Here is a 55,697-nt window from a genome sequence, read left to right as displayed (position 1 = left end):
GGCGAGGCCGAAACCACGCTCCCGCAGGTGGTCGCGGGTGATCTGGACCTGGCCGTCGTCGAGAGCTGGGCCGACCGGCCCACCGTCGTGCCGCCGGGGACCACGCAGGTCACGCTGTTCTCCGACGTCGCCGACCTCGTCCTGCCCGCCGGGCACCGGCTCGCGCACCGCCGCAGCGTCGATCTCGCGGAGGTCGACGACGTGTCGTGGATCAGCTGGACCCCCGGTCCCGGCTGTTACGAGTGGATGGTGCAGGTGCTTCGCACGCAGGAGCTGGAGCCCCGGATCCGGTGCACCGTCGGGAGTTACGCAACGCAGATGGCGCTCGTTGCGGGCAACGTCGGCGCCGCGCTCATTCCCCGGCTGGCTCGCGGGCCGTTGCCGGACGGCGTCCGCGTCCTGGCCACCCGGCCGGTGCTGGACCGCACGATTCTCGCGGTCTGCCGGGCCGGGGAGGAACCGCATGGTGGAGTTCGGGCGGCGTTGGACGCGTTGCGGGATGCGTCGGCCGGGTACGTGGCGCGCTGAGCTTTCCCGGGCACGATCCTTGCCCGTGCGGCCACGCACGCAAGCCGTGCAATTCGGGCGTACCTACAGTCGGAATGGCGAGATCACCGGAAATGGGGAGCCGAAACTTGACCGCCGAAAATGCTGTTGCGGAACTGCTGCGCGCGGGCCTGGCTGCGGACCAGGTCCACACCACTGGTCCCGGGTACGACACCGCCGTGGCGCTGTGGAACGGCGCCGCTGTGCAGAAACCGGCCGTGGTGGTGGAATGCCGGAGCACCGCGGACGTGCAAGCTGCCGTCCGGGGTGCCCGGGAAGCCGGGCTGCCGCTGTCCGTCCGGGGCGGCGGCCACGACTGGGCCGGACGCGCGCTCGCCGACGGCGGCATCACGCTCGACCTCCGGCCGTTGGACAGCGTCGTGATCGATGCCGAGCGGCTGACCGCGGTCGTCGGCGGCGGTGCGCGGGCCAACGACCTGCTCGGCGCGGCCGGGAAACACGGGCTGACGCCGATCACCGGGGCCATCGGCGCGGTCGGCGTCACCGGGCTCGTGCTCGGCGGCGGATACGGCCCGCTCAGCGGGAAATACGGGCTGGCCGCGGACAATCTGCTCGGCGCCGAGGTCGTCCTCGCCGACGGGACGGTGGTACGGGCCGACGCCGGGAACGAACCGGACCTGTGGTGGGCGCTGCGCGGCGGCGGCGGGAACTTCGGCGTGGTCACGTCGCTGGAGCTGCGGCTGCATGCGGTACCGCAGATCACCACCGGCATGATCCTGTACCCGATCGCCGACGCAGCCGGGGTTTTCGCGCGGCTGGCCGAGGTACAGGCAACCGGACCGGACGAGCTCACCGTGCAGAGCGGCGTCGTGAGTGCGCCCGACGGTTCGCCGTCCGTGCTCGTCTGGCCGACGTGGTGCGGCCCCGCCGACCCGGACGGCCTGGCCGCCCGGCTCGGCACGCCGCTGCTCTCGACGGTGGCGCCGGTCGAATCGTACGCCGCCGAAATCGCCGGCCGCGATCCGATGTTCCCGAACGGCCTGTCGATCGTCATCCGCACCCGCTCGCTCGCGAAGTACACGCCGGACATCGCCGAAGTCCTGGTGGCGCAAACGGAAAAGCGCACGTCGCCGCAGTCGTCGCTGTCGGTGCACCACTTCCACGGCGCGGCTGCCCGCGTCCCGGTGGCGGACACGCCGTTCGGGCTGCGGGAGAACCACCTGATGGTCGAGGTGATCGGGATGGGCCCGGACACCGACGACCGCCCGTGGGCCGACGCGACCTCGGCGGCGCTGGCCCCGCACGCCCTGCCCGGCGGGTACGCGAACCTGCTCGGCCCGGACGTCCCGGACCAGGTGGCGGACGCGTACGGGCCGAACGCGGCGCGGTTGCGGGAGATCAAGCAGCGGTTCGACCCGGATGGCGTGTTCTCCGCGATTCCGCTGCCCTGAGGGTCATAGGAGGGCCTGGAACTCCTCGGTCAGTTCGGTGACCGCGGCTTCGGCGGCCGGGGACAGGCCGGGCATGCCGAAGAACGGGTGGATCAGCCCGGGGTAGACCCGCAACGCGGCCGGAACGCCAGCGTGGAGAAGCGCTGCCGCGTAAGCGATTCCGTCATCCCGGAGCGGGTCGAACCCGGACACGCCGATGACGGCCGGGGCCACGCCGGACAGGTCGGCGAGGGCCGGGGACACGCGGGGGTCGTCGACTTCGTTGGCGGGCAAATAGAACTTCTGGATCACTGCCAGGTCTTCGCGGGTGAGGAAGTAGCCGTCGGAGTTCTGGGCGAGGGACGGGAAACTTGCGGCGAAGTTCGTCACCGGCGACGCCAGCAGCTGGGCCGCCACCGGGATTCCGGCGTCGCGGGCGGCGATTGCCGTCACCGCAGCGAGGTTGGCGCCGGAGCTTTCGCCCGCGAGACCGATCCGGGACGGGGCGCCGCCGAGGTCGTCGATGAACTCGACGGTCCAGCGCAGGGCAGCGAGGGCATCGTCGACCGCGGCGGGGAACGGGTTTTCCGGGGCCAGCCGGTAGTCGACGGACACCACGCACGCGCCGAGGTCGTGCGCGAGCCGCCGCGCGACGTCCTGCATCAGGTGCGCGCTGCCCATCGTGAAGCCGCCGGGGTGGAAGTACAGCACGGTGGGCACCGGGCCGTCGGCGAGCGGGTGGACGACCTTCACCGGCACCGAACCGGCCGCGATGTCTTCGACGCTCTTGACCGGGGCAAACGCGGCCGGGTCCCAGCCGCTCTCGATCGCGTCGCGCATTCGCGACCGCATTTCCTCCGGCGTACCGGCGAACCCGGGCGGGGCACCGGCGGACCGGAGCATGGACAGGAAACCGGCAATGGACGGGTCGAGCTGCATGGGATCCTTTCGTCAGCCGAGGAGACGGCGGTGGGAGGCGGACGCGAGGGTGCGCGCCCTGGCCAGGTCGCCGGTGAGGACGCCGCCGCGTTTGCGGACGACGCCGTCGACGAGAACCGTGTCGACGTTCCCGGGGTGCGCCGAACTGACCACCGCGGCCACGGGATCGGTCACCGGGAAGAGGTTCGAGTCGGTGGCCCTGAGCAGCACGACGTCCGCGCGCTTGCCGGGGCTCAGGCTGCCGACCCGGTCACCGAGACCGAGCGTGTCCGCACCGCCCTGCGTGGCCAGGCGGAACACGTCCGCGACCCCAAACGCAGGCAGGTCGTGCTGCGTACGCCGTTCGGCGAGCTGGCTGCGATGGGCGACGAGGCCGACGCGCATTTGCGTGAACAGGTCAGCCGCGCCGAAGGTTTCGGTGTCGCTGCTGAGCCCGGCGGTGATGCCGAACGCGCGCACGCGGTCGATCGGCGTGTGCCCGATGCCCGGCATGCCCTGTTCGTGTTGCGGCGCAAGGGCAATCGACGCGCCATGGGCGGCGATCAGCTCGAACTCGACGTTGCTCGATTCACTGCAGTGCACGAAGGTCAGGTCCGGCCCGAGCAGCCCGGCCTTCTCCAGCTGTGCGATCGCCGCCATCGCGCCGAAGTCCGGTCCGCAGCCCATGTGGATGGACGTGCGGATGCCGAGTTCGCGCGCCATGGCGAGGTCGGCGCTGGTCGCGTCCAGCGTGGACAGTTCGGGGCCGCGGGCGGCGAGCTGGAGCGTGACCAGGGCATGGTCGTCGGAGAGCAGGTCGTGCCGGATGCGCCGGACGTCGGAGGTGTGCGGCCGGGAGCTGCCGCCGATCCACTCCGGCAGGTCGGTGAGCGGCCAGCCGTGGCCGAAAACTGCGCGGATACCGGAGTCCTGCAGGGCGGCAATGGCCTGGTCGCTGTGCGCGGGGGAGTTCTGCACGTGCGACCAGTCCATCAGCGTGGTCGTCCCGGCGTCGAGCGCGGACAGCGCGCCGAGCAGGTTGCCCGCGTACACGTCCTCGGGCCGGTATTGCGCGCCGAGGCGGCCGAACATTTCGCCGAAGTAGGTCCGCAGGTCGAGCTCGGTGCAGCGGTGCCGGACCGCGGACTGCCAGGTGTGCTTGTGCGTGTCGACGAAACCGGGGAGCACGAGCATGCCGGTCGCGTCGAGGATTTCCGCGCCTTCCCGATCCAGCTGCGGCCCGACCGCGGTGATCCGGCCGTCCTCGATCAGCACATCGCAGGCTTCCTGGGTACCGAGTGCCGGGTCGCCGGTGACGACGTGCCCGTTGGTGATGAGCATCACGGCGCGACCACCACAGCCGGTTCGGGGTGGCCGATCGCGGTGCGGTAAGCCGTCAGTACCTCGTCGTCGCTCGCCCTGATGTTCCAGGCGCGGGCGACATACGCGTCCGGCCGGATCAGGACGGTGGCGGCGCCGTCGAGCTCGCGGGGGAGCGGCGTATCTGCCGTCGCGATGGTGATCGCGCCCGGGAGGGTCCGCGGCATCTCGGCGCTCTGCGTGTCGACCAGGACGAAACCGGCCTTCCGCGCGACCTCCGCGTAGCTGGTGCCAGGTGAGGTGAGCCGGAAATCGCTGATCCGGGTGCCGTCCGCGATGTGCGGATCGGTTTCGCGGTGATACGACGTGCCGAAGCCGCTCAGCCGGTCGCGCAGGATGGCGTTGACCTCGGGGATCGGGATGAGCTCGCGTTCGGTGAAGTCTTTGAGCGCCAGGCCGCCTGCGGAGAAGTCGAAATGCAGTGTGCACTGCGCGGCGACGTCGGCCATCAGCGCGGTGAGCACGGGATGCCGCTCGTCGTGGTAGGTGTCGAGGAACGCGTCCGGCGCGCGACCAGTGGTGACCCAGCCGAGCTTCCAGCCGAGGTTGAACGCGTCCTGGATGCAGTAGTTCATGCCGATGCCGCTCGCCGGGTAGTGCACTCGGGTCGCCTCGCCGACGAGGAGCACCCGGTTGCTGCGGAATGCGGGCACCATCCGGTGGGCATCGCCGTAGCGCGACAGCCATTTCGCCGATTTCACCCCGAAATCGGTGCCGAACACCAGCCGCAGGCTCTCCTGGACCTCCGGAATGGTCGCCGGTTCGGTCTTGGACACGTGCCGCCGGTGCTCCGCGACGATGATGAACCGGGTGATGCCGTGGCCGAACGGGTACGCCAGCACCCAGCCGTGCTCATTGCGCCGCATCTGCATCGACGCCTGCCACGGGAACGACAGCTCCGCGTCCACCGCCACCGCGGTCATCTCGGTTTTGCGCCCCTCGAACGGGATTCCCGCCGCTGCCCGGACCTTGCTGCGTGAACCGTCCGCCCCGATGAGGTAGGAAGCTTCGACCTCGACGGTCGCGCCCCTGGTGTCCTGCGCGGTCACCGTGACGCGGTCGCCGTTTTCGGTGTGCGAGAGGTAGGTGACGCCGTGGCGGATGTCCGCGCCCTGCTCGACTGCCCACTCCTCCAGCAGGTGCTCGGTGGTCATCTGCGGCAGGATCAGCGCGTACGGGAACTTGCTGTCCAGCTGGTCGTAGCGCAGTCCGGGCAGACCAGCGTACATGTACAGCGGCACTTCGAAGTCCGGCCGCCACTTCGCGGCTGCCGCGCGGAACTGGTCCATCCGGCCGCGCACATCGAGCAGCTCCAGCACCCGCGGCTGGATCACGCCGGCGCGCGAGTGGGTGTCTTCGGTGCGCTGTTCCAGCACGACCACGCGGGCCCCGGCGCGGGCGGCCTCGGCGGCGGTCGTGAGGCCGGCCGGGCCGCCGCCGATCACGACGACGTCGGCGGGTGGGGTGCGGTTCGGCATGGGCTGTCCTCCACGGTGAAGATGCCGGAGAGCGGTCAGGTGTCCGCGACGGTCACCTGACCGTCGCGGAGAAGAATGCTGGTTGCCGGTGGGGCCCTCAACCGAGGTGTTCAATGGATGGACCGTGCGTTTTCGATTCGGGGCCGTGTCCATTGCGGAACGGCCGGGAACCCGCAGCGCGCGATCAGGTGATCGGCGGACGTCCAGCCCAGGCTTCGTGCAGCAGTGCTTCCACTCCATCTCGGGTGACCGGGGCCGGATTGGCGTACGGGTCGGCAATCACTTCCGCCGTCACGCGGTCCACATCGGACTCCGCCATGCCGAGTTCACCGAGCGAACGGGGCAGGCCGAGCAGGCCCGCGGTTTCCCAGAGCCGTCCGGCCGGATCGCTGCATTCCCACGCCCGGGACAGGGCTCGGATCGCCTCCGGCGCGGATTTCTGGTTGTAGGCAAGGACATGCGGGAGCACCACCGCGTGAGTGGGCGCGTGCGGAAGGCCCAGCGTGCCGCCTAGGACGTGACATAGCTTGTGGTGCAATGACATCGTGGTCGCGCCGAGGCAGGCGCCGCAGAGCCAGGATGCGTAGAGGGCTTTGCTTCGAGCATCCACATTGGACCCGTCTGCGGCCACTTCGGGTAGCGCTTCGATCATCGCGCGCGCGGCTTCTTCGGCCATCAGCGAGACAATCGGTGACCGGTCGGGTGCGTAGAGGGCTTCGACGGCGTGCGCGACGGCGTTGAACCCGCTGGTGAGGGAGAGCGGAATCGGGAGGGAGAGGGTGAGTTCCGGGTCGTAGAGCACGCTGACCGGGCGTACCCGTGGATCGCGGCCGGTGCGCTTCCGGCCGTCCTCGGTGAGGCCCCACACCGGCGTCATCTCGGAACCGGCATAGGTGGTGGGGACCGCAAGTATCGGGAGATCGTGCTTGAGCGCAATGGCTTTGCCCAGCCCGATGGCGGACCCACCGCCGACCGCGACGCAGCTGTCGGCCCCGAGCTCGGCAGCGCGGTCGCGGGCCAGCTGCGCGATTTCGACCGGGACGTGCATGCGGGCCTCGGCCAGTACTCCGGCCGAACGTTCGCCCAGCGCCTGGGCAATCGTCTGTCCAGTGTGGACTTGTTCGAGGGAGCAGAGCACCAGGGCACGACGGAGGCCGAGGTCGGTGAGCTCGTCGGACAGCCTTGCGACGACACCGGGTCCGAAGTGGACTCGCATCGGCGGGGCATGGTAGGTGAAGGGGGCGATCATTTGCCGAGGACGACGTCGAAGTGGACAGTCCGAAATGGATTGGGAAGCCCGGCCTCGGCGGCGCGCGCCGGGTCGTCCACCCTCGGGAATTCGCGGACCAGGCTGGACTTCACGCCGAACACCGCGTCGGAATCGAGGTACGGAGTGTCCGCGACGAACAGGTGCGTGGTCACCGTGCGATACCCGGGTGCGGAGACCTCGAAGTGGATGTGCGCGGGCCGGTTGGGGTGCCGGGAGGTCGCCTTGAGCAGGCGGCCGACCGGGCCGTCGGCCGGGATCGGGTAGTAGCGGGGGATGATCGAGCGGAACCGGAACTGTCCGGTGTCGTCGGTGGTGAAGAGGCCGCGCAGGTTCCGCAGCGGCTGCACGTCGGGCTGCTGGACGTCGTAGAAGCCCTCGTCGTTGGCCTGCCACACGTCGACCGACGCGCCGGGGATCGGCTGTCCGTCCGGGCCGGTCACGCTGCCGGTGACGAGGCACGGGGTGCCTTTGCCGTCCTCGGCGATGTCGGCGCCGAGCTCCCGCGGCGGTGAGTCGACGACGTGGAACGGGCCTTCGACAGTGGATTCGGTGAACTGGCCGCCCGCCCGGTTGTTGATCGTTTCGACAAGCATCGACACCCCGAGCACATCGGAGAGCAGGATGAACTCCTGGCGGGTGTCGGTGCAGGTCTGACCGGTTTCGGTGAGGAAGCCGATCGCTGCCGCCCATTCGTCCGTGGTCAGCTCGACGTCCTTGACGAAATCGTGCAGGTGCCGCACCAGTGACGTCAGGATCCCGCGGAGCCGGGTGTCCGGGGTGTCGGCGAAGCTTGCCGCGACCACCTCGGCGGAGCGGTTCTCGGTGAACAGTTCGTGATCGGCCATGGTCGCCGATTGTCGGCGTTCCCGGTAAAGTGATGCGCCGGATGTTCGTTCAATGGACCACCTTGGTCCCCGGCCGCCAGCCGAGCAGCCGGGAAATGCCGAGACCGCTCGCGATGAGCGACGGCAGCGCGGCCTGGCGTTTCACCGAACCGGTGCGCACGACGACCGACAGCGCGGCCACCACGGTGCCGGAACCGTCGACGATCCGGGTCGCGATCGAGTCGGCGGTCTCGGTGAGCTCGCCCCGGACGTCCGCGGTGCCGGTGCGGCGGCATTCGGCGAGCTGATCGCGCAGGGTTTTCGGGTCGACGACGGTGCGCGCGGTGTGCCGGACCAGGCGTCCGGACAGCACCTGGTCGATCAGCTCGCTGCCGCCGTGCGCGAGCAGTACCTTGCCGACACCGGAGCAGTGCAGGGGCAGGCGTCCGCCGACCTGGGAGACGAGTTCCGGCGCGGTGGGGCCGGAAAGCCGCTCGATGACCACGGCGTCGGTGCCTTCGAGAACGGCGAGCTGAACGTGCTGGCGCAGTGCGGTGTAGAGGTCCTCCATGAACGGCTGCGCCTTGCTCCGCAGCTCCTCGGTGAGCGGCGCGAGGGTGCCGAGCTGCCACAGCCGCAGCCCGATGGTGAACCGGCCGTCGTGCTGCCGGGCCAGCGCACCCGCCTCGGTGAGCTCGATGGCCAGCCGGCGCACCGTCGCGTGCGGAAGCCCGGTGCGGCGTACCAGATCGGCCAGGCTCAACGCGTTCTGCTCGGGCTGGAAGGCGAACAGGACTTCCAGCAGCCGGGAGCTCACGCTCCGGCCGGGTTCGCTCGTGCGGGGCATCGTCGACTCCCTTTTCGTCGCTGCCGAGGGTAGCTCCGATGTTCATTGGACGGCCAGTGCGGACCTTCCGCGGGTCGCGCCGGGGCAGCATGACGCAGCACACGGAACGAACGACGGCGGGAGTCGAGAGGACATGCTGGCACCGAAGCGCAGTACCCCGGAGATCGCGATCCTCGGCGCCGGGATCGGCGGCCTCGCCACCGCGGCCGCGCTGCACCGCGCGGGGCTGGCGGCCACCGTCTACGAGCAGGCCGGGCAGCTGACCGAGGTCGGCGCTGGACTGGTGGTGGCCCCCAACGCCGCGCGTCTCCTCCGCCGTCTCGGAGTGCTGGAACCCTTGCTGCGCCAGGCAGTCCGGCTGGAGGTCGGGTGGGAGTTCCGCCGCTGGCGGGACGGCTCGATCCTGTCGGCGGAGGACCTGGAATCGTCGTGCGAGCGGCTCTACGGCGAGCACACGTACACCGTCCATCGCGCTGATCTCCTTGCTGCGCTGGAAAATGCGGTCCCGACGATCCGGCTGGGCAAGCGGTGTATCGCCCTCGAGGAACGAAAAGGACGGCCGTTGCTGCGATTCGCGGACGGCGACGTGGTGGAGGCGGACGTCGTCATCGGCGCGGACGGCGTCCATTCGGTGGTCCGCGGGACGATCACCGAACCACAGGCGGCTGTCTACTCTGGACTGTGCGCGTTCCGGGCATTGGTACCGGCCGGGGACGCGCCCGCGTTCGCGCGGCGCCGGGCGCAGACGCTGTGGCTCGGCCCCGGGCATCACCTCGTGCACTATCCCATTTCCGCCGGTCGGTACGTGAATCTGGTCGCCTTCGCACCCGCGGGGGACGAATCGGTGGAGTCGTGGACGGCGCGGGCGAGTGTCGAGGAATTCCTGCGGGAGTTCGACGGCTGGGACCCCCGGCTGGTCGACCTGATCCGGGCAGCGGAAACGCCCGGCCGGTGGGCGCTTCTCGACCGGGCCCCCCTTCCGAACTGGTCGCGCGGGCCGGTGACGTTGCTGGGCGACGCTGCCCATCCGATGTTCCCGTTCTTCGCGCAAGGCGCCGCGCAGGCGATCGAGGACGCGGCCGTGGTCGCCCGGTGCCTGGCAGACGATCCCGGCGATCCGGTGCGGGCGCTGCGGAGGTACGAGGAACTGCGGGTACCGCGGACAACGCGGCTGCAGGAGGTGAGCCACGGGCGGGCGCACCTGAACCACCTGCCCGACGGTCCCGGCCAGCAGGCGCGCGACCGGGAGTTCGCCGAGCACGACCCGCTGGTCGCGAACGGCTGGATCTACGACTACGACCCGGACGAGAGCCGGTTTCTGTCCGCTCAATGAACGATGCCGTTGTGGGCACCCGCGTCGCGGCACAGACTCGAAGTCCTGTCCCAGAAGGAGAATCGGTGACCAACCTCGACGAGAAGCCCGCTCGCCGGAGCGAGCTGTTCATCGGCGGCCGGTGGACCGCGGCCTCGCCCGGTCGCACGATCGTCACCAGGTCCGCCCTGACCGGCGAGCCGATCGCCGAGGTCGCGGCAGCGTCGCCCGGTGACGTGCGGCTGGCGGCCGAAGCGGCCGGACGCGCGCTGGAGACGTGGGCCGGGTGGCCACCGGCGCGGCGGCGGGGAGTGCTGCAGCGGGCTTCGTCGCTTTTCGCCGAACGGGCCGGGGAACTCGCGGCTTTGATGCGGCTGGAAATGGGCGCGGCGCGGCCGTGGTGCGAGTTCAACGTGTCCGTGGCGCAGGGCATGCTGGCGGAGGCGGCCGCGCAGGCGTACTCCGCGGTGGGTGAGGTGATCCCGTCGGACGTGCCCGGGCTCACCGCGCTGGCTGTGCGTGAACCGGCCGGGGTGGTCGCCGGGATCGCGCCGTGGAATGCGCCGCTGATCCTCGGCGTGCGGGCCATCGCGATGCCGCTGGCGTACGGGAACACCGTGGTGCTGAAGGCGTCCGAACAGGTGCCGTGCACTCAGGCCGCGATCATCGAGATCCTGCATCTCGCCGGTGCTCCGGACGGCGCGGTGAACCTGATCAGCAACGCTCCGGAAGACGCGCCCGCGGTGGTCGAGGCGCTGATCGCGCATCCGGCGGTGACCCGGGTGAACTTCACCGGGTCGACCCGGGTCGGGCGCGTCATCGCCGAGCTGGCCGGGCGGCATCTCACGCGGCCAGTGCTCGAACTGGGCGGGAAGGCACCGTTGCTGGTCCTTGCCGACGCGGACCTGGATGCGGCTGCGGAGGCGGCGGTGTTCGGCGGGTTCCTCAACCAGGGCCAGGTCTGCATGTCCACGGAACGAATCGTCGCCGATCGCTCCATTGTGGACGACCTGGCGGCGCGGGTGAGTTCCCGGGTCGCGGCGCTGGTCGTGGGTTCGCCGGACGATCCGGCCACGCAGATCGGGCCAATGGTGCACGCTGCCGCGCGCGACACCGTGCTCGCGTTGATCGACGACGCCCGGGCGCGTGGTGCGGAGGTCCTCACGGGCGGTACTGCAGAAGGGCTTTACGTCCGGCCGACCGTCCTCAAGGGAGTGACGCCGGACATGCGGATCTATCGCGAGGAATCGTTCGGTCCGGTGGTGTCGATCATTTCCGCGGACGGTGCCGACGACGCGGTGGAAATTGCCAATGACACCGAATACGGGTTGTCGGCGGCGATTTTCAGCCGGGACACCGCGGCGGCGCTGGCGCTCGCCCGGCGGATCCGGTCGGGGATCTGCCATCTGAACGGCGCGACTGTCCACGATGAACCGCAGATGCCCTTCGGCGGTGTCGGCGCGAGCGGCTGGGGCCGGTTCGGATCCCGGGCGGCACTGGAGGAATTCACCGAACTGCGGTGGATCACCGTGCAGACCGGGCCGCGTGCCTATCCGTTCTGACCTTTCGTCCCAGGAGTGAACAATGGCGTTCCCGGAAGCCCGATCCGCGCGATGGGTCCTTGCGATCTGCTGCGCGACCGTGATTTTCGACGGCTATGATCTGATCACCTTCGGCGCCGTCGTGCCGAGTCTGCTGCATTACGAACCGTGGCACCTGAATGCCGCGGAAATCGGCCGGATCGGCAGCCTCGCGCTGGTCGGCATGCTGATCGGCGCACTCGTCGTGGGCACGCTCACCGACCTCGCCGGCCGCCGCCGGATCATGCTGCTGTGCCTCGTCTGGTTCTCCGTGGCGATGCCGCTCACCGGGCTCGCGCCGGACCCGCTGACCTTCGGCATCCTGCGCTTCGTCACCGGTCTCGGGCTCGGCGGGGTGGTGCCGACGGCCATTGCGCTGACGATCGAGCACGCGCCGCCCGGACGGCGTCAGCTGTACAACGCGATCATGTTTTCCGGCTATTCCGCCGGGGGTGTGCTGGCGGCGTTGCTCGCGCTCGTCGCATTGCCGGTGGGCGGATTCCGGATCATGTTCTTCTTCGGTGCCGCACCGCTCGTGCTGATTCTGCCGCTGGCTTATTGGCTGTTGCCGGAATCGAAAGCATTCCTGTCCGCCCGAGAGGTCCGAACCAAGCGGTTCGAGTCGATCCGGCTGTTGTTCACCCGCCGGTATCTGGTCGCGACGCTGTTGTTCTGGCTCATGTCCTTGCTCGGATTGCTGCTCGTATACGGCCTCAATACCTGGCTGCCCGAACTGATGCGGCGTTCGGGCTATTCGATGGCTTCGTCGCTGACCTTCCTGCTCGTCTTCAACGTCGGCGCGGTAATCGGTGTGATCGGTGCGGCCGCGCTGGCCGACCGGGTCGGCGAGCGTACCGTGCTGGTCGGCGCGTTCGTGGTCGCGGCAGGTTCGGTGGTGCTTTTCGCCGCGCATCCGTCGCCGGTGTTGTTGCTGATCCTGGCCGCGGTGGCGGGGTTCGGGGCGAACAGTCAAACCCTGGTCAACGCGTTCGTCGGCGGGTACTACCCACCGGCGGCGCGGGCGACGGCGCTCGGCTGGGCGCTGGCGGTCGGGCGGGTGGGCGCGATCCTCGGCCCGGCACTGGGCGGCTTGATCGTGACCGCGGTGCAGACCGGATTGCTGAGTCCACAGTGGAACTTCTACGCCTTCGCCTTCCCGGCAATTCTCGCCGCGGCTTTGGTGATTGCCGTGCCTTCCGTTTCTGCGACCGTAAAGGACTGACCGTGGCCACTGTTCGCGACGCTGTTTTCGACGTGGTGCGCCGCCTAGGGATGACTCATTTCTTCGGCAATCCCGGGTCGACGGAGATTTCTTTCCTGGCCGGGCTGCCCGACGATCTCACCTTCCGGCTGGCTTTGCACGAGGGCGCGGTGGTCGGCATGGCCACGGGCTGGGCGATTGCGCAGCGGCGGCCCGCATTGGTGAGCCTGCACACGACCGCCGGGCTCGGCAATGCCGTCGGCGCGCTGGCGACCGCGCGGGCGAACCGGGTGCCGCTCGTGGTTGTCGTCGGGCAGCAGGATCGGCGGCACTTGGCGCACGACCCGTTTCTCGCGGGGTCGCTGGAAGGTCTGGCCGGCGACTATCCCGTGTGGACGCACCAGCCCGCGCGACCGCAGGAGGTCCCCGGCGCGGTGGCCCGGGCACACCACGAGGCGGTGACGGCGGGCGGCCCGGCACTGGTGGTCGTACCGATGGACGACTGGGATGCCCCGGCCGAGGTGACGCGTCATGCTGCGCCCCTTTCCGTCGTGCGCCCGGCGGCGGTCGACCCGGCCGTGCTCGACCGGCTGGCGTCGCTGGCCGGGTCGGCGCAGCATCCGGTGCTCGTCACGGGCGCCGGTGCGGACGATGCCTGGGAAGCGGTGACCGAACTCGCCGAGAAGCTGGGCGGGCCGGTGTGGCAGGAGCCGTTCGGCGCGCGGGCCGGGTTCCCGCAGGACCATCCGGCGTTCGCCGGGCATCTGCCACCCGGGCGGGTGGCGTTGCGGGCCGTGCTGGCTGGGCACGATTTGGTGCTGGCCGTCGGCGCCCCGGTGTTTCGCCAGTACCCGCGGGAGGCCGGGGATCTGGTGCCGGACGGCGCGTTCGTGGTGCAGGTGACGCAGTATCCGGACGAGGCGCACCGGAGTGTGGCGGACCTGTCGGTGATTGCCGACCCCGGGGCGGTGTGCTCGGGGGTAGCTGCGCGGCTGCCCTCGCCCTCGGCTCAGTGGGCGGCTCCGGCCAGGGTTGCCCCGGCGGAGTTGCCGAGTGCTGACGAGCCGATGCGGCCTGCGCACGTCTTCGACCTGCTGGCCCGGCTGCTGCCGTCCGACGCGGTGCTGGTGGAAGAGACGCCGTCGAGCCGTCCGGAGCTGCATTGCCGGATACCGGCGAAAGCGCCGCTGGGGTTCTTGAGTGCGGCCGCGGGTGGGTTGGGCTTCGGGCTCCCCGCCGCGGTCGGGGTGAAGCTGGGCGCTCCGCAGCGGCCGGTGATTGCGGTCCTCGGCGACGGTTCGTCGGTGTATGGCATTCAGGGATTGTGGAGCGCGGCACATTATCAGGCAGGCGTGTTGTTCGTGGTGCTTTCCAATGGCGGGTACGCAATCATGGACCGTCTGGTGGAAAGCTCGGGCCGAGGGAAGGCGCCGTGGCCGGGATTCGGTGAGCTGCGGCTGTCCACCATTGCCGCCGGATTCGGTTGCCCTTCCCGGCGGATCACCTCGTACGGCGAATTGGTGCGGGTGTGTGAAGAGGTTCTCCCGGAGCTGGCTGCGCGGGAAAGCCCGCTGCTGCTGGACATCGATGTTGCGGCTGATCCGCATTACGGTTTTTCGGAAGGAGAGACAAGGTGAAGGTTTTCGAGGTGCGGGATGTCCCGGCCGGGGTCGATGCGGCACTGGCGGTGGTGGAGAATCCGAAACACCGGCACGTGCTGAAGAACTACCGGCGGCATGCATTGCTCGAGGTTTCCGGTTTGTGGGAGGATATTCTCGTTCCTTCGATGACGGTCGAAAACCCGCTGTACCGGCTCACTGAACGCGGCCGGACCCAGGTGTGCGACGGAATGGCCGAGGTGCGGGCGCTGTACGACGACCTGACGTCGCGCGGGGCGAACGTATTCGGTGCGCTGGAGGAGGAAGTCGCCGTTTCGGACTACGGCATTTTCATCGAGTCCGTTTTTGCCCAGGTCGTCCGGGGAGCTGATCCGATGCTCGCGGACGAGGGCGTCGACCCCGAAGGTATTTACCAGGTCTCGCACCGTTTCGCGGCCGCATGGCCGTACCGCGACGGACGGCTGGTGGGGGAGTTCGTCTACGACGACACGGGAAGCTGGCAGGTGGACGAGGTGGACGCGTCGGCTCTGCTGACGCCGGCGCAGGCTCGGGACGCCCTGGCTCCGTTCCTGGCGCAGAGCCCGCTTTCGGAAATCGAAGAAGGCTTGCGGCTGTTCTGAGGGAGGGTTGACGGTGCTCGACATCCATGCGCATTTCACACTACCGGTCAGCGAGGAACGGCGAGCCCGGGACTGGCAGGCTGCCCTGGGTAAAGGAATCTATTTCCGGGAACCTTTCGAATGGTCGCTCGACCGGACGCTGGCCTATCTGGACCAGTCGGGTACGGCAATGCAAATGCTGAGCAACATCCCAGGCGGCGCCGACGACATCCGTGTCTCGAACGATTACGGCGCAACGCTGGTGTCCGACCATCCGTCCCGGTTCGGCCTGCTGGCCGCATTGCCCACGGATGACGCGTCCGCCGCCATCGCCGAGGCCATCCGCGCCCGGAAGGAATTGCATGCGGATGGGTTTGCTGTTGTCACGAACTATCGCGGGGTCCACTTGGGACATGAGGCGCTGGCGCCGTTGTGGGCACATTTGGACCGGGAAGGTGCTGTCGTTTTCGTCCATCCCGACCCCCGGCGTCCGGCGGTCCTCGATCATCCGGTGCCGCTGTATGAGGTGGCGTTCGATACTGCGCGGACGGTATTCGACATGATCTTCCGGAAACTGTTCACGCGCTATCCGGATATCACTTTCGTGATTGCTCATTGCGGCGGCGCTTTCCCCGCGTTGACCGGTCGGCTTCGGATGCTGGGTGATGAGTCGTGGGTACCGCAGGGAATTACCGCCAAGGAGGTGGATGAGCAGGTCTCGGGGCTCTACCTGGACACGGCTGCGACGGCGACGGTGCATGCGCTGGCACCGGCACTGGAAACGGTAGGTGCAGACCGCTTGGTCTACGGCAGTGACTGGGGAGCTCCTTGCACGACAGAGGAAACTGCCGAGGAGAACCGGAAAAGCCTCGAGACTTGCGGCGTGTTGTCCTCGGCGCAGGCGGCTGACGTGGGCCGGCGGGCGTGGGAGCTGTTCCCTGCGGCCGTGAAGCGCGCGGGCTGGTAGTACGCCGCTTCGCCGCGCGGTTGCGGTGGGGCGTAACGCACCTGGTACCGGGGGGTCACTGGTCCACTATCGTCCTGAGGAGTTTCCTTTGTCCGTCACCAGGATTTTCCGCCGAGACCCGGCGGTCGCCCGGGCCACCCGGCAGAACACGCTCGTCGCGATCATGTTCTTCGGCGCCGGGATCGTGTTCCTCGACCGGTTCGGCATCACGTATCTGTTCCCCGACATCGGGCGCGAGCTGGCGCTCGACAACCAGCAGCTCGGGTCGCTCGTCTCGGTCACGGCGGTCGCCTGGGCGGTGTCGAGTCTCGTGTTTTCGGTGCTCTCCGACCGGTTCGGCGGACGGGCGAAGTGGATGATCGTCGCGAGTCTCGTGCTGTTCTCGTGCGCCGTCGGCCTGGTCGGGCTCGCGCGGGACTACCCGGAGATGCTGCTGCTCCGTGCGTTCATCGGCCTGGCGGAGGGACCCGCGCTGCCGCTGATCCAGGGCGTGGTGGCACGCGCGTCGTCGCCGGAGCGGCGGGGGCGGAACCTCGGCATCGTGATCGCCGGTACGTTGGTGATCGGGAGCGCGCTGGCGCCGAGCATCATGATCGGGCTGGCGTCCGTGCTGGGGTGGCGGCAGGCGTTTCCGCTGGTCGCAGTCCCGGGGCTGGTGGTAGCGCTGCTGGTGGCCATCTTCCTGCGCGAGGACACCACGGCGGAACGGACTCCGGTCCGGCTCCGGGATTTCCGGGTGGTGGTCGCGAACCGGAACGTCCTGCTGGCGCTCGTGGGCACGGTGGTCTGCATCGGCGCGAACATCGGCTTCGGCACGTTCGCGCCGGTGTTCCTCGCGTCGAATGGCCTGTCACCCGCGACCTCGACGGTGGTGCTGACCGTGTACGGCGGCATCATCGCGCTGGGAAACGTGGTGGCCCCGGCGGTCTCGGACCGCTTCGGCCGCCGCCCGGCGCTGTTCATCGCTGCGGTGTGCAGTGGTTTGGTGCCGTTGTTCTTCGTCCTCTTCGCTCATACGCCAGGTTGGCTGATGGTGTCGCTGGTCGTGGGTCTGATGGCCGGGGGTTCGCTGACGCTGATCACCTACGTCGTCCCCGGCGAATCCGTCCCGCCCGCCTTGATGACCACGGCGTTCGCCCTGCAGATCGCCGTCGGCGAAACTCTCGGCGGCGCGCTGGGCCCGCAGGTAGGCGGCGCCCTTGCCGACGCGACGCACAGCCTGTCCACGGCCCTCCTCCTGTACGCGGCGGCACCCATCCTGCTGGTCGTGGTCTCGCTGCTGCTGCGCGAGACCGCCCCGGGCCGGAAAGCTTCCTGAAGCCGGGTTTTACCGAGTACATTGGTAATAACCAGCCGAAGGGAGCGGGTCATGGCGTATGTGATCGCCGAGCCGTGCGTGGACGTGATGGACCGGGCGTGCGTGGACGAATGCCCGGTGGACTGCATCTACGTCGGCGAACGCACGCTGTACATCCACCCGGACGAATGCGTGGACTGCGGCGCATGCGAACCGGTGTGCCCGGTGGAGGCGATCTATTACGAGGACGACCTGCCGGATCGGTGGCGCATCTATGCGGAGGACAACGCCCGCTTCTTCAGCGAGACACTGCCGGGCCGGGATGCGCCGCTGGACAGTCCCGGTGGTGCGGCGAAGCTGGGTGAGGTGGGAGTGGATACGGCGCTGGTGGCGGGGTTGCCGCATCCGGAGATTCCGGCACGGTAGGGGTCGCGAGTTTGGGTGGGAGATTCGGGCACGGTAGGGGCTGCGGGTTTGGGTAGGCGGTTGCGGCGCGGTGGTGGGTCGCGGGTTTGGTCGGGGGGTTGTGGCGCGGTGGTGGGTCGCGGGTTCGGGCGGGCGGTTGCGGTGCGGTGCCCCGAGGTCGGTGCGGCGGGAGTGAGGTTTTTGGGCATGGGCGGGTGACTTGATGCCGTCGCCTGGAGGGTGGCGCGGCTGGCCGGGTGGCTGAGGTTGGGGCCGGGCGGTTGCGTCGCATTCACCGGAGTTGAGGTGCGGTAGCGAAGGTTCCGCTTGGATGCGAGATCGTGGTGGTCGGCCAGGGCTGCCGTGCTGTTGGGCGCGGGTGTGGATGGTTGAAGCGATCATCTGGAGTTCGAAGGCGGCGCGCGGTTCCGATCGTGGGCCCGCGCTGCATTGCCTTGAGACCGTGGCCCACTCAGGGCGCCGACTGCCGGGATTCCGGCTCGACAAGCGCGCCTCGTCGTCGGCAGGCGGTCGTGTTCGAAGGTCCCGGGCCAGGAGGCGGTGCGTGATCAGAAGGTGGTCGGGGGTTCATTGACAGCTTGACTGCTCCGTCCCGTGCGCCGGGAGGGCTCGGTGGCCGGGGAGAGGCGAACCGGCGGTTGCGGTAGTTTAGCCTAGTGGGCTCGGCTAAACTGGCCGTCATGAGCGACCAGACGCTGACCGATCCGGCCGGTCCCCGGGTGCTTGGCGAGAGCCGCGAGCGGGTGCTGGAAGTGCTGCGTGCCGCGGGCGTGCCGGTGGGGGTGCAGGACGTCGCCGGGCGGGTCGGGTTGCATCCCAATACTGCGCGGTTCCACCTGGACGGCCTGGTGGAGTCCGGGCTCGCCGAGCGGCGTGCCGAGGATCGGACTCAGCCGGGGCGTCCGCGTACGGTTTATGCGGCCCGTGCCGAGGAACCGGCGGCCGGGCGGCGCAGTTACCGGCTGCTCGCCGAGATGCTCACCGGGTTGATTGCCGATTCCGTGCCCGAGCCGGGGAAAGCGGCCGAAACCGCGGGGGAGGCGTGGGGTCGCTATCTCGCGGACCGTCCGGCCCCGACGCATCGCGTCGACGCTGCCGAGGGGATCCGGCGACTGTCCGCTGTGCTCGCGGACGCCGGTTTTGCCCCGGACGCGGTCGCCGATCCGGCGCGGCCCGTCATTCCGCTGCGGCATTGCCCGTTCCGGGAGGTGGCCGAGGACAATCGGGACGTCGTGTGCGGGCTGCACCTCGGGCTGATGCGCGGTGTGCTGTCCGAGGTACGCGCACCGCTGGTGGCTGAGCGGCTGGAACCGTTCGTCGAGCCGTCATTGTGTTTGGCGCATTTGACCCCGACCGCCGCGGGGAAACGCCGGAGCCGTCGCTGACGGGATCGACAGTGTTGGTTGTCGCTGTGTTCACGGGCGCGGGTGCTGGTCGATCTGTCGGGGTCGGCGGCGGAATCGGTGGTGGCTCTCCGTGCGCATCCGGTCGATCATGTGCGGGTAATGGAGTTCGAAGGCCGGTCGTTCGGAGCGGATGCGGGGGAGTTCCAGGAAATTGTGCCGTGGCGGTGGGCAGGAGGTGGCCCATTCGAGGGAGTTGCCGAAACCCCACGGGTCGTCGACGGTGGCGACGGCGCCGTAGCGGTAGGACTTCAGCACATTGTACAAGAATGGCAGCATCGACAATCCGAGAACGTAGGACCCGATGGTCGAAATCGTGTTGAGGACGGTGAATCCGTCGGAGGACAGATAGTCGGCATAGCGGCGGGGCATCCCTTCGGCGCCCAGCCAGTGCTGGACCAGGAAAGTCGTGTGGAAACCCAGGAACGTCAGCCAGAAGTGCAGTTTTCCGAGCCGTTCGTCGAGCATCCGGCCGGTCATCTTGGGGAACCAGAAGTAGATTCCGGCGAAGGTGGCGAACACGATGGTGCCGAACAGGACGTAATGGAAATGGGCGACCACGAAATACGTGTCGGTGACGTGGAAATCGATGGCGGGCGAGGCCAGCAATACCCCGGTCAGGCCGCCGAAAAGGAAGGTGACCATGAAGTCGAGGGAGAAGAGCATGGGGGTTTCGAATGAGACCCGGCCCTTCCACATGGTACCGATCCAGTTGAAGAACTTGATTCCGGTCGGCACGGCGATCAGGAAGCTCAGCAGAGAGAAGAACGGCAGCAGCACAGCGCCGGTCGCGAACATGTGATGAGCCCAGACTGCCATCGAAAGACCGGAGATCGCGACCGTTGCGAAGACCATTCCCTGGTACCCGAAAAGTGGCTTCCGGGAGAACACCGGCACGATTTCGGTGACGATCCCGAAAAACGGCAGCGCGACGATGTACACCTCGGGATGACCGAAGAACCAGAACAGATGCTGCCACAGAATGGCGCCGCCGGTGGCCGGGTCGAAGACGTGCGCGCCGAGGTGCCGGTCGGCCAGCAGGCCGAACAATGCGGCGGTGAGCAGCGGGAACACGGCCAGCACGAGAACGCTCGTGACAAAGATGTTCCAGGTGAAGATCGGCATCCGGAACATCGTCATGCCGGGGGCGCGGAGACAGGCCACCGTCGTGACCATGTTCACCGCGCCCAGAATGGTGCCCAGTCCGCCGACGAGGAGCCCGGTGATCCACAAATCCGCGCCGACGCCGGGGGAATGGACGGCGTCGGACAGCGGAGTGTAGGCAAACCAGCCGAAGTCGGCGGCGCCGCCCGGGGTGAGGAATCCGGAAAGGACGATCAGGCCACCGAACAGGAAAAGCCAGTACGACAAGGCGTTGAGCCGTGGAAATGCGACGTCCGGTGCGCCGATTTGCAACGGCAGCACGAAATTGGCGAAGCCGAATACACTGGGGGTAGCGTACAAGAGAAGCATCACCGTGCCGTGCATGGTGAACAGCTGATTGTATTGTTCTGCCGACAGGAATTGCAGGCCGGGCCGGGCGAGTTCGGTTCTCAGCAGCAGCGCCATTGCGCCACCGGCGATGAAGAAACCGAATGCCGTGGCGAGGTACATGATGCCGAGCGTTTTCGGGTCGGTCGTGCGCAGCAGGGACAGGAATTGCGCGCCTTTCGGGGTCACCCGCACGGGATGCGCACGGACTGGCACCGGTCTCTGAGTGGTGGTCATGGGAGGTCAGGCCGACATCCGCGCTCGGCCGATCCGGACCTGCCACCGTTCCGGCCCGGATTCCACGTACTCCCAGGTGAAATCGCTCCCGTGGGTGGCGGTGAATTCGCGCCGCAGCGGCTGGGGATCGTGGTTGTTCACCAGCGTGAACGATTCGCCGGGCGCGAGCCGCGCGTACCGGCCGAAAATGCGCGGATGCCGGGTTCCGGGCGGGATTTCGCGGACGTCCAGTACATCAGGGGCGTCCAGTTCGCCGCCGCCGAGGAGGGTGCGGAGGTCGTCGACGAGGACCGGGACGTCGGCGCCGGGAAGCTCGGCCAGCGCGGGCAGGAGCACGGTGGCCTCAAGGTCCAGATACGCGGCGAGCACGGCAGCGAGCGCCTGCGCGGCATGGCTGACCTGGCCGGACGTGTCCGCCTGCAGCAGTTCGTCGACGGTCCGCTCGACGGCTTTCTGCAGCTGGCGCAACGCTCGGACCAGCAGCCGGGTCGTGGGAGCACCGGCCGCGGTCGTGTGCAGGACGCGGTCGGTGGCGGCGAGGTAGCTGCGCAGGTGGCCGGACACGAAATCGGTCAGCCGGGTGCACGCCTCGTCGCGGGCGGCTCCGTCGAGCTCCAGTTCGGTGACCACGGCGGCCTTGTGCCGGTACTCGGCGAGGATCCGGACAGCCTCGGCGCGCAGGGCGGCACCGGCCCGGATCGCCGGGTCCGTGCTGGTACCGCTGATGAAGACGTCGGATGAGCCGTCCACGGAAACCTCCCGGGATGAGTATTTACTAGAAGACTAGTATAAATCAGGCCGGCGGGCGAGGTTCAGGATGGTCCGATCCGCGCGAGGACGAGCCCGATCGGGATGCTGACCAGGAGTACGACGATCAGGGCCCGGAATCCGTGGCGGACCCAGTGATGGGATCGGGCGGTGCCTTTCGTACCGAGGATCAGGAGGGTCAAGCCGCCGGCCAGGATCGCGCCGCCGATGTCGACGGCAGGGGTGGTTCCAGTCAGTGTTCCGGTGAGCACCGCGGCGTTCCCGGCGTTCCAGGCGGCGACCTGGGCGACGATCAGGCGAGTGGACGGTGGGCCCGGCGCGAGAAGCGCCTGCCCGATACCCAGCCCGACCTGGGCGACCCCGGCGACGAGGACGAGGTACGCGACCGCCCACGCTCCGTGCGGGGTCGGCGCGGGGGCGATGGCGGCGGAGGCCAGACCGCCCGCGATGACGCATCCGGCGCCCAGGATGGCGAACGGTGCCGCGGGGGTGAGCGGTTTGTTCATAGATTCAAACTAACTTAGTGAAAAAGAGGTGCGGTGGTGGCTGGTTCAGGATCTGAAAATTCCGTGGTGTGACCGGGTTCGCGTCGGGGCGTGGGGGGCGGAGGAGGCTGTTAACTTCGCGGTGTGACAAGGAAAACTATGCGTGCCGTGGTGCATGGGGGAGAGCCGGGGCTGGCTGGGGTACGGGTGGCCGAGGTGGCGGTGCCCGAGCCCGGGCCGGGTGAGGTGGTGGTCGCGCTGAAGGCGGCGGGGCTCAACCATCGGGATCTGTTCGTGGTGCGCGGCCGCGGGCCGGGGGAGGCGCCGGTGGTGCTGGGCTCCGACGGGGCGGGGGTGGTGGTCGCGGTGGGGCCGGATCTGGCTGGTGACGCGGGGGCGGGTTTCGCGGAGGTCGGCGGGGCAGTCTTCGGAGGGGCTGGCGGGGAGGAGGCTGAAGGGGCGGAGGTGGCAGGATTGGCTGCCGAGCAGGCTCCATCTGGTGCGGCGGCGGCCGAGCGGGCAATGCCCGGTGGGGCCGGTGCCGGGCAGGCTGGGACGGCGGTCGGTGGGGCTGGTGGGGCTGCGGCTGGTGGGGTAGCAGCAGGCCCGGAGGTCGCAGATGAGGCGGGGGCCAGAGCGGCCGCGTCCGGTTCGGACGCGGCAGAGCGGCCGGAGGTTGCAGGCGGGGTGGCTGCCGGTTCAGCGGCGGCAGGCGCGGCGGTCGCTGGTGTAACCGAACCGGCCGCGGCAGCAACCGAAGCGGCTGCGCGAGCGGCGGCAACCGAACCGGCTGTACCGGCGACAGCCGCCGAACCGGCTGCGCGAGCGGCAGCAACCGAACCGGCTGCGCGAGCGACAGCCGCCGAACCAGCTGCACCAGCGACAGCCGCCGAACCGCCTGCATTCCCGGTACCAGTGGCAGAACCCGCCATCGGGGACGAGGTCATCATCAACCCCTCCCTGGGATGGCCCGAACCCACCCCAATTCCCGACACTCCCGCCATCCTCGGCGTCCCCACCGACGGCACGCTTGCGCAGTACGTAGTCGTCCCGATAGGAAACGTCGTCCCCAAACCCGCGCATCTCAGCTGGGCCGAGGCCGCCGCCTTGCCCCTGGCAGGGCTCACCGCGTACCGCGCGCTGTTCACCCGCGGCGGGCTCCACCGGGGGAGCACCTGCTCCTTCCCGGGATCGGCAGTGGGGTCGCCACGGTCGCGCTCGCGATGGCGAAAGCCACGAACGCCACGGTCAGCGTCACGTCCCGGAGCCCCGAAAAGCTGGACCGCGCCAGGGAACTCGGCGCCGACCGGGCGATCGACAGCACGACAGAATGGAAGCTCGACCCGGTGGACCTCGTCGTCGACAGTATCGGGCGGGCGACGTTCGGTGCCGGGCTGTCCGTCCTTCGTTCCGGCGGACGGATGGTGACCCTCGGGGCCACGACCGGGCCGGACGTCGCCATGTCGCTGCGGGAGTTGTTCTTCCGGCAGATCAGTGTGCTCGGCACGTCGATGGGCAGCGCCCGCGAGTTCCACCAGATGGTCACGCTCGTGACGGAGCATCGGATCCGGCCGGTCGTGCACCGGACGTTTCCGCTCGAACAAGGTCCGCGGGCGCTTGCCGAACTGGCCGAGGGTGACCAGTTCGGCAAGCTGGTGATCACGATCGAGTAGGCCGTGTACCCAGTTCTCGTTCACATACCGCGGAAATCTGCAGCAAACGAGCTTCGTCGAAGTGGTGGCCGGTCAGCATTGCGCCGACCGGCAAGCCCTCCGCCTCTGCCAGCGGCATGGACAGCGCCGGGTGCCCGGTGAGGTTGGCCGGTACCGTGTTCGCCAGTACCGCCCAGCCTCGGCGCACGCGGGCCAGGTCGGAATCCGCATGAACTGGATGCGGCAGACCCGGTGTGGTGGGCGAAAGGAGCGCGTCGACGCCGTCGAGGGCGCGGGCGTAGCCGGACACCAGCCGGGACCGGGCGTTCTGGGCGATCGCGTACCACTCGCCGCGGTACGTTTCCTGCAGGTAGGACCCGGCGAGCAGCACGGCCTTCGCGGCGAGGCCGAGGTCACCGGCATTCGAACGCCAGCCGTCGGCGACGGCGCGCGCCAGTTCCGGCCAATAGTGTCCGCGCCACTGGTAACCGTTGCCGCCTGCGGCCAGTAGAGCGGTGGTTCCCTCGACGGTCGTGCCGAAGCACAGCGCGCCTGCGTCGGCGAGTTCGGGCAGGTCGACGGGAATGATCGTCGCGCCCAGCTTCGTCAGCGAAGCCACCACATCGTCGAAGGCGGCCTGTACTGCGGGTTCACCGGGCGTGCGGAGCAGACCCAGGCGTACTCCGGAGAGGTCGCGAGGCTCGGCGGCTGAGTAGTCGACCGGTGGTGGCAGGCCGGACTGCCGGGGGTCCGCGCCGTCGGGTCCGGCGAGGACGTTCAGGACCCGCGCGAGGTCGGCGGTGGTGCGGGCGATCGGGCCCAGGTGGTCGACGGTGTGGTCGATGCCCACCGAACCCGTCGCGGGGACGAGCCCGCTGGTCGGCTTCAGCCCGAATACCCCGCACCACGCCGCTGGTACCCGCACGGAACCGCCCTGGTCGGCGCCAACGGCAACGTCCACAGTGGAGTAATGCAAGGCAGCCGCACAACCCGACGACGACCCACCGGCGGTCCGGTCCGGGTCGAACGGATTGCGTACTGCCCCGCCGACACCGGTGTCACCGCCCGCGGCCAGTCCGAACTCGTCCATTCGCGTGGTCGCCACGATGCGCGCGCCCGCAGCCCGCAACCGCGCGACGACGGTGCTGTCGACGTCCGGCCGGAACCCCGCCAGCAGCGCCGAACCCGCGCTCATCGGCACGCCCGACACCGCAATGCAGTCCTTCACCGCGACCCGGACCCCGTCCAGCGGGCCGGACGAGGTCGGTTCGGCGTCCGTCCACCAGGTCACGGCGTTGAGCGGATCGTCCTCTGTGGACGGTGCCCGCACGGCACGAGAAACCGCAGGACGCGCTGGTACCGGCAACGACCGCACGGTGCCGAGGATTTCCGTGACCAGTTCCTGGACTGCCGGGAGCTCCGCGGCGCCGACCGGCAGGCCGAGCCGCTCGGCCTGCCGGAGGACGTCGTTCACTGCAGGGCCCGCCCGGCGGCGACCACCAGCGGGTCCCCGCCCCGGTTGGGCTCGCGCACCCAGCCCTCGAGCCAGCCGGACATCTGCTGCATCGCGATGTCGATGACGCTGAAGTACCAGCGCCCGCCGACCTTGCGGAACTCGTCGGTGTACCACCCGGTCATCAGGACCGGTTCGAACCCGGAATCCCCGGTCATGGTGGCGAATTCGAGCAGGTCCCACCGTCCCCTGGCGGTGTCCCCGCTGACCTCGATCACCGGGTTCACCATGAAATGCGCGGCCCACGGCATCATCCCGGCCACCCCGGAGAACCACTTGTGGATGGCGTCGTGCCCGTGGTGCTCACCGAAGACATTGCTGCGCCACACCACGTCACCTTCCGGCGCGAAGAGCGCCATCAGCGCGTCCGGGTCGGCGCCGAGGTCGCAGGTGCGGGCGTACTCGCTCTTCAGCTGCCGGATGGCTTCGAGGTCTTCGAGCCGCTCGATGCGGGCGAGGAGGTCGTTCATGCGGGGGTCCTTTCCAATGCTACCGGCGATTTCTTGCACAGCGAGCGGCACGAGCGTTCGGCAGCACAGCACACCGAACAGACAGAGCCGCGATGGAACGGGCAGGAGACGAAATCCTCGCTTGCGTGCTGCTCGGAACACACGACACACGTCACGAGATCGGTGACCTCCTCGGCCGTGGACGGAACGGTGTACGTCCGGCCCCGGGTCGCCAGCGCGATCACCGGCACGAGCACGAATCCCACCGCGGCGGCGATGAACGGCGCCAGCGTCATGCCCAGCGGCCCGAACAACCCGAACGCCGGGGGAGCCGACACGACCAGCGCGCCCGCGATCGCGCCGAGCCCGACCGGGTTGAACGCGGGCAGCCGCGACCGGCGGTATTCGAACTCAGGTGGGGACAACTTGAGGAGCCGCTTGTTGATCGTCATGTCCGAGACCACACAGGCGATCCACGCGAGCATGAACACGCCGCCGAAGGTGAGGACCGCGTTGAGCCTGCTGTAGAGGTCGCCGAACATCAGCGCGGTGCCGAGCACGACGGTGAGCACCACGAACCAGTGCCGCCCCGGCGTCACGCCGAAGATGCGGCAGAAGAACCCGGCGAACTGCAGCGACCCGGAGTAGGCGTTGCTCAGGTTGATCCGCAGCTGGGTGGTGACGACGAACAGCACGCCCCACACCCCGAACACGCCTGGCAGGTACTTGCCCGGGTCGGTCTCGCCGAAGCGCAGCGACAGCCACGCGCCGAGCAGCGTCGGGCCGAGGAACGTCACCGCGGCGAACACCGGACCGACCACGAAGGACCCGAGCCGCCTGCGCCGGGCCGGGATGAACCGGCCGAAGTCCGCGGCGACGGGAATCGTGCCGGCCACCCCGAAAGCGGCGGCGAGCAGCTGCAGTACCGGCGGTCCGGCGGCCGGATCCGCCCCGGCGGCAGGCCGGTAGGACCAGAAACCGACATCGACCGGCGTACGGGCGGCGTGCCAGATCGTGAGTACCATGAACACCGCGAACACCGGCAGCGTCACCCACATCAGGATGTTCACCAACCGCAGCCCGTACCAGGTCAGCGGGATGAAAATCGCCCCGGCAACGGTGTACACGACCCAGGGCGGCACCGACGGCCACTCCGCCATCACCGCGTTCGCCATGATCGAGCCCTCGAACGCGAAGAACAGCAACGAGTTCACGGCGAAGATCAGGGACGTCACGGTGGAGCCGAGGAACCCGAACCCGGCACCGCGGGTCAGCAGGTCGGAGCCGAGGCCGCTGCGGGACGCGGCACTGGTCCAGAGGTAGGCCAGCGCACCGACGATCACGGTCGCGATCACCAGCCCGATGACCAGGTTCACGGTCCCGTAGGCATGCACGAGCGTGCCGCCCCACGAGAAGAAGAACATCGCGGTCGTGATCCCGAACATCACGCCGAAGAGCGACGACACACTCCACTTCTGGTAACTCGACGGCACCGGGCGCAGTGCGTAGTCCTCGCGGTTTTCGGCCCAGGCTTCGGTCATGGGGTTCCTCCCTGGAGGGAGCTGTGCCGGGTCTCGGGCGTGCAGAACGCCGCGACCAGGCTGATCAGTGCGCCCGCGGCCAGATACCAGGCGGGCGCGTACGTGTTTCCGGTCGCTTCGAGGATTGCTGTGGCGACCAAGGGCCCGGCGCCGCCGAAGAGGACGACACCCAGGTTGTAGCCGATGCCGACCCCGCTGTAGCGGCGGGCGGTGGGGAACAGCTCGGCGAACAGCGCCGGCTGCGGTCCGAGCATGAGGGCTTCGCCGACCACCATCACGCCGAGACCGGCGATCAGGAAACCGAGAGAACCCTGGTGCAGCAAGAAGAATCCGAGCGGCGCGGTCACCAGCACCCAGGCCGCGCCCGCGAGCAGGAACGGCTTGCGGCCGATCCGGTCGCACATCCGCGCGAAGATCACGGTGAGCACGATCAGGACCGCCATCGCGGCGAACCCGGCGACCTTCGCCGATCCGGACGGTACGTGCAGCTCAGTGGTCAGATACGTCGGCCCGTACACGAGCAGGACGTACGTGCACATGGTCGGCGAGCACACGAGCGCGGCGATCCGGAGCATCGAACGCCAGTCGTGTTTCAGGGTGGCCCGCAGCGGCGCGCGTTCGTGCCCGCCTTCGGCGACGAGCTCGGTGTACTCCGGGGTTTCGTCGAGCCGCAGCCGCAGGTACAGCCCGACCAGGCCGAGCGGCAGCGCGAGCAGGAACGGGATCCGCCAGCCCCACGACTGCAGTGCCGTCGGGGTCAGCAGTTCGGTGCACGCCAGGCTGGACAACCCGGCGACCATCATGCCGAGCACGATCGTGATCGTCTGCCAGCTGCCGTAGTACGCGCGTTTCCCGGGTGGCGCGCTTTCGATGATGTACGACACCGCGCCGGTCCATTCACCACCCGCGGACAGGCCTTGGGCCAGCCGCAGCACGAGGATCAGGATCGGCGCCGCGACGCCGATCGACGCGTACGTCGGCACTGCCGCCATCAACGCCGTGCCCAGTGAGATCAGCAGGATGATCGCCGACAGCGCGCTGCGACGGCCGTAGCGGTCGCCGATGTAGCCGAACACCACGCCGCCGAGCGGTCGCACGATGAAGCTGACACCGAACACCGCGAACGTCAGCAGCAGCCCGGCGGCCGGGTCGGCGACGGGGAAGTAGAGCACTGCGATCGTGGACGCGAGGTAGCCGTACAGGACGAACTCGTACCACTCGATGAAGTTCCCGATACAGGCCGCGATGATCGACGTACGCTGCGTGCGAGTGAGCGTGGTGCGGATGGTTGCGGTGGCAGTCATCGGGCACCTGCTTTCTCTGCCGCGGTGCCCCAATCCGGGGTCCCGGCAACGGGGATCTCGTCGACGTGGTCGAGGTACTTGCCGAAGCCGACCTCCAGGCGGACCCGGCCGTAGCGGGCGTGCACCACCTCCCGGCAGCCGAGCGTGCTCAGCGGGTCCGCGGCGGATTCCCGCAGCACGACGTCCGCGGTGCCTTCCCAGCCTTCGCCGGGCTGCGAACTCCGGAACGGAACGCGGACGAGACGGCTGATGTCGTAGCCGGTGCCTTCCGCGCTGGGGATGAGTTTGAGCGTGAAATGCCGCGCGAACCAGTCCGGGATGGGGTCGATCTCGGCGTGCTGTTCGGTGGGCTGCGCCGCGACGGACACGACCTCGATGTCGTTCGCCGTGACGATCCGGGCGCTGGTGCCGTCGTCGGCGAGGCGCACCGCGCGGGCCTGTTTCTTGGGCAGGCCGAAGATTTCCCGACCGAGCGTGCCGTGGTTGAGGCCCTCGATGAAGAACGTGAGCGGGTACGCGCCCACCTCGTCCTCCCGGCGGCACTGCACGCAAACGCCACCCTGCAGGTACGGCGGGCGTCGTTCGACGGCGCCGTCGGGCAGGTGGAACTCCGCGCCGAGGAACTCCGCGACCCAGATGGCGACGCGCGGATCGCCGGTCGGGGTCAGCGGGGCGGGAAGAATGCTGGCGAGCACCGACGGGTCGGTGCGGTATTCGACGGTGAGCCAGCGCAGGTCCACGGATTCCGCGCCGACTCCGTACAGCGGCGCAAATGCGGGCATGGACAGGGACATGGGAGTCTCCGGGGGGTCAGGCGTGGACGGCTTTGGTGACGGCCTCGGCGATCACGTCGGCGGTCGGGATCACGGCACCGGCGAGGGCCGGCGCGGCGGGAATCCGCGCGTCGGGCGCGCCGATCCGGACGGGCGGGCAATGCAGTGGCACCCCGGCTTCGGCGACCGCGGCCACGACCTCGCCGCCGAATCCGCCGACCGTGTGCGCCTCGTGGGCGACGACCAGCCGACCGGTGCGGCGGACGCTGCCCAGGAGGGTGTCGAGGTCGAACGGCCGGACCCAGCGCGCGTCGAGGACCTCGGCGTCGATGCCGTCTCCGGCGAGCCGCTCGGCCGCGTCGAGGACGCGGTGTTGCATTGCGCCCCAGGTCAGGACGGTGACGTCGGTGCCAGGACGGCGTACCGCGGCGCCGCCGAACGGCCGGATTTCGCCGCCGAGCTGCACTTCCTGCTTACCCGCGTGGTAGAGCGTGCGGTTTTCGATGACGACCACCGGGTCGTCGCACCAGATCGCGGAGAGCAGCAGGTCGTAGGCGTCCTGGTGGGTGGCGGGCAGGCAAACGCGCAGGCCGGGGATGTGCGCGAAGAACGCCTCCAGGCTCTGCGAATGCTGCGCGCACGCGCCCGGCGCGCTGCCCTGCTGCGTCCGGACGGTGATCGGCGCGGACAATGCCCCACGCGACACGTAACGGACGTTCGCCGCCTGGTTCACCAGCTGGTCAAGGGCCACGAGGAAGAAGTCGGCCCACATGATCTCGACGATCGGCCGCCGTCCGAACATCGCGGACCCGACCGCGCCGCCGAGGATCGCCGACTCCGAGATCGGGGTGTCGAAAACGCGGTCGCCGAACAGCTTGTGCAGCCCCTTCGTCACGCCGAACACGCCGCCGGGCTTGCCGACGTCCTCGCCGAACAGCAGAGCCTCGGGGCGTTCCTCGAGCGCACGGCGCAACGCCGCGTTCACGGCCTCGGCGTACGAGAGTTTCTTGATCTCAGGCATACAGGTGCTCCAGGACGGTCGAGGGATCGGCGATCGGGTCGGCGAGGGCCTGTGCGGACGCGTCGGCGATCTCGCGGGCCACACGCGCGACGACGGGGTCCACTTCGGACTGATCGACGCCGGCGGCGAGGAGTTCGCGGATGATGCGGCCGATCGGTTCGGCGGACGCGGCTTCGTCCAGCTCACCGGCGGGCCGATAGTGCTGGGCGTCCCCGATGTAGTGGCCGACGATGCGCTGGGTCATGGCTTCCAGCAGCACCGGACCCTCGCCCTCGCGCGCCCGGCGGACGGCTTCGGCAACGGCGGTCCGGACGGCTTCGGGGTCGTTGCCGTCGATCCGCGCACCGGGCATGCCGTAGGCGGACGCGCGGCGGAAGAGCTTGTCGATGCGCACCATGTCGGCGATCGGGGTGAGCTCGGAGTACAGGTTGTTCTCGACGAGGAAGATCACCGGGAGTCGCCGTACCGCGGCGAAATTCATCGCTTCGTGTACTGCGCCCTGGTTGAGCGCGCCGTCGCCGAACGCGGCGAGTGCGACGCGGCCGGACCCGTCGAAGGTGGCGGCGAGCGCGGCTCCGGCGGCAATCGGGGCTCCGGCGCCGACGATCGAATTCTCGCCGTACATGCCGTGTTCCGGTGCCGTGAGGTAGGCGGAACCGCCGCGGCCGCCGTTGATTCCGGTCCGGCGGCCGAGGAGTTCGGCGAACAGCGCGTGCGGCGGAGCGCCGCAGGCCAAGGTCCAGCCGTGTCCGCGATAGGTGGGGAAAACGGCGTCGCGGCTGAGGTCCAGGGCTGCGCAGGCGCCGACGTAAACGGCTTCCTGGCCGTTGCACAGGTGGACCGAGCCGACGACGTCGCCGGTCCCGCGCAGGCGGGTGACCTCTTCCTCGAAGAAACGGATGCGCTGCATCGCCTCCAGATGACGCAGCAGCGCGGCGGGTTCGGGCATGGGGGTACCCACTTTCGTGCTCGGGTAAGGGAAACAGGGTCAGGAAACGTCTCGGGTGGCACAGCCGGACGGTTCGGGCGTCGGCACGACCAGCCGTCCGGTGCGGAGCAGGCCGCTCGCCATCACGGCGGCCTCGCGGACCTCCTTGATCAGCCACGCTTGCCGTTCGACGAACCGCGGCTGCGGCACGGAAACGGTGAACGCACCGGCCGGCACCCCGCTCTCGCCGAAGAACGGCGCGGCCACGCAGCACACGCCGGGGCTGAATTCCTCCAGGTCCATGGCGTACCCGCGGCGCCGGATCGCGGAGAGATCGGCGGTGAGGGCTTCGTAATCGGTGATCGTGTTCGGCGTCACCGGCTCCATCGGCACGCCGTCGAACATCGCCGCGACCTGCTCCTCCGGCAGGAAGGCGAGCACCGCCTTGCACGACGCGCGGGCGTGCATGCTGCCGGTGTACCCGACGTCGAGGTTGCCGACGTTGAGCGTGTGCAGCCCGGACAGGAAGTGTTGCAGTGTAAGCGTTCCGTGATGCCAGCCGGCGATGTACGAGGTCTCGTGGGTCTTGTTGTGCAGCCGGGTGAGGATCAGCGCCAGCTCGGGTGACGGCCCGGACCGCCGCTGCAGGTGGCGGCTCAGCGACGCCGCTCGCGGGCCCACGTCGTACCGGCCGCCGGGCAGCCGGATCAGGTAACCACCCGCGACGAGCGTGCGGAGCAGGTGGTAGCAGGTGCCGATCTTGATGCCGAGCTGGCGGCTGAGCACCTTGGCGGTTGCCGCGCCGTCTGCCGCGGCGACAGCTTCCAGCACCTGGAGCCCGCGTTCCAGCGTGTGCAGGACCGTGGTGTCAGCCATCGCTTACCTCCAGCCTGGTCAACGCGAGCGCGAGCACCTTGGTGGCTTCGACGACGTCGCGCTCGGCCACGCATTCGTCCGGCGCGTGTGCTTTCGTCACCTCACCGGGGCCGAAAATCGCGGTCGGAATGCCGCGGGAGCCGAAGAAGGCGGCGTCGGAACCCGCGGTGAAGCCTTTGCGGGTTGCGGTGCCAGTGCAGGTTTCTTGCGCGGACTGCAGTGCTTTGATCAGGGGGCTGTCCAGCGGAGTTTCCCAGCCAGGCAGGCCTTCGTGGTCCCAGCGGACGACCGGCGGATGGTCGCGGAGCCAGCCGTCGGTGGCCGCGACCTCGGCGAGTACCTGCTCGACCTCGCGGCGGACTGCTGCCAGGTCCTCGCCGGGCTTCAGGCCGATCCGGCCGGACATCGTGGCGAAGTCGGGCACCGCCGCGCGCCAGCTCCCGGCGCGCGCGGTGCCGACCGCGAACGGAATCGCCGTCGGAACGTCGGCGAACAGCGGATGCCGGTACGAAGCCGACCGCTTGCGTGCGAATTCCGCCAACGCTTCCCGGATGCGGATCAAGTGCTCGAAAGCGTCGACCCCACGCCACGGTGCCGAGGTGTGCGCGGCGACGCCCGTGACGTCGACGGTGAAGAACAGCAGACCGGTGCTGATCGGGACGATGGCGCCGTCAGTCGGTTCCAGGACGAGCGCGGCGACCGGGCCGGGTACTTCGAGCGCCGCGGCGCGGGTGCCGACGCCGGTGGTTTCCTCCGCGACGACCAGCTGCACGGCCACATCGAACGGCAGGTCGACACCCAGGTCTTCGAGCACCGCGAGCGCGTACAGCCCGGCTGCGATACCGCCCTTCATGTCCACCGAGCCGCGACCGTGGACGTGCCCGTCGAGGCGGAGACCGGAGTACGGCGGGTGAGCCCACAGCTGCTCGTCCCCGGCCGGGACGACGTCGAGGTGGCCGTTGAGCACCACACACGGCAGACCGCGGCGGCGCGGGTACCAGGCGATGAGGTTCTCGCGGGCGTCCGGCCGGGGCTCGGCGGCGGCGAGGCCGGTCGGGCCGACGGGCTGGCGGGTGACCGGCCATCCGCGGCGGGCGAACCAGTCCGCGTACCTGCCGCTGACCCGGTCCTCCCAGCCGCTTTCGCTGGGTTCCCGCACGGTCTCGGCCAGCAGGTCGAGCAGGTCGCCGGACATCACGTCGACCCGTGCCTGCACCTCGCGGTCGCTCGGTCGAGGCATCGTCACCTCCCGTTCACTTCGTCGGACCGGGGAACTGTGCGACGCCGGCCACGTCCAGTGCATCAGACTGAACCCGTTTTTCGACTATCTGAAATTCAGCGCCCCGCGCGGGGGAGTGCCGTGTCGCGCCGACCTACGGTCACCGGCACTCACCGACCCCGCCGAAGGAGGCCCCCGTGTCCCACGCCGAGCTGCTGCAGCGGCACCGCCAGGTGATGCCGAGCTGGCTGAACCTGTACTACGACGAGCCGATCGAGCTGGTCCGCGGGACCGGCCGCCGCGTCACCGACGGCGAGGGCCGCGAGTACCTCGATTTCTTCGGCGGCCTGCTGGCCACGATGGTCGGGCACGACATTCCCGAGATCACCGCGGCCATCCGCGAACAGGCCGGGCGGCTGCTGCACTCGTCGACGCTGTACCTGATCCGCAACCAGATCGAACTGGCCGAACGCGTCGCGCGGTTGTCCGGGATTCCCGACGCGCGGGTGTTTTTCGTGAATTCCGGTACCGAGGCAGTCGAAGCGGCGCTGCTGCTCGCGACGCAGCAACGGCGGTCGCACCAGGTACTGGCGCTGCGCGGCAGTTACCACGGCCGTTCGTTCGGGACCGTGGCCACGACCGGCATCCGCGGCTGGTCGGCGACTGCGTTGAGCCCGTTGGCGGTCACGTATGTGCACAGCGGATACCGCTACCGCAGCCCGTTCCGCGACCTCGACGACGCCGGGTTCATCGCCGCGTGCACCGAGGAACTGCGGACGATCCTGGAGACCTCGACCTCCGGGGACGTCGCGTGCCTGCTCGCCGAGCCGATCCAGGGTGCGGGCGGGTTCGCGACGCCGCCCGAGGGCTTCTTCCCGGCGATGAAGGAGGTGCTCGACGAGTACGGGATTCTGCTGGTTTCCGACGAGGTCCAGTCGGGATGGGGGCGGACCGGGCGGTCGTTCTTCGCGATGAACGGGTTCGGCGTGGTGCCGGACGCGATCACGTTCGCCAAGGGGCTCGGCAATGGCGTGGCCGTCGGCGGGGTGGTGGCGAGTGCATCGTTGATGGACTGCCTGACCGCGAACTCGATCTCCACTGCCGGGGGAAATCCGCTCGCGATGGCGGCCGGGGTGGCCACGGTGGACTACCTGCTCGACCACGATCTGCCGACGCAGGCGGACAAGGTCGGCGAGCATCTGTTGCGGGGCCTGCGCGCGATCGCCGAGGACTGCCCGCTGATCGGCGAGGTGCGGGGGATGGGCTTGATGATCGGGGTCGAGCTGGTGCGGCCCGGGACGCGCACCCCGGCGGTCGCCGCGACCGGTGCGGTGCTGGAAGCCGCGCGGGAACGCGGAGTTTTGTTGGGGCGCGGGGGATTGCTCGGCAATGTGCTGCGCGTGACGCCGCCGATGACCGTCACCGTCGCCGAGGCTGACGAGTTTTTGTCGGTGCTGCGTGATGCACTGTCCGCAGTGAATCTCTCGGAGGGGGAGAAGTGATGATCAAGCGGTGGAATCCGGACAGCGTCGGAGCTCCGGTCGGCCGGTACAGCCATCTCGCGCAGGTGCCTGCCGGGTACGAGCTCGTCGTGGTGGCCGGGCAGATCGGTGCGCATCCGGATGGCACGCTCGCCGGGCCGGACGCGGAAACGCAGACCCGCGAGGTGCTCGCGAACGTCGAACGGCTGCTGGCCGCGGCCGGGGCTCGGCCGGAGCATCTGGTGAAGGTGTTCAGCATGGTTGCGGGCACTGAACATCTGGGTGGTTTCCGCACGGCGCTCGGCGACGTGTTCTCGCTGTGGTTCCCGGATGCGGACTGGCCGGCGCAGTCGATGATCGTGGTGTCGGCGCTCGCGCGGCCGGAGATCGTCGTGGAGATCGAGGCGATGGCTGCGGTGCCTCGATGAATGACCCCAGTCGTGGAGATTGAGGCGATGGCTGCGGTGCCTCGATGACCCCAGTCGTGGAGATTGAGGCGATGGCTGCGGTGCCTCGATGACCCCAGAGGAGTTCCGGGCATTGTTTCCGGCGCTGCTCTCGGAAGTGTGGCTGGATACGCCTGGTGCGCCACCCGGTGCGGAGCCGGTCGTTGCCGCGCTTCGGGAGACGCTGGACGAATGGTCGGCCGGGAGTTTCGACTGGCTGGCCTGGGATGGCGCTTCGGCGCGGGCACGGGAGCTGTTCGCTGCGTTCGTCGGAGTGGATGCGTCGTGTGTTGCGGCTGTGTCGTCCCTTGCGGAAGCTGCTGCCGCGGTAGCCGGTTCGCTGCCGCGTGGGCGGATTGTTGTTGCGGAGGAGGAATTTCGGAGTAATCGGTACCCGTGGCTGGCGCGGCATGACGTGGTCAGCGTCCCGGCGCGGGGAGTCGAGGATTTGATCGCTGCGCTGGACGAGGATGTTGCGCTGCTTGCAGTGAGCGAGGTGACCAGCCGGACGGGGCAGCGGTTCGACCTGGCGGCGCTGCGTGCGGCGACGGACGAGGTCGGCGCGAGGCTGTTCGTCAACCTCACGCAATCGCTGGGTGCCTTGCGCTTCGATCTCGACGCGGTGCGGCCGGATTACCTTGCGGTGCACGGGTACAAGTGGCTGCTGTGCCCGCGCGGCACGGCGTGGCTGGTCGCGCGGCCGGACCGGGTCGATGAGCTGGTGCCGCTTGCGCCGGGCTGGAAGTCGACGGAACCTCCGCACGGTTATTTCGGCGGGCCGCTGGAGCTGGCCACGGGCGCGTCCCGCTGCGATGCTTCCCCGGCGTGGTTTTCGTGGATCGGTGCTTGCGCGGCCTTGCAGGTCCATGCGGCGTTGGATCCGGTGCAGGTCGAGCAGCACGTGCTGGGGCTGGCCTCGGCCATGGTCGCCGAAGCCTCGGCGCTGGGCCTTCGCCGGGTGACTGAAGGCCCGTTGTCGCAGATCGTCGTGCTGGGTACCGGCTGTGCGCCGGAGCTGGCCGCCGCATTGGCCGAAAACCATGTGCGGGCAACAGCTTTGGGCGACCGGGTCCGGTTCGGGTTCCACTACTTCAACACCGAGGAGGAGGTGGTGGCCGCGGCACGGGTTCTTCGCGGTTGAGGCTCAGTTCGCTTGGGGTGGCGCGTCGGTGTTCGGATCGAGCACCCACAGCAGGTTCGTGGGGTGCGGGCCGGGATTGAACAACGCGTGCGGCACCCGGGCGTCGAGCTCGAAGGAATCGCCGGTGGCGAGCTGGTACTGGTCGGTGCCGACGGTGCCGACGGTGCCGACGGTGCGGACGAGGGTGCCGGACAGCAGGTAGGCGTGTTCGATTCCGTCGTGCCCCAGCGGTGGCGCGCCCACCGTGGTCGACACGCCGGCGTCGTAGGTGACGAGGCCGAACCGGAGCGGACCTTCGGGGCTGGCCAGGCTTTCCCACCGCACGCCGAGCGCCCTGACCCGGTGCGGGCGGGAGTTGTGGCGTCCGATCAGCACCCCGTGGCCGCCCTCCTGCCCGTTCGGGCGAGCCGGGTCGGGGTCCAGGGTGAACAGCTGGTCGAGCGACAGCTCCAGGACGGTCGCCATCGCGTAGAGCGTGTTGATGCTCGGGAGCGTGCGCCCGGTTTCGATGTGGCCGACCAGCGCCGGGGAGACGCCCAGCGCACGCGCGAAATGCGTGGGTGGACAGCTTCTTCGCCAGCCTTCCCGCGCGCAGGCGGTCCCCGAGATCGGCGGGCATGTTCTGCTCCGCGGGGCGGGCGGGCTTCGTCGCTCATGAACCGTTCGCATCCTGCTTCACCGTGCTGGGCTGTGCCGAACTGTGCTGGGGCTGTGCCGAGCTGTGCTGGGCCATGCTGTGCTGGGACGTGCCGTGCCGAGCTGTGCCGGGCCGAGCCGAGCCGAGCCGAGCTGTGCTGTGCCGAGCCGTGCTGGACCGTGCTGGGCTGTCCTGAGATTACGGGGTCAGCCCGAGGCGATCACGCCTCACCTGCCCAGCACGTACCCCAGTGATGCCCGCGCGGCCGCCGCGGTGGTTCCGTCGGCGACCGTCAGGAGGGCGGCTCGCCAAGCTGCCGCCAGGATGTCGGCGGCGGGGGCTTTGTGCTTGGTCAGCAACGGTTTCAGCGCGGCGGCCACCGGGTCCTCGCGTTCGACCGGGGGCTGTTCGCCGAGAATGCGGCACACGGTGAATTTCACCGCAGCGTCGAAGGCCACGAGCAGCGCGGCGCGCACCGCAGGCCGCCCGCCGCCCGCGGCTGCCGCGGCGCCCTCGATCCGCTCGACGATCCGCTTTTCGAGTTCTTCGCGGACGGTGAGGTACAGGCCGAGTTTCGAGCCGAAGTGGTGGTACAGCGAGCCGGTGGTGACGCTCGCCTTCGACGCCAGCTCGACGACGTTCACGGCCTCGTACCCGGCCACCTCGAACTGGTGCATGGCCGCCTCGATGAGCCGGGCCTTGGCCGACCCGGGGACCGGGATCCACTCGCGCATGCCGTCAGCATAACCGGTTGACGGGATTCCGTAACCGGTTTACGGTCGAGCGGTATGAAGCTGACGTTCCTGTACCAGCCGGTGAAAGATCTCAAGGAGTCGGTCGCGTTCTACCGCGACGTGCTCGGTTTCGACGAGTCGTGGCGGGAGGGCGATCTCACGGCGGCGTTCGCGATCCCGGGCTCGGAGGTGGAACTCATGCTCGACGTCCCACCGGACACAGGCCCCCGATGGGGCGCGGGCGGGTTTTATGCGGTCGAGAGCGTGGACGCTTTCCTCGAGGCCCACCCGGACCTCGACTGGCAGGGAGAGATCGAGATGCCCGGCGGGAAGGGAGCGACGTTCCTCGATCCGTCCGGGAATGCGGTGCATTTGTTCGACCAGAGCACGGCCGGGGGAGAGTAGCCGCGGACCGGGGGTGGCCGCGGGTTGCCGAAGTGACGGTCGCGCGGGGGCGAGAGCGGGCTGCCGGGCTGCCGGGCTGCCAGGGTGACGGGCTGCCGGGGTGACGGGCTGCCGGGGTGACGGGCTGCCGGGGTGACGGGCTGCCGGGGTGACGGGGGTGCCGGGCTGCCGGGGTGACGGGCTGCCGGGGTGACGGGGGTGCCGGGGTGCCGGGCTGCCGGGCTGCCGGGCTGCAGGGGTGACGGGGTGACGCTCGTGCGTAGGAGAGTCCGGCGAGAGCATGCTGCCGGGCCGACGGTCGCGCATGCGACGTCCCGCCAGGACACGCGTGGGTTGCTGAGCCCGACAGTCCCCTGAAAAGGCGCATCCAGACCGCTCGCCAAGCGAGCCGATCACCGCCAGGCAAGCCATCCGCGCCCAAGGACAGCAGGTCCCCTCCTCAGACACGGGGGCCGGGTCAGGCTTTGATCCGCAACGTGCGGATCCGGTTGTACAGCGTCCCCCTGCTGATGCCCAGATCCTTCGCCGCCTGCAGCTTGTTACCGCCGGACCGGGACAGCGCCTCGACGATTGCGTCGTGGTCGGCTCGGTCCCAGCGGGTCAGCCGGGAGGTCGCGGGCGCCGTGCGGTATTCGGGTGGGAGGTCGGCGACCAGGATGTCCCCGACGCTGCGGTGCGTGGCGGCCGTGCGCACCACATGGGCGAGTTCCCGCAGGTTACCCGGCCAGTCGAGGTCGGCGAGGTGGGCCAGTGCGGCCGGGGTGAAGCGCGCCGAACCGCCGGTTGCCTCGGTCAGCAGGGTGCGGGCCAGCGCCGGGATTTCCGCGCGCCGGTCGCGGAGCGGGGCCAGTTCGATCCGGCCGAGACAGCGGTGCACGAGGTGCCGGTGATCGGGCCCGAGCTGCTTGATCGGCGGCCCGGTGAGCGCGATCCACGCACCGCGCGCGATGCGGTCACCCACTGCCCGGAGTTCGCGTTCCCCCAGCAGTTCAAAGCCCTCCACCACGACCAGCGCCCCCGATTCCGCGGCCCGGCTCACCCGCTCGAGCCACGTCGGCCCGTCTGCGCAGCCGATCGTCACGACCTCGCTTCCGTCGGTGAGCCGCGCTGCGGTCGTGGTGCGGCCGGTGCCGGGTTCGCCCACCACGACCGTCGACAAGCGGCCCGCGCGGCAGCGCGTCAGTTCCCGTTCCACCGCGTCGCGGGGAGGACCGCTCACGTGGCGCGCGCGGTAAACCGGCACGAAGGAAATCAGCACACTGCCATGCGCGTCGATCGGTTCGATGTGCAGCAAAAGGTCGAGGCCGTTCGCGGTACCGAACCGGATACCCGGCCGTGCGGGGAGGTCTCGCAAGCGGGAATGATCGGAAGCGTCGAGGTGGTCGAGGGCGGTCCGGTTGGCGAGCAAGACCTCACCGTCTTTGGACAGCGCGAGCACGGCGCGTTCACCCCGCCGGGCGGTGGCCTCCTCGAAAGCGTGCAACATCCGGCGCCGGGACTCGCGGGCACCAGTGAGCAGCGCGCGTTCGACGTCGGCGACCGCCCGGCGCAGGTACGGTCCGAACAGCGGGTTTTCGTCCCCGGCGCGCCCGGCCAGGTCGAGCACGCCTTCCAGCCGCCGGGTCACCGGATGCACGATCGGGTACCCGTAGCAGCTGTAGCGGCGCATCGCGTGGGCGAAATGCTCACCGCCGCGCACGGACATGCCGCGCCGGAGTTCGAACGGCGTCGCAATGCCGTTGGTACCGGTGGATTCCTCGCTGAACTGCCGCCCGAGCACCACGCCGGTGCTGTCGAGGACCGCCTCGGCGCGGTGGCTGATCCGGCCGCGGTGCACGATCCGGGCGGCGCTGTCCGCGAGCACGGTGAAGTACGCCGTGCCGGACAGTTCGTCGGCGACCCGGTCGAGCACCGGCCGCGCGGCTCGCAGCAGGCGGCTGTCCGGGTCCACCTCGACGGCACCCAGCCGGTCCAGCGCAAGCTCCGGCCGGACCCCGGCCTGCCACGACCGCTTCCACGAACCCCGGATCGCGGCGGACGCGGTGGACGGCAGTTCCCGGTCGAACGTCATGGCGTGCGGTAGAGCGGCAGGAACTCGTCGCGGATGAACGTTTCGATCGACGTCGGGGTGGTCGTCTCGGCGCTGCGGGGCTGGATCGTGCACAGATGCCCGGTGTTCATCGCCTCGCCGACCTCCGCCATCATCTCGGCGACGTTCTCCGCCACCCCGTCCCGCAGGAGCCCGTCGCGGAATTCGGCAATGCTGACCTGGTCGTATTCCAGGCCGGGCTGATCGACCGCGCCGGCAATCACGTCCATCACCTCCGCCATCGTCAAGTCCCGTTCGCCGTGCAGTTCCCGGATGCCCTGCCACGGTCCGGTGAGCGCATCGGCCACGGCGGCGCCGACGTCGCCGGTGCAGATGAACGGAATCGGCACGTCCGGGCGGAATGGCGCGCTGACGCGTCCGTGGTCGCGGACGCTCTCGACGTACCCGAGCAGGTTCTCCATGAAGTACCCGGCGCGCAGCCAGACCGCCTCGACCCCGGGTACCGCGGACAGCCGGTTTTCGAAGCGGTGCAAGCCTTTCACCGGTCCGGTACCGGTCGCGTGCTGGGCGCCCCAGCTGCTCAGCCCGACGACCCGCCGCACGCCGGATGCGGCGACCGCGTCGGCGAGCGCGGCCGTCAGCTGGTCCTGGAAAGCGGCGAAGGCGGGATGGCCGGGCAGATAGTTCGGCTGGAGGACGGCGTAGACCGAGTCAGCTCCGGCGAAAGCGGTGGTCAGCGCGGCGGCATCGGCCGGATCGGCCTCCCGGACCTCGGCGCCGCGTTCGGCCAGGTCGGCGAGGCGGGTGGCGCTACGGCCGACGACCCGGACCCGGTGCCCGCCGGAGAGCAGGCGCAACGCAGCCGCGCGGCCGGTGCGGCCACCGGCCCCGGTGATGACGTACATGGGGACCTTTCTGTTTCGGTCAGTGCGGGCGGCTCCGGGCCCGGCCGGAGAGCGTCGCCAGCGAGGCGAGACGCGCCAGCGCTTCGGCGGAGGCGTCGTCGGCGGGGTGGTAGGCCCAGACCTGGTGGCCGCCGCTGTCGGGCAGTTCCAGGACGTGTTCGTCGAAGGTCACCGGGCCGACCAGCGGGTGCCGGAACAGCTTCCGGTCGATGACCTTCTCGTACAGCTGATGGTGCGCCCACGAGGTGCTGAACTCGGTGCTGCGGACCGCGAGCTCGCCGACCAGCCCGGCGAGCTCCGCCGAGTCCGCCGCACCGGCCGCGTTGGCCCGCCGCAGCGACGCCACCGTGCACTGCGCGAACGCGGCCCAGTCCACGAAGAACTCGCGGGCGCCGGGATCGAGGAACACCATCCGGGCGTAGTTCTCCCGGTGTTCCATGCCGTCGTAGAGCAGGTCGCCCAGCGCGTTGTCGGCGACCACGTCGAGCCGCCGGTCGACCACGATCGCGGGTACGGCCAGTGAGTCGAGCAGGCGCTGGAGGGCTTCGAAGCGAGCGCTGCTGAGTGCCCCGCCGGACGTGGCGCCTTCGCCCGCGGACACGAGTTCGTGCAGGTAGTTCGCCGCCGCCGGGTCGAGCCGGAGTGCGGTGGCCAGGCCGTCGAGCACGGCCCGGGACGGATGCCGTTCCCGGCCCTGTTCGAGGCGGATGTAGTAGTCGGTGCTGATCCCGGCCAGCATCGCGACCTCGTCCCGGCGCAGGCCCGGCACCTGCCGTTCGCCGCCCGGCGGGAGCCCGTGGTCCGCCGGGCGCACCTGACGGCGGCGGACCCGCAGGAACTCGGCGAGCGGCCCGTGACCCGTTTCGGTGGCAACCATGCGACCACAGTAAGTCGCCGGGCCTGGATCGCGGGTATGAGCGCAACACCCACCCGTCACACGGGGGTCAGCGCCGAGCCGTGTTCGCGGACGATCCGCCAGCGCCCCTCGGTCCGCCGCAGCAGGAGCGACGACCGGGTGGCCGCCTTGTCCACGCGGCCGGGTTCGAACTCGAAGCTGCTGGTGAAGAACACGTCGGCGTACGCGAGATCGCCGGTCACACTGACGAACGGCGGGCCGTCGACGGTGTTGGACAGGCTGATCAGCGATGCGAGCTCGGTGTCCCAGATCGCGGCGTACTCGGCAGCGGAACGGGCGATCCGGCGCTGCGGATCGGCGTTGTCGTGCAGGACGACGTCCGCCGAGGTCCAGTCGTAGAACTCCTCCAGCTGGGCGCGGAAGTCGAACGGCGGGCCGTCCGGCGGGCGGCGCCATCCCTCGGTCGCCCAGCGCAGGAGCACGTCGGTGACCTCTTCAGCGGACATCAGAGCCCCTCCACGATCAGCAGCCGGTAGTCGACCGCTCCTTCGCGGAACTTCTTCGCCGCGCGGTATTCGGCGCTCTCGTACCATTCCCGGGCCTGCTCGTAGCTGTCGAACTCGACCAGCACGACGCCGTCCGCCGCCGCGCCTTCGAGCACCGTGAACCGGCCGTCGGAGGCGTGGAACTTCGCGGTCGACGGCAGCGTCGGGGGCGCGGTTTCCAGGTATTTGGCATACGAACCCTGGTCGTGCACCTGTTCACGGATGCCGATGAGGTAGGCGGACATCGGGGTACTCCTTCGGATTCGGCGGGATCAGCCGACCGTAACCGGGTGCGGACGGCCCGGGGTGGCCGTCGCACACCCACCGGCAGTCATGTCTCGATCAATGAGACAACGGCATTGAACCCCGCCGCGCCGCCGCTCATGATGACCGCTGCGCGCGCTCACTCATTCCTGCGGCATGTATCGAGGTGGATATCGTGCTCGGACACAACCGGACCGCTCCGGCGGCGGCGGTCGACGGGGACCAGGTGCTGCGGAAGGTCACGCGCCATTTCCTTCCGCTGGTCGGCCTGTGTTACATCGTGCTGTACCTGGACCGGCTGAACATCGGCGTCGCGGCGCTCACGATGAACAGCGAACTCGGCATTTCGGCGACCGCGTACGGGTTCGCCGCCGGGATCTACTTCTGGAGCTACACGATCCTGGAACCGCCCAGCAACTGGGTGCTTTCCCGGGTCGGCGCCCGTAAGTGGATTTCCCGCATCATGGTGACCTGGGGACTCGTCACCATCGGCACGGCGTTCGTGCAGGGCGAGACCAGCCTGACGATCATGCGCGTGCTGCTCGGCGTCGCCGAGGCGGGCTTCTCGCCCGGCATGCTGTACTTCGTCTCCCGCTGGTATCCCAACGCCCGCCGAGGCGCGGCGATGTCGTGGATCGTCACGTTCATCTGCATCTCGGGCCTCGGCACGCCGCTGATGACGCACGTCCTCGACATGCACGGCTTCCTCGGGCTTTCGGGCTGGCGGTGGATCTTCATCATCACCGGCATTCCGGCCGTGGCGCTGGCGTTCGTGTGCCTGCGCCGCCTGCGCGACACCCCGGCCGAGGCGGGTTTCCTGAGCGAACCCGAGCGGAACTGGCTGACGAAGGTACTCGCCGACGAGTCGAAGGACGCCGTCGGGCACGGGCCCGGCGCGTTCCGGCGTGGCCTGGCCGAACCGCGGGTGCTGCTGCTGATCGTGGTGTTCCTCTGCGTGACGTTCAGCCTCAACGGGTACCAGCTGTGGATTGCGCAGATGCTGAAGAGCTTCGGCCTGAGCACGCAGTCGGTCGGCTGGGTGGCTGCGCTGCCGCCGCTGATCGCGATCGGCCCGATGATCTGGTGGATGCGGCATTCGGACCGCACCCGCGAACGGGGTGTGCACTTCTGCATTGCCGCGCTCGTGGCTGCCGCCGGGTTCCTGCTGGCTGCGCTGTCGTTGTCGACGCCTGCGCTCGCCATCGTCGGGTTCTGCATCGCCGGGGTCGGGCTGTACACCGCGATGGGCGTGTTCATCACGATCCCGGCGAGCTTCCTGACCGGTGCCGCGCTCGCGGCCGGATTCGGCGTGATCAACGGGCTGGGCAACCTCGGCGGCTACTTCGGACCGCAGGTCGCCGGGCTGCTCAAGGACGCGACCGGCGGGTACGGCCTCGCGATCGGCTCGTTCGCCGTCGCGATGACCATTGCTTCGCTCGTGATCCTCGGCCTCAAGCGGCTGAACCGGCGGGCGGCGGCATGAGCGCCGCGTTCGGGCCGATCCGGCAGAACGGTTACGTCGTCGAGGATCTGCACCGCGCGGTGCGGCACTGGACGGACGTGATCGGGGTGGGTCCCTTTTTCGTGGTCGACGACCAGCCGCTCAACGGATTCCGCTTCCGCGGCGAGCCCAGCGACGCCCGGATCAGCGTCGCCCTCGCGCAGAGCGGTGGCATCCAGATCGAGCTGATCCAGCCGTTGAACGACGCGCCGTCGGCGTTCACCGAATTCGGCCGGGAAGGGTTGCAGCACATTGCGTTTTGGACTGACGAGTTCGACACGGCCATGCGAGAGGCCGGACGCCGCGGCCTCACCGTGTTGCAGGAAGGCTGCTCCGGCAGCGGCGCGCCGGACGAACGGTTCGTGTACTTCGCCGCCGAACAGCATCCGGGCACGATGATCGAACTTTCCGAGACCTGTGGTGCGAAGGGTGCGTTGTTCCGTGCGGTGGCCGCCGCGGCCGAGGGCTGGGACGGCACCGATCCGGTCCGGGACATGCGGAGTCTCCTGGGCGGACAGTCATGAGCCGGTCGGTGGTGGTGACCGGCGGGGCGTCGGGGATCGGGCTGGCGACGGTACACCGGCTGCATCGCGAAGGCTGGCATGTCGTGGCCGTCGATCGGAATACGGACGCGCTGCCGGAGGACGAGCGGATCACGCCGGTGCTGGCTGACGTCACCGACGAAACGCAGGTCGACGCGGCTGTCGAGGCGGCGGATCGGCTCGGCGACGGGCTTGGTGCGGTGGTCACCTGCGCCGGGGTCGTCCGCAATGCGCCGGTGACGGAAACGACCTTGGCGGATTTCCGGCGGTCGTTGGACGTCAACCTGACCGGCACTTTCCTGGTGTGCCGGGCCGCCGCGCGAGTGATGCTTCAACGCGGAGCCGGCGGGTCGCTGGTCACGATCTCGTCGGTGTCCGGGCTGCGCGGCGGTGAGCAGCGGGCGGGGTACGCGTCGTCGAAAGGCGGGGTGCTGGCGCTGACCCAGGTGCTCGCGGGAGAGCTCGGTCCGGCCGGGATCCGGGCGAACTGCGTGGCACCGGGAGCGACCGACACGCCGCTCGTCCGGGTCGCCCAACCTCCGGCGGTACGTGACGCCGTGGTCGCCTCGATTCCGCTCGGCCGGTACGCACACACCGAGGAAATCGCTGCGGTGATCGCGTTTCTGGCCGGTTCGGAGTCGACGTTCGTCACCGGGCAGACCTGGTGCGTCGACGGCGGTCAGACCGCCGGACCCGGCTGGCGGCTGGGGGAGAAACCGTGACCCCGCTGGTGATCGGGGTGCACCCGAACGAGAACATGATGCGCGACGACAATCCGCACGTCCCGTGGTCACCGCAGGAAATCGCCGAGGACGTCGCGGCTTGCGCGGCCGCGGGTGCGTCCGTGGTGCACTACCACGCCCGGATGCCGGACGGCGCGCCGGATCATCGTCCGGAAGGCTACCGCGAGACCGCCCGGCTGATCCGGGAGCGGTGCGACGTCCTGCTCGCCCCGTCACTCGCGAACGGCCCGGGATTTTCCGTGGAACAGCGGCTGGCACCGGCTCTGGCGGCCAAGCCCGAGTTCCTGACCATGGACATGGGTTGCGCGATCATGGACCTGTGGGACCCGCACCGACAGCAGTTTTCCAGTGCGGACAAGGTTTTCGTCAACAGTACTGAGACGCACCGCGCATTGTTCGCTTGTGCGCGGCGCGAAGGTTTCACGCCGTGGCTGGCGTCGTTCAACGTCAGCTGGACGCGGACGATCGCCGCGCATCTCGCCGCCGGGGAGGTGCTGGGTCCGGCAGTTCTGCAGTTCGTGCTCGGCGGTCCGGAGTTCCCCGCGGCCCATCCGGCGACGTCGGCGGGGCTCCGCGCGCACGTGGAATTCCTGCCGGAGCGCGAAAACCTGGCGTGGATCGTGTCCGCGCACCGGGCCGACGTCCTTGAGACCGCGGAGGAAGTGATCCGGCTCGGCGGGCACATCGCGATCGGGGTCGGCGACTTTGCGCATGCCGCACGGGGTTTCCCGACGAACGCCGAGCTGGTCGAGCACGTCGTTGCCGTGGCGAAGCAGGTCGGTCGCGAGGTCGCGACCACGGATCAGGCGCGGCAGATTCTCTTGGAGAGGAGCAGTATTCATGCGGGTGGTCGATGACCACGGTGGACCGGTGCGCACGGTCGTCCGGCGCGGCGAGCTGATTGTGGCGGTGATGGATTCCGTCGCCTTCGCGTCCGCCGAACATGCCGGACAGCTCATCGTCACCGGGTCGCACGGCGGGGCCAGCGCGGGCGAGTACGCCCGCCGCGGCCGGGTCGCCGCGGTCGCCTGCAACGACGCCGGGATCGGCAAGGACGACGCCGGGGTGGCCGGGCTGGCGGCGCTCGACGACGTGGTGGGGGTGGCCGTCGGGCACGAAACCGCGCGGATCGGCGACGGGCCGGACACCTGGGAAAGCGGGATTGTCAGCTACGCCAACCGGGCGGCGCTGGCCGCGGGCGTGCAGGTCGGGGAGCCGCTGGCCGAGGCGTTCACCCGGCTGGCGACGGAATGGGGGCACGGATGTTGAGGGAAGTGGTGGCCGAACAGCGGGGCCGCCGGGTGATTCTGGTGGACAGCATGTCGCAGGCCGAATACGAGGACCACGACCAGATCCTGGTCGCGGCGTCCAACGGCGGCGCGGAATCCGGGCGGGTCGCGGTGCGGTGCGGTTGTGCCTGCGCGGTCTTCAACGACGCCGGGGGCGGCAAGGACGGCGCGGGAATCGCCGGGCTGGCGATCATGGACCAGGCCGGGATCGCGGGCGCGGCGGTCGGCCATTTCACCGCGCGGATCAGCGACGCGCGCGACATGTGGGAGAACGGCGTGCTCACCCACGTCAACGAAGCCGGACGCGCGGCGGGGTTGCGGGTCGGAGACCCGGTGCAGGCGGCGATCGCGCGTTTCTTCGAGGAGGCGGCGGCATGACGGCGTTGTTCAACGAACCGGCTGGGTTCGTCGCCGAGGCATTGGCCGGGTTCGCCCGTGCGCACGCCGGGCTGATCCGGTACGAGCCCGATCCGGGTTACGTCGTGCGGGCGAACCCGGCGGCGAAGGTGGCGTTGGTGTCCGGTGGCGGGTCGGGGCACGAGCCGCTGCACACCGGGTTCGTCGGCGCGGGAATGCTCGACGCCGCGGTGCCCGGCGCGGTCTTCGCGAGTCCGACGGCCGCGCAGATCCGGGCCGCGGTGCGCGCTGCTGACCGGGGGCGAGGCGTGCTGCTGGTGGTCAAGAACTACACGGGCGATGTCCTGAATTTCAGTATTGCGGCGGAGCTCGCTGCAGAAGACGGCATCGACGTGCGCACCGTCCTGGTCGCCGACGATCTCGCGACCGACAGCGCCGACGGCCCTGGTCGCCGCGGCACGGCAGCTGTAGTAGCAGTGGAGAAGATCGCCGGTGCCGCGGCGGAAGCGGGTGCGGACCTCGACGCTGTTGCGGACATCGCAACCCGGGTTGCCGCGTCGGCGCGTACGTTGGCGCTCGCGTTCACAGCTTGCACTGCGCCGGGACGGGACCGTCCGGCGTTCGAGCTCGGGCCGGACGAGATCGAGTTCGGCGTCGGCATCCACGGCGAGCGGGGGATCGAGGTACGGAAGGCGGCTCCGGCGGCGGAACTGGTCGCGCAGCTTGCCGAACCGGTGGTCGACGCGCTCGGCCTGGCCGCGGGCGAGAAGGTGATTGCGCTGGTCAACGGCCTCGGGGCCACGCATGGCCTGGAACTGGCGGTCGCGCATGAGGAACTGGTCTCGTTCCTGGCTGCGCGGGACATCGTGGTTGCGCGGGCGCTGGTCGGCTCGTACGTGACCGCGCTCGACATGAAGGGCTGCTCGATCACCCTCGTCCGCGCCCCGGCCGAGTTCGTCGACCGCTGGGACGCGCCGGTGCGCACCCCGGCCCTGACCTGGTGAACGGAGTTTCCATGACTGCTCAGCACTGGATCGAGGCCTTTGCCGCGTCGGTCCGCGAACACGCCGCCGGGCTGGCCGACGCCGACCGGCTCGCCGGGGACGGCGACTACGGCGACAACCTCACCTCCGCTGTACAGCGCGCGGAAAAGGCGTTGCAGGCGACCAAGCCGGACACTCCGGGTGGCGTCCTGCTCGCGGTGTCCGACGGGTTCCTGGCTACCGGTGGTACCAGCGGACCGTTGTTCGGCATGTGGTTCCGGGAGCTGGGCCGTTCGGTCGGGGCTGAGTTGACGACCGCCGGTTTGGCTGAGGGCGCGGCCCGCGGCGCCGCTACCGTGCAGCGCCTGGGAAAGGCCGAGGTCGGGCACAAGACGATGGTCGACGCGATGGTCCCGGCTGCTTCGGCGTTGGCAGCCGGTGGACCGCTCGACGAAGCTTTAGACCGGGCCGCTGCGGCCGCTCTGCAGGGCGCGGAGTCCACAAAGGACCTCGTCGCGCGGCGGGGCCGGGCCAGTTACGTCGGCGAGCACGCGGTCGGGGTCGTCGATCCGGGTGCGCGGACTGTTGCGCTGTTCTTCGCGGCCGGTGCGCAGGTGACGAGCGCATGAGGCCCGTGATCGTCACCGTTGCGCCGACCGGCGGCATGCTGACCTCCGCGCAGCACCCGTACGTGCCGACTCAACCCGGTGAAATTGCTGCCGACGTGGCTCGATGCGTTGCGGCGGGGGCGAGTGTTGCGGCGCTGCACGCGCGTCGGCCGGACCAGGCGGCGACCTGCGACCCGGAGGTCTACCGCTCGATGACCAAGCTCGTGCTGGACCGCTGTGACGTGGTGATCAACCACTCCACCGGTGGCGGCATCAACGGCGACCTGGTCCGCGAGACCGGGCGGGGGAAGGTCGTCGACCACGAGGAACGGCTGGCCGGTGCGTTCGGCGGCGCCGACACCTGCACCTTGGACACGATCACCGCGTATGTCGACGGCCCGGACGGCGAGGTCTTGATGAGCACGCCGCGGTCGTTCGCGCGGCGGCTTGCGGAAACGTTCCGTGAGGTCGGCGCGAAACCGGAATGGGAGGTCTTCAATCACGCAAATCTGATTGCTGATTTCCCTTCGCTGCTCGAATTCGACCGGGCTCCGTACATTGTGAATCTGGTCCTGAATCAGCATCGGATTTTTCAGAACGCCTTGCCGTACACCCCGTCAATTCTGCGCAGTCTCGTCTCGCTGCTGCCGGAGGGTGCGGTGTTTTCCGCGACGGTGTGCGGCCCGGATCCGTTGCCCGGGTTGACCGACGCGCTCGATCTGGGCGGCCACGTCCGGGTCGGGATCGAGGACAGCCCGTTCGGCGCGGACGGCCGTCCGATGTCCAATGTGGAGCAGGTGGAACGGGTCGTCGCGCTCATCCGCGGCCGAGGTGACGAGCCCGCGACCCCGGCGCAGGCCCGCGAGATACTGGGGCTGGCATGAGTGCGCGGCGGTCGCAGGACTGGTTCGGCGGCACCGGCGTCAACGGGTTCATCGCGCGTTCGTGGATGAAGAACCAGGGGCTCACCGACCGCGATTTCGACGGCCGTCCGGTGATCGGGATCTGCAATACCTATTCCGAGCTGACGCCGTGCAATGCGCATTTCCGCGAACTGGCCGGGCACGTCAAGCGCGGGGTGCGCGAGGCGGGCGGGCTGCCGGTGGAATTCCCGGTGATGTCGCTGGGGGAAACGATTCTGCGGCCCACGTCGATGTTGTTCCGGAACCTGGTCAGCATGGACGTCGAAGAGTCCATCCGGGCCAATCCGCTCGATGGCGTCGTGCTGCTGTGCGGGTGCGACAAGACCACGCCCGCGTTGCTGATGGGTGCGGCGAGCGCGGACCTGCCGTCGATCGTCGTGTCCGGCGGGCCGATGCTGACCGGGCGGTTCCGCGGCCGGGCACTCGGGTCCGGTACCGACATGTTCGCGATGTCCGAGGACGTCCGCGCCGGGCGGATGAGCGAGGCGGACTTCCGGGCGGCGGAATCGTGTATGTCGCGGTCGGCCGGGCACTGCAACACGATGGGTACGGCGTCCACGATGGCCGCGATCACCGAGGCGCTGGGGGTCGCGCTGCCGGGCAATGCCGCGTTGCCCGCGGTCGACTCCCGGCGGCGCGTGCTGGCGCGGGACGCCGGTGCCCGTGCGGTGGAGATGGTGCACGAGGAGCTGCGACTGTCCACAGTGCTCACTCGCGCGGCGTTCGAGAACGCGGTGAAGGTGAATGCGGCCATCGGCGGGTCGACGAATGCGGTGATCCACCTGCTGGCGCTGGCCGGACGGGCGGAAGTCCCGTTGTCGTTGGCCGACATCGACGCGCTCGGGCGGTCGGTGCCGCTGCTGGTGGACCTCGTGCCGTCGGGCCGGTTCCTGATGGAGGACTTCTTCACCGCGGGCGGAGTCCCGGTGGTACTGCGGGCACTCGGGGACCTTCTGCATCGCGATGCGTTGACGGTGACGGGCTTGTCGCTCGGGGAGAACGTAGCGGATGCACCCGATCCCGACGGTTCGGTGATCCGGAGCCTTGCGGAACCGCTGGCCCAGGATGCGGGAACGGCTGTACTGCGCGGGAACCTGGCTCCGGACGGCGCGGTGATCAAGCCGTCCGCTGCCAGTGCCCGGTTGATGACGCACCGGGGTCGCGCGGTGGTGTTCCACGGAATGGACGATTTCCGCGCGCGCATCGACGATCCGGACTTGGTGGTTGACGCGGATTCGGTGCTGGTCCTGACCGGGGCCGGGCCGCGGGGGTACCCGGGCATGCCGGAGGTCGGCAACCTGCCGCTGCCGAAATCTCTGCTGCGGCAGGGAATCACCGATCTCGTGCGGATCTCCGACGCCCGGATGAGCGGGACCGCCTTCGGCACGGTGGTACTGCACGTCGCGCCGGAGTCGGCCGCCGGGGGACCGCTCGCGCTGGTCCGCGATGGGGACTTCATCGAGCTGGACGTGGCCGCCCGGAGGCTGCATCTGGACGTGCCGGCGGTGGAACTTGCGCGGCGGCGGGCGGACTGGAAGCCGCCGGAACCGGTGGTCGGCAGCGGGTACCAGAAGCTGTACGTGGATCATGTGAGCCAGGCGGACCAGGGCGCGGACTTCGATTTCCTCCGCGGCCGGCGTGGGTCTGCCGTGCACGGCGACAACCACTGAGGAGGGTTTCATGACAGTCGCGGTGGTCACCGGCGCAGGCAGCGGCCTGGGCCGGGTCATTGCCAGGGCCATGCTGGACGACGGGTACCAGGTCGCGCTCGCCGGTCGCCGCGCGTCGGCCTTGGCGGAAACGGCCGGGGAGTCGGGAGCGTTGGTCGTGCCTGCGGATGTGGCGGATCCGGATTCGGTCACCGCGTTGTTCGACCAGGTGACAGCTGCCTGGGGACGGGTCGATGTGCTGGTGAACAATGCCGGGGTCTTCGGTCCTGCGGGCTTGCCGGACGAGATCCCGGTGGATGCCTGGCAGTCCTGTGTGGACACCAACCTGACGGGCGCGTTCCTCTGCGCCCGCGCAGCTTTCGGCGTAATGCGACGGCAGGATCCCCGCGGCGGGCGGATCATCAACAACGGCTCGATCTCGGCGCACAGCCCGCGGCCGGGTAGTATTGCCTACACTGCAACGAAACATGCGATGACGGGTTTGACGAAGTCGTTGTCACTGGACGGTCGCCCCTTCGGGATTGCCTGCGGGCAGATCGATATCGGCAACGCCGCCACGGATCTCACCGCTGGGATCGCCACCGGCGCTCGCCAAGCCGACGGCTCAGTGCGCCCCGAGCCGACCTTCGACGCTTCGCATGTCGCCGACGCCGTCCGCTACATGGCCGGGCTGCCGCTGGAGGCCAACGTCCAGTTTTTGTCGGTGACCGCTACTACCATGCCTTTCATCGGACGAGGTTAGGGATGACGTCGTGGTTGGGAGGTGTGCGGATCGACCGGTTGCTGAGATGGAACATTGGCCCTTTGCGGCGGCGGAGCTGTTTCCCGGGGTGCCGGGCCGGGGTGAGCTGGGCTTGTCGATTACGACCCACCTGGTGCGAGTACCCGGGCTGACGGTACTGATCGACGCGGGCAACGGGAATGCCAAGCAGCGGGCGGTGCTGCGGGCACCACATGTTCGATGCGCCATACCTGCCGCGCCTGGCCGTGGCTGGGGTCCAGCCGGAGGACGTCGACGTCGTAGTGGCAACGCACCTTCACCCGGACCACTGCGGCGGCTTCACGCGCCTCGGCAACGGCCGATGGGTTCCGACGTTCCCTCGGGACCGGTACTTGATTCCCCGTGGCGAGTATGGGTGGCTCGCGGAGTTGGTCGCATCCGTCGTGCGGGGCGGTGTGGGCGATCTGGTTGAGGATGCGTTGCGGTGGGTGGTGAGTTGGACGCGTCGGTCGTGGGGGTCGGTGTGGGCGATCTGGTTGAGGATGCGTCGCGGGTGGGTGGTGAGTCGCATCCGTCCTGGGGGACGGTGCGGGTGATCCGGTTGAGAACGCGTCGCGGGCAATGTTCCCGCGCGGCGCGAAAACCGCGGCTGAGGGCGCGCGCCCGGGTAGTGGCGAATTGCCCGAGTCTGCGCCGGGGGATGGTGCGGCTTGGCTGCCTCCACCCGCGCGCAACGCAGATGACCTGGCCGAATCCTTGCCCCAAGACACCATAGCGGCAGATTTGGCCAGGACGTTCGCCGACAGTGTCCTCTCGGTGGTCGAAGCGGGGCTGGCGGAGTTCATCGACCTCCCGTACCCCGTCGCGCACGGGATCACCTTGCGCGCTTTCCCCGGGCACACCGTGGGCCACCTCATCGCGGAGATCACCAGCGGTGGTCAGCACGCGATCGTGAGCGGCGACGTCCTCCATCACCCACTCCAGTTCGCCGACCTGAGCCTTGCCCAATCCGGTGACGCAGACCCCGCGGCGGCAGCCGAATCCCGCCGGAAACTGTGCGAAATGGCGGTGGCACGGGACGCACTGGTGTTGCCCGCGCATTTCCCCGCGGGCCGGATTTCCCGGGCCGGCAGGGGATTCCGGTTCATCCCCGCCACGTGAGTACCGGGCGGACCACCGACTCCGCCATTGCCAGTTCGCGAGTGATGGCCAGCGCACTGGTCCGCACGGCGGCGTCCACCCGGGACAGGTTGATCCGGCCGGCCATACCGGAGATGGACAAGGCAGCCAGCACCGCGCCGTCCGGGCCGAAGATCGGTGACGCGACACCGGTGACGTCCGGGAAGGACTCCTGCCGGTCGAAGGCGACGCGGGCGCGGCGCACGCGTTCGAGTTCGGCTTCGAGGGCGGTGGGGTCGGTGATCGTGTGTGCGGTGAGGCGTTTCAGCGGCTTGCCGAGAATGCTGCGGACCTCGTCAGCGGGCCCGAACGCCAGCATCACCTTGCCGGAGCAGCTGGCGTGCGCGGGCCAGCGGCCACCGGTGCGCAGCGGCAGCCGCGGGGCGCGTTCGGCTCGCAGGATGTCGACGTGCACGACTTCGCCCTCCTGCTCCACGGCAAGCCCGACGTTCTGCCCCGTCGCCTCGTGCAGCACGGCCATGTGCCGCCGCGCTGCTTCCTGAAGGCTGCGTGGGACCAGCTGTCCCAGCTCGAACAGCAGCAACCCCGGCCGGAACGCGGTCCCGTCACGCTCGAGGAGTCCGCTGCGGACCAGCTCCTGCAGCATCCGGTACACCGTCGCCCGCGGCAGCCCAGCCCGGCGCGCGACGGTGGCCGCGCTGACCGGCAGCGTCCCGCTGCGAAACTGCTTCAGAATCAGCGCGGCCCGCCCGATCGCGGTGACCTCGCCGTCCTCCCGATGGGCTGGGCACATGGACCCATCTTGCCCCGGCGAACGCCGCGGCCCCAACCTGGTGTCTCGTTCAATGAGACAATGCGGGCGGACGGCAGCTGGAGGCCCGTACCACCAGCTCGGGTGTCAGCGTGACGCTTTCGGCAGTCCGTCCGGCCACCATGTCGAGCAGGGTGCGCGCCGCGATCGAGCCCATCAGCTTCAGCGGGTTCCGGACCGTCGTCAGCTCGCAGGCGGCCGCGATGTGGACGTCGTTGTAGCCGACGATCGCGACGTCGTCACCGGGCCGCAACCCGTGTTCCCGCAACGCGATCGACGCGCCGAGCGCAGTGAAGTCGTTGACTGCGAAGACGGCGGTGATGTCCGGGTGCCGCTGCAGAATCCGTTCCATGGCCGCGCGGCCGCTCTCCGGATCGAGTGAACACGGCTCGATCCGGCTTTCCGGCACGGAAATGCCGCGTTCGGCCAGCACGGCGAGACAGCCGGCGGTGCGCTGGGTGGTGGCGCTGGACCACGCGCGGCCGGAAAGCAGCGCGATGCGCTCGTGACCGAGGTCCGCAAGGTGCCCGCCGGCGAGGCGGCCGCCGAGATGGTCGTCGGCGACCACGGCCGCGCGGTCGCCGACCTTGCGCATCACCATCAGGTACGGCACGCCCTGCTGGTCGAGCCAGGAGGCATAGCGGCCGTCGAGGTGCCCGTCGGCGACGAGCAGGCCGTCGACCCGCCGCGACAGCAGCAGTTCGGCCCGCCTCTTCTGCCCGTCGAGCTGGTCGCCGGTGCTCGCGACGAGTGCCTGGTACCCCCGCTCGACGACGGTCTGGTCGATCGCCTCGTAGATCGTGGCCATCGCCACGTCGGTGAGGTAAGGGACCAGCACTCCGATGGCGTTGGACCGTCGGGTGCGAAGGGTGGAGGCCGCGAAATCGGGGCGGTAACCCAGTTTCTCCGCCAGGTCGCGAATCCGGGTGACGTTTTCCGACCGGGGATTTGCTTCCCCCCGCAGGGCGCGGGAGACGGTGGTGGGATGGACACCGGCGAGGTCGGCGACCATGCGGAGGGTCACGCGGCCGGGCGGAGGCGCCGGAGGTTCGCGATCGTGCACGTGTTGCTCCACCTGTCCCCGGGATCCTGGTCGAATGGCCAGGTTACCGCCCTGGGGGTGGGAGTGCCGGGATCTATGGGGGAGTCGGGGGCAGATCGGTGCTCGGGGTGGGTGGCCGGGGTTGCGTGAAGGTTCTCTCGTGGGGCGTGGGTGGGCACCCCGAAATTTGAGTGTCACGACGGTCGGAGGGGGCTGTCAAGGCGGGAAAGAGTACCTTGACAGCCCCCTCCGACCGTGTGGAGGCTTCGGATCGGGGATGCAGGGCGGGGGCTGGGTCCCTGTCTTGAGTGAGTCCGGCCGCGCGGGAAGGCTGGGTGCGGTCGGGTGGGTGGTCCGTGAAGGCCATCTTGAGGGAGTCTGACCTGGATCCACCGGGTTGAGTTTTGTTGATCTTGGTGGTGGGTGTGGGGGTGTTTTCTGTTGGGTGGGCGTGGTGGTGTGGCTGGCGTTGCACCAGTGCGTTCCACTGTGGGTTCTCCGGTCGGGGTGGGCGGGGGTGGGGGCGGTTCAGGTTTTGTGGTGGGTGGTGGTGAACAGGGTGTGCCAAGTGTTTTTCCAGGGCCAGTT

The 55,697-nt window shown here is 69.4% G+C and carries 56 protein-coding genes and 1 pseudogene (1 of these 57 running past the window's edge); 30 read left to right on the top strand and 27 right to left on the bottom strand.

Going from position 1 to position 55,697, the window contains the following annotated elements; translation table 11 throughout:
- Window positions 1–528, top strand: the 3' portion of a protein-coding gene (locus tag OO71_RS43035; RefSeq protein WP_425388750.1) for a LysR family transcriptional regulator. It extends 363 nt beyond the left edge of the window; the window shows 528 of its 891 coding nt (coding positions 364–891); its start codon lies beyond the left edge, outside the window; the stop codon is at window positions 526–528.
- A gap of 107 nt (window positions 529–635) precedes the next feature.
- Window positions 636–1,958 carry an FAD-binding oxidoreductase gene (locus tag OO71_RS43030; RefSeq protein WP_156096839.1) on the top strand — a complete coding sequence of 441 codons (1,323 nt, stop codon included), beginning with the start codon at window positions 636–638 and terminating at the stop codon, window positions 1,956–1,958.
- A gap of 3 nt (window positions 1,959–1,961) precedes the next feature.
- Here OO71_RS43030 and OO71_RS43025 read toward each other — a convergent pair whose 3' ends face one another.
- From OO71_RS43025 to OO71_RS43000, 6 genes are all read right to left on the bottom strand, one after another.
- Window positions 1,962–2,876, bottom strand: coding sequence for an alpha/beta hydrolase (locus OO71_RS43025; RefSeq protein ID WP_033295859.1), 915 nt, complete (start codon window positions 2,874–2,876; stop codon window positions 1,962–1,964).
- A gap of 12 nt (window positions 2,877–2,888) precedes the next feature.
- Window positions 2,889–4,196 carry an amidohydrolase family protein gene (locus OO71_RS43020; protein ID WP_033295858.1) on the bottom strand — a complete coding sequence of 436 codons (1,308 nt, stop codon included), beginning with the start codon at window positions 4,194–4,196 and terminating at the stop codon, window positions 2,889–2,891.
- Window positions 4,196–5,713 (bottom strand): FAD-dependent oxidoreductase, encoded by a 1,518-nt coding sequence (locus OO71_RS43015; protein ID WP_051793086.1) that lies wholly within the window; start codon window positions 5,711–5,713, stop codon window positions 4,196–4,198. Before OO71_RS43015 ends, OO71_RS43020 begins: the two co-directional genes overlap by 1 nt.
- 184 nt (window positions 5,714–5,897) lie before the next feature.
- Window positions 5,898–6,929: a maleylacetate reductase gene (locus OO71_RS43010; protein WP_245633964.1), complete on the bottom strand. Its 1,032-nt coding sequence runs from the start codon at window positions 6,927–6,929 to the stop codon at window positions 5,898–5,900.
- Between the two features lie 29 nt (window positions 6,930–6,958).
- Window positions 6,959–7,828: an intradiol ring-cleavage dioxygenase gene (locus OO71_RS43005; RefSeq protein WP_033295856.1), complete on the bottom strand. Its 870-nt coding sequence runs from the start codon at window positions 7,826–7,828 to the stop codon at window positions 6,959–6,961.
- Window positions 7,829–7,877: 49 nt separating this feature from the next.
- On the bottom strand, window positions 7,878–8,654 hold the full coding sequence (locus OO71_RS43000) for an IclR family transcriptional regulator (RefSeq protein WP_033295855.1): 777 nt from the start codon (window positions 8,652–8,654) through the stop codon (window positions 7,878–7,880).
- A gap of 133 nt (window positions 8,655–8,787) precedes the next feature.
- On the opposite strand from OO71_RS43000, the gene OO71_RS42995 reads away from it, so the two are divergent.
- From OO71_RS42995 to OO71_RS42955, 9 genes are all read left to right on the top strand, one after another.
- Window positions 8,788–9,987: an FAD-dependent monooxygenase gene (locus tag OO71_RS42995; RefSeq protein ID WP_033295854.1), complete on the top strand. Its 1,200-nt coding sequence runs from the start codon at window positions 8,788–8,790 to the stop codon at window positions 9,985–9,987.
- A gap of 65 nt (window positions 9,988–10,052) precedes the next feature.
- Window positions 10,053–11,528, top strand: coding sequence for an aldehyde dehydrogenase family protein (locus OO71_RS42990; RefSeq protein WP_033295853.1), 1,476 nt, complete (start codon window positions 10,053–10,055; stop codon window positions 11,526–11,528).
- Window positions 11,529–11,550: 22 nt separating this feature from the next.
- Window positions 11,551–12,768: an MFS transporter gene (locus tag OO71_RS42985; RefSeq protein WP_033295852.1), complete on the top strand. Its 1,218-nt coding sequence runs from the start codon at window positions 11,551–11,553 to the stop codon at window positions 12,766–12,768.
- Window positions 12,769–12,770: 2 nt separating this feature from the next.
- The gene (locus OO71_RS42980) at window positions 12,771–14,384 is read left to right on the top strand and encodes a thiamine pyrophosphate-dependent enzyme (RefSeq protein ID WP_033295851.1); all 1,614 of its coding nucleotides are present in this window, start codon (window positions 12,771–12,773) and stop codon (window positions 14,382–14,384) included.
- Complete coding sequence (locus OO71_RS42975) at window positions 14,381–14,986, top strand: hypothetical protein (protein WP_033295850.1); 606 nt, start codon at window positions 14,381–14,383, stop codon at window positions 14,984–14,986. Before OO71_RS42980 ends, OO71_RS42975 begins: the two co-directional genes overlap by 4 nt.
- A 13-nt stretch (window positions 14,987–14,999) precedes the next feature.
- Window positions 15,000–15,932 carry an amidohydrolase family protein gene (locus tag OO71_RS42970; RefSeq protein ID WP_245633966.1) on the top strand — a complete coding sequence of 311 codons (933 nt, stop codon included), beginning with the start codon at window positions 15,000–15,002 and terminating at the stop codon, window positions 15,930–15,932.
- An 88-nt stretch (window positions 15,933–16,020) separates the two neighbouring features.
- Window positions 16,021–17,250, top strand: a complete 1,230-nt coding sequence (locus OO71_RS42965; RefSeq protein ID WP_033295848.1) for an MFS transporter — start codon at window positions 16,021–16,023, stop codon at window positions 17,248–17,250.
- 51 nt (window positions 17,251–17,301) lie between these two features.
- Window positions 17,302–17,655, top strand: coding sequence for a ferredoxin (gene fdxA, locus OO71_RS42960; protein ID WP_033295847.1), 354 nt, complete (start codon window positions 17,302–17,304; stop codon window positions 17,653–17,655).
- Between the two features lie 680 nt (window positions 17,656–18,335).
- A complete protein-coding gene (locus OO71_RS42955; RefSeq protein WP_033295846.1) occupies window positions 18,336–19,040 on the top strand; it encodes a helix-turn-helix transcriptional regulator in 705 nt (234 codons plus the stop codon).
- 30 nt (window positions 19,041–19,070) lie between these two features.
- Here the strand turns inward: OO71_RS42955 and ctaD are convergent, their stop codons facing one another.
- The 3 genes from ctaD to OO71_RS42940 all read right to left on the bottom strand — a co-directional run bounded on the left by ctaD (window position 19,071) and on the right by OO71_RS42940 (window position 22,060).
- Complete coding sequence (gene ctaD, locus OO71_RS42950) at window positions 19,071–20,786, bottom strand: aa3-type cytochrome oxidase subunit I (protein WP_051793085.1); 1,716 nt, start codon at window positions 20,784–20,786, stop codon at window positions 19,071–19,073.
- A 6-nt stretch (window positions 20,787–20,792) separates the two neighbouring features.
- On the bottom strand, window positions 20,793–21,536 hold the full coding sequence (locus OO71_RS42945; protein ID WP_033295845.1) for a DUF2249 domain-containing protein: 744 nt from the start codon (window positions 21,534–21,536) through the stop codon (window positions 20,793–20,795).
- A gap of 62 nt (window positions 21,537–21,598) precedes the next feature.
- Window positions 21,599–22,060, bottom strand: a complete 462-nt coding sequence (locus tag OO71_RS42940; RefSeq protein ID WP_033295844.1) for a hypothetical protein — start codon at window positions 22,058–22,060, stop codon at window positions 21,599–21,601.
- Between the two features lie 138 nt (window positions 22,061–22,198).
- Here OO71_RS42940 and OO71_RS49720 point away from each other — a divergent pair.
- Together OO71_RS49720 and OO71_RS51835 are read left to right on the top strand one after the other, a co-directional pair.
- A pseudogene (locus OO71_RS49720) lies at window positions 22,199–22,420 on the top strand (alcohol dehydrogenase catalytic domain-containing protein); the annotation flags it as partial.
- Window positions 22,421–23,262: 842 nt separating this feature from the next.
- Entirely contained in the window at window positions 23,263–23,712 is a 450-nt protein-coding gene (locus OO71_RS51835; RefSeq protein WP_051793084.1) for a zinc-binding dehydrogenase, read from the top strand.
- Here the strand turns inward: OO71_RS51835 and OO71_RS42930 are convergent.
- The 9 genes from OO71_RS42930 to OO71_RS42890 are packed head-to-tail and all read right to left on the bottom strand — an operon-like array spanning window position 23,699 to window position 33,336.
- On the bottom strand, window positions 23,699–25,165 hold the full coding sequence (locus OO71_RS42930; RefSeq protein ID WP_033295843.1) for an amidase family protein: 1,467 nt from the start codon (window positions 25,163–25,165) through the stop codon (window positions 23,699–23,701). The genes OO71_RS51835 and OO71_RS42930 overlap by 14 nt on opposite strands.
- Window positions 25,162–25,674: a nuclear transport factor 2 family protein gene (locus OO71_RS42925; protein WP_033295842.1), complete on the bottom strand. Its 513-nt coding sequence runs from the start codon at window positions 25,672–25,674 to the stop codon at window positions 25,162–25,164. Before OO71_RS42925 ends, OO71_RS42930 begins: the two co-directional genes overlap by 4 nt.
- Window positions 25,671–27,194, bottom strand: coding sequence for a purine-cytosine permease family protein (locus tag OO71_RS42920; RefSeq protein ID WP_033295841.1), 1,524 nt, complete (start codon window positions 27,192–27,194; stop codon window positions 25,671–25,673). Before OO71_RS42920 ends, OO71_RS42925 begins: the two co-directional genes overlap by 4 nt.
- Window positions 27,191–28,498: an MFS transporter gene (locus OO71_RS42915; RefSeq protein WP_033295840.1), complete on the bottom strand. Its 1,308-nt coding sequence runs from the start codon at window positions 28,496–28,498 to the stop codon at window positions 27,191–27,193. Before OO71_RS42915 ends, OO71_RS42920 begins: the two co-directional genes overlap by 4 nt.
- Window positions 28,495–29,292, bottom strand: a complete 798-nt coding sequence (locus tag OO71_RS42910) for an acetoacetate decarboxylase family protein (protein WP_051793083.1) — start codon at window positions 29,290–29,292, stop codon at window positions 28,495–28,497. The genes OO71_RS42915 and OO71_RS42910 overlap by 4 nt, the downstream gene beginning before the upstream one ends.
- A 16-nt stretch (window positions 29,293–29,308) precedes the next feature.
- Window positions 29,309–30,292: an alpha-ketoacid dehydrogenase subunit beta gene (locus tag OO71_RS42905; RefSeq protein WP_033295839.1), complete on the bottom strand. Its 984-nt coding sequence runs from the start codon at window positions 30,290–30,292 to the stop codon at window positions 29,309–29,311.
- The gene (locus OO71_RS42900; RefSeq protein ID WP_033295838.1) at window positions 30,285–31,241 is read right to left on the bottom strand and encodes a thiamine pyrophosphate-dependent dehydrogenase E1 component subunit alpha; all 957 of its coding nucleotides are present in this window, start codon (window positions 31,239–31,241) and stop codon (window positions 30,285–30,287) included. Before OO71_RS42900 ends, OO71_RS42905 begins: the two co-directional genes overlap by 8 nt.
- Window positions 31,242–31,280: 39 nt before the next feature.
- Window positions 31,281–32,096, bottom strand: coding sequence for an IclR family transcriptional regulator (locus OO71_RS42895; protein WP_033295837.1), 816 nt, complete (start codon window positions 32,094–32,096; stop codon window positions 31,281–31,283).
- The gene (locus OO71_RS42890) at window positions 32,089–33,336 is read right to left on the bottom strand and encodes a M20 family metallopeptidase (protein WP_033295836.1); all 1,248 of its coding nucleotides are present in this window, start codon (window positions 33,334–33,336) and stop codon (window positions 32,089–32,091) included. The genes OO71_RS42895 and OO71_RS42890 overlap by 8 nt, the downstream gene beginning before the upstream one ends.
- Before the next feature lie 176 nt (window positions 33,337–33,512).
- Here OO71_RS42890 and OO71_RS42885 point away from each other — a divergent pair, with 176 nt between their 5' ends.
- From OO71_RS42885 to OO71_RS42875, 3 genes are all read left to right on the top strand, one after another.
- Entirely contained in the window at window positions 33,513–34,817 is a 1,305-nt protein-coding gene (locus OO71_RS42885) for an aspartate aminotransferase family protein (protein ID WP_033295835.1), read from the top strand.
- Window positions 34,817–35,224: a RidA family protein gene (locus OO71_RS42880; protein ID WP_033295834.1), complete on the top strand. Its 408-nt coding sequence runs from the start codon at window positions 34,817–34,819 to the stop codon at window positions 35,222–35,224. Before OO71_RS42885 ends, OO71_RS42880 begins: the two co-directional genes overlap by 1 nt.
- 88 nt (window positions 35,225–35,312) lie before the next feature.
- Window positions 35,313–36,383 (top strand): aminotransferase class V-fold PLP-dependent enzyme, encoded by a 1,071-nt coding sequence (locus OO71_RS42875; RefSeq protein ID WP_033295833.1) that lies wholly within the window; start codon window positions 35,313–35,315, stop codon window positions 36,381–36,383.
- A gap of 3 nt (window positions 36,384–36,386) precedes the next feature.
- On the opposite strand, the gene OO71_RS42870 is transcribed toward OO71_RS42875, so the two are convergent.
- Together OO71_RS42870 and OO71_RS42865 are read right to left on the bottom strand one after the other, a co-directional pair.
- On the bottom strand, window positions 36,387–37,052 hold the full coding sequence (locus OO71_RS42870; protein ID WP_084145688.1) for an XRE family transcriptional regulator: 666 nt from the start codon (window positions 37,050–37,052) through the stop codon (window positions 36,387–36,389).
- Window positions 37,053–37,247: 195 nt separating this feature from the next.
- Window positions 37,248–37,754, bottom strand: a complete 507-nt coding sequence (locus OO71_RS42865; protein WP_033295831.1) for a TetR/AcrR family transcriptional regulator — start codon at window positions 37,752–37,754, stop codon at window positions 37,248–37,250.
- Between the two features lie 54 nt (window positions 37,755–37,808).
- Here OO71_RS42865 and OO71_RS42860 point away from each other — a divergent pair, with 54 nt between their 5' ends.
- Entirely contained in the window at window positions 37,809–38,159 is a 351-nt protein-coding gene (locus OO71_RS42860; protein WP_033295830.1) for a VOC family protein, read from the top strand.
- Window positions 38,160–38,616: 457 nt separating this feature from the next.
- Here OO71_RS42860 and OO71_RS42855 read toward each other — a convergent pair whose 3' ends face one another.
- The 5 genes from OO71_RS42855 to OO71_RS42835 are packed head-to-tail and all read right to left on the bottom strand — an operon-like array spanning window position 38,617 to window position 42,760.
- Entirely contained in the window at window positions 38,617–40,230 is a 1,614-nt protein-coding gene (locus tag OO71_RS42855; protein WP_051793081.1) for a sigma-54-dependent Fis family transcriptional regulator, read from the bottom strand.
- Window positions 40,227–41,114, bottom strand: coding sequence for an NmrA family NAD(P)-binding protein (locus OO71_RS42850; RefSeq protein WP_033295829.1), 888 nt, complete (start codon window positions 41,112–41,114; stop codon window positions 40,227–40,229). The genes OO71_RS42855 and OO71_RS42850 overlap by 4 nt, the downstream gene beginning before the upstream one ends.
- Window positions 41,115–41,133: 19 nt before the next feature.
- Window positions 41,134–41,991, bottom strand: a complete 858-nt coding sequence (locus tag OO71_RS42845; RefSeq protein WP_033295828.1) for a helix-turn-helix domain-containing protein — start codon at window positions 41,989–41,991, stop codon at window positions 41,134–41,136.
- A 56-nt stretch (window positions 41,992–42,047) separates the two neighbouring features.
- Complete coding sequence (locus OO71_RS42840) at window positions 42,048–42,476, bottom strand: YybH family protein (RefSeq protein WP_033295827.1); 429 nt, start codon at window positions 42,474–42,476, stop codon at window positions 42,048–42,050.
- The gene (locus OO71_RS42835; RefSeq protein ID WP_033295826.1) at window positions 42,476–42,760 is read right to left on the bottom strand and encodes a DUF1330 domain-containing protein; all 285 of its coding nucleotides are present in this window, start codon (window positions 42,758–42,760) and stop codon (window positions 42,476–42,478) included. The genes OO71_RS42840 and OO71_RS42835 overlap by 1 nt, the downstream gene beginning before the upstream one ends.
- 194 nt (window positions 42,761–42,954) lie before the next feature.
- On the opposite strand from OO71_RS42835, the gene OO71_RS42830 reads away from it, so the two are divergent.
- The 13 genes from OO71_RS42830 (at window position 42,955) to OO71_RS42770 (ending at window position 53,277) form a co-directional block, all read left to right on the top strand.
- On the top strand, window positions 42,955–44,262 hold the full coding sequence (locus OO71_RS42830) for an MFS transporter (RefSeq protein WP_051793079.1): 1,308 nt from the start codon (window positions 42,955–42,957) through the stop codon (window positions 44,260–44,262).
- A complete protein-coding gene (locus tag OO71_RS42825; protein WP_033295825.1) occupies window positions 44,259–44,804 on the top strand; it encodes a VOC family protein in 546 nt (181 codons plus the stop codon). Before OO71_RS42830 ends, OO71_RS42825 begins: the two co-directional genes overlap by 4 nt.
- Window positions 44,801–45,544, top strand: a complete 744-nt coding sequence (locus tag OO71_RS42820; RefSeq protein ID WP_033295824.1) for an SDR family NAD(P)-dependent oxidoreductase — start codon at window positions 44,801–44,803, stop codon at window positions 45,542–45,544. Before OO71_RS42825 ends, OO71_RS42820 begins: the two co-directional genes overlap by 4 nt.
- Complete coding sequence (locus tag OO71_RS42815; RefSeq protein WP_051793076.1) at window positions 45,541–46,422, top strand: beta-keto acid cleavage family enzyme; 882 nt, start codon at window positions 45,541–45,543, stop codon at window positions 46,420–46,422. The genes OO71_RS42820 and OO71_RS42815 overlap by 4 nt, the downstream gene beginning before the upstream one ends.
- A complete protein-coding gene (locus OO71_RS42810; RefSeq protein ID WP_033295823.1) occupies window positions 46,406–46,834 on the top strand; it encodes a hypothetical protein in 429 nt (142 codons plus the stop codon). Before OO71_RS42815 ends, OO71_RS42810 begins: the two co-directional genes overlap by 17 nt.
- The gene (locus OO71_RS42805; protein ID WP_033295822.1) at window positions 46,828–47,232 is read left to right on the top strand and encodes a hypothetical protein; all 405 of its coding nucleotides are present in this window, start codon (window positions 46,828–46,830) and stop codon (window positions 47,230–47,232) included. Before OO71_RS42810 ends, OO71_RS42805 begins: the two co-directional genes overlap by 7 nt.
- The gene (locus tag OO71_RS42800; protein ID WP_033295821.1) at window positions 47,229–48,215 is read left to right on the top strand and encodes a dihydroxyacetone kinase subunit DhaK; all 987 of its coding nucleotides are present in this window, start codon (window positions 47,229–47,231) and stop codon (window positions 48,213–48,215) included. Before OO71_RS42805 ends, OO71_RS42800 begins: the two co-directional genes overlap by 4 nt.
- Window positions 48,216–48,226: 11 nt before the next feature.
- Window positions 48,227–48,823, top strand: coding sequence for a dihydroxyacetone kinase subunit DhaL (gene dhaL, locus OO71_RS42795; RefSeq protein ID WP_033295820.1), 597 nt, complete (start codon window positions 48,227–48,229; stop codon window positions 48,821–48,823).
- Complete coding sequence (locus OO71_RS42790; protein WP_033295819.1) at window positions 48,820–49,686, top strand: beta-keto acid cleavage family enzyme; 867 nt, start codon at window positions 48,820–48,822, stop codon at window positions 49,684–49,686. Before dhaL ends, OO71_RS42790 begins: the two co-directional genes overlap by 4 nt.
- A complete protein-coding gene (locus OO71_RS42785) occupies window positions 49,683–51,395 on the top strand; it encodes an IlvD/Edd family dehydratase (RefSeq protein WP_033295818.1) in 1,713 nt (570 codons plus the stop codon). The genes OO71_RS42790 and OO71_RS42785 overlap by 4 nt, the downstream gene beginning before the upstream one ends.
- A gap of 10 nt (window positions 51,396–51,405) precedes the next feature.
- Window positions 51,406–52,137 (top strand): SDR family oxidoreductase, encoded by a 732-nt coding sequence (locus OO71_RS42780; protein ID WP_033295817.1) that lies wholly within the window; start codon window positions 51,406–51,408, stop codon window positions 52,135–52,137.
- A 179-nt stretch (window positions 52,138–52,316) separates the two neighbouring features.
- On the top strand, window positions 52,317–52,712 hold the full coding sequence (locus OO71_RS53520; protein WP_084145686.1) for an MBL fold metallo-hydrolase: 396 nt from the start codon (window positions 52,317–52,319) through the stop codon (window positions 52,710–52,712).
- A 187-nt stretch (window positions 52,713–52,899) separates the two neighbouring features.
- Window positions 52,900–53,277: an MBL fold metallo-hydrolase gene (locus tag OO71_RS42770; protein WP_156096838.1), complete on the top strand. Its 378-nt coding sequence runs from the start codon at window positions 52,900–52,902 to the stop codon at window positions 53,275–53,277.
- Here the strand turns inward: OO71_RS42770 and OO71_RS42765 are convergent.
- Together OO71_RS42765 and OO71_RS42760 are read right to left on the bottom strand one after the other, a co-directional pair.
- The gene (locus OO71_RS42765) at window positions 53,261–54,049 is read right to left on the bottom strand and encodes an IclR family transcriptional regulator (RefSeq protein WP_033295816.1); all 789 of its coding nucleotides are present in this window, start codon (window positions 54,047–54,049) and stop codon (window positions 53,261–53,263) included. The genes OO71_RS42770 and OO71_RS42765 overlap by 17 nt on opposite strands.
- A gap of 49 nt (window positions 54,050–54,098) precedes the next feature.
- Window positions 54,099–55,130: a LacI family DNA-binding transcriptional regulator gene (locus OO71_RS42760; protein WP_162186179.1), complete on the bottom strand. Its 1,032-nt coding sequence runs from the start codon at window positions 55,128–55,130 to the stop codon at window positions 54,099–54,101.
- Between the last annotated feature and the right edge of the window lie 567 nt (window positions 55,131–55,697).

Origin of the sequence: Amycolatopsis jejuensis, from assembly GCF_000717335.1 — a bacterium.
GTDB classification, from domain to species: Bacteria; Actinomycetota; Actinomycetes; order Mycobacteriales; family Pseudonocardiaceae; genus Amycolatopsis; species Amycolatopsis jejuensis.
The sequence above is the reverse complement of the archived record's forward strand: the minus strand, read 5'-3'. Positions and strand labels throughout refer to the sequence as shown.

Coding starts and splice junctions, on each gene's coding strand:
- OO71_RS43025 (WP_033295859.1), bottom strand. CDS start 2,876: ATGCAGCTCGACCCGTCCATTGCCGGTTTCCTGTCCATGCTCCGGTCC.
- OO71_RS43020 (WP_033295858.1), bottom strand. CDS start 4,196: ATGCTCATCACCAACGGGCACGTCGTCACCGGCGACCCGGCACTCGGT.
- OO71_RS43015 (WP_051793086.1), bottom strand. CDS start 5,713: ATGCCGAACCGCACCCCACCCGCCGACGTCGTCGTGATCGGCGGCGGC.
- OO71_RS43010 (WP_245633964.1), bottom strand. CDS start 6,929: ATGCGAGTCCACTTCGGACCCGGTGTCGTCGCAAGGCTGTCCGACGAG.
- OO71_RS43005 (WP_033295856.1), bottom strand. CDS start 7,828: ATGGCCGATCACGAACTGTTCACCGAGAACCGCTCCGCCGAGGTGGTC.
- OO71_RS43000 (WP_033295855.1), bottom strand. CDS start 8,654: ATGCCCCGCACGAGCGAACCCGGCCGGAGCGTGAGCTCCCGGCTGCTG.
- OO71_RS42995 (WP_033295854.1), top strand. CDS start 8,788: ATGCTGGCACCGAAGCGCAGTACCCCGGAGATCGCGATCCTCGGCGCC.
- OO71_RS42985 (WP_033295852.1), top strand. CDS start 11,551: ATGGCGTTCCCGGAAGCCCGATCCGCGCGATGGGTCCTTGCGATCTGC.
- fdxA (WP_033295847.1), top strand. CDS start 17,302: ATGGCGTATGTGATCGCCGAGCCGTGCGTGGACGTGATGGACCGGGCG.
- OO71_RS42955 (WP_033295846.1), top strand. CDS start 18,336: ATGAGCGACCAGACGCTGACCGATCCGGCCGGTCCCCGGGTGCTTGGC.
- ctaD (WP_051793085.1), bottom strand. CDS start 20,786: ATGACCACCACTCAGAGACCGGTGCCAGTCCGTGCGCATCCCGTGCGG.
- OO71_RS42940 (WP_033295844.1), bottom strand. CDS start 22,060: ATGAACAAACCGCTCACCCCCGCGGCACCGTTCGCCATCCTGGGCGCC.
- OO71_RS51835 (WP_051793084.1), top strand. CDS start 23,263: ATGGCGAAAGCCACGAACGCCACGGTCAGCGTCACGTCCCGGAGCCCC.
- OO71_RS42925 (WP_033295842.1), bottom strand. CDS start 25,674: ATGAACGACCTCCTCGCCCGCATCGAGCGGCTCGAAGACCTCGAAGCC.
- OO71_RS42920 (WP_033295841.1), bottom strand. CDS start 27,194: ATGACCGAAGCCTGGGCCGAAAACCGCGAGGACTACGCACTGCGCCCG.
- OO71_RS42915 (WP_033295840.1), bottom strand. CDS start 28,498: ATGACTGCCACCGCAACCATCCGCACCACGCTCACTCGCACGCAGCGT.
- OO71_RS42910 (WP_051793083.1), bottom strand. CDS start 29,292: ATGTCCCTGTCCATGCCCGCATTTGCGCCGCTGTACGGAGTCGGCGCG.
- OO71_RS42905 (WP_033295839.1), bottom strand. CDS start 30,292: ATGCCTGAGATCAAGAAACTCTCGTACGCCGAGGCCGTGAACGCGGCG.
- OO71_RS42900 (WP_033295838.1), bottom strand. CDS start 31,241: ATGCCCGAACCCGCCGCGCTGCTGCGTCATCTGGAGGCGATGCAGCGC.
- OO71_RS42895 (WP_033295837.1), bottom strand. CDS start 32,096: ATGGCTGACACCACGGTCCTGCACACGCTGGAACGCGGGCTCCAGGTG.
- OO71_RS42890 (WP_033295836.1), bottom strand. CDS start 33,336: ATGCCTCGACCGAGCGACCGCGAGGTGCAGGCACGGGTCGACGTGATG.
- OO71_RS42880 (WP_033295834.1), top strand. CDS start 34,817: ATGATCAAGCGGTGGAATCCGGACAGCGTCGGAGCTCCGGTCGGCCGG.
- OO71_RS42875 (WP_033295833.1), top strand. CDS start 35,313: ATGACCCCAGAGGAGTTCCGGGCATTGTTTCCGGCGCTGCTCTCGGAA.
- OO71_RS42870 (WP_084145688.1), bottom strand. CDS start 37,052: ATGCGAACGGTTCATGAGCGACGAAGCCCGCCCGCCCCGCGGAGCAGA.
- OO71_RS42865 (WP_033295831.1), bottom strand. CDS start 37,754: ATGCGCGAGTGGATCCCGGTCCCCGGGTCGGCCAAGGCCCGGCTCATC.
- OO71_RS42860 (WP_033295830.1), top strand. CDS start 37,809: ATGAAGCTGACGTTCCTGTACCAGCCGGTGAAAGATCTCAAGGAGTCG.
- OO71_RS42855 (WP_051793081.1), bottom strand. CDS start 40,230: ATGACGTTCGACCGGGAACTGCCGTCCACCGCGTCCGCCGCGATCCGG.
- OO71_RS42850 (WP_033295829.1), bottom strand. CDS start 41,114: ATGTACGTCATCACCGGGGCCGGTGGCCGCACCGGCCGCGCGGCTGCG.
- OO71_RS42845 (WP_033295828.1), bottom strand. CDS start 41,991: ATGGTTGCCACCGAAACGGGTCACGGGCCGCTCGCCGAGTTCCTGCGG.
- OO71_RS42840 (WP_033295827.1), bottom strand. CDS start 42,476: ATGTCCGCTGAAGAGGTCACCGACGTGCTCCTGCGCTGGGCGACCGAG.
- OO71_RS42835 (WP_033295826.1), bottom strand. CDS start 42,760: ATGTCCGCCTACCTCATCGGCATCCGTGAACAGGTGCACGACCAGGGT.
- OO71_RS42825 (WP_033295825.1), top strand. CDS start 44,259: ATGAGCGCCGCGTTCGGGCCGATCCGGCAGAACGGTTACGTCGTCGAG.
- OO71_RS42820 (WP_033295824.1), top strand. CDS start 44,801: ATGAGCCGGTCGGTGGTGGTGACCGGCGGGGCGTCGGGGATCGGGCTG.
- OO71_RS42810 (WP_033295823.1), top strand. CDS start 46,406: ATGCGGGTGGTCGATGACCACGGTGGACCGGTGCGCACGGTCGTCCGG.
- OO71_RS42805 (WP_033295822.1), top strand. CDS start 46,828: ATGTTGAGGGAAGTGGTGGCCGAACAGCGGGGCCGCCGGGTGATTCTG.
- OO71_RS42800 (WP_033295821.1), top strand. CDS start 47,229: ATGACGGCGTTGTTCAACGAACCGGCTGGGTTCGTCGCCGAGGCATTG.
- dhaL (WP_033295820.1), top strand. CDS start 48,227: ATGACTGCTCAGCACTGGATCGAGGCCTTTGCCGCGTCGGTCCGCGAA.
- OO71_RS42790 (WP_033295819.1), top strand. CDS start 48,820: ATGAGGCCCGTGATCGTCACCGTTGCGCCGACCGGCGGCATGCTGACC.
- OO71_RS42785 (WP_033295818.1), top strand. CDS start 49,683: ATGAGTGCGCGGCGGTCGCAGGACTGGTTCGGCGGCACCGGCGTCAAC.
- OO71_RS42780 (WP_033295817.1), top strand. CDS start 51,406: ATGACAGTCGCGGTGGTCACCGGCGCAGGCAGCGGCCTGGGCCGGGTC.
- OO71_RS53520 (WP_084145686.1), top strand. CDS start 52,317: ATGCCAAGCAGCGGGCGGTGCTGCGGGCACCACATGTTCGATGCGCCA.
- OO71_RS42765 (WP_033295816.1), bottom strand. CDS start 54,049: ATGTGCCCAGCCCATCGGGAGGACGGCGAGGTCACCGCGATCGGGCGG.